This is a genomic window from Halomonas profundus, from assembly GCF_020865425.1.
GTDB classification, from domain to species: domain Bacteria; phylum Pseudomonadota; class Gammaproteobacteria; order Pseudomonadales; family Halomonadaceae; genus Vreelandella; species Vreelandella titanicae.
In genome coordinates this window covers 3726974-3784483 of record NZ_CP086344.1, presented here as the reverse complement: position 1 = coordinate 3784483, position 57510 = coordinate 3726974, and the positions used below count along the sequence as shown (strand labels likewise).

Below are 57510 nucleotides of genomic sequence, written 5' to 3'. Positions count from 1 at the left end.
GCTAAAAGCCGAGCCGTTGACCGCAGAGGCCTTCGCCCCTTTTGGCGATGTGATTGATGCGCGCACCTCCGCGTCGTTTCCCATCAACGCCGGGCGCACTCAGCGCCACCATGATCTTGCCAAGGTGGAAACTCTAGGCGAAAACGCTCACACGCTGATTAATATCTTCGTGAGCCAGCCGATTACACTGCCGTTGGAGCTAACGTTTTTAGAGCGTCACCCCCAGGGCAGTCAGGCGTTTATGCCGCTGCACCAGGAGCGCTTTATTGTGGTGGTAGCCCCACCGGGGGAACATATTAACCCTGCAGACGTGCGAGCGTTTGTCACCGATGGCCGCCAAGGGGTGAATTACCGCGCTGGCACTTGGCACGCCATTCAATCGGTGCTGGAGCGCGAAGGCGAGTTTTTGGTAGTGGATCGCGGCGGTGATGGCAATAATTGCGATGAGTTTCCTCTCACGATCACCGTGACGTTGACTTAAACCAACCCTCTGCGTTGCACTGCTGTCATATAGAGCGCGTTAAACTGGTAAGCTAGGGTTACTGGATAGAGTTACTTAATAAAAGTCACTACACGCTAAATTGCATGGTTGGAACATTATGAACGCACTGCACTTCTCCTCGATCCGTCGTACCAAAATTGTCGCCACCCTTGGGCCTGCCAGCGACCGGGAAGGCGTATTGGAAGCCATGCTCAAGGCGGGTGTCGATGTGGTGCGTCTTAACTTCTCCCATGGCACAGCGGATGATCACCGCCGCCGACTAACCGAGGTACGTGAAATCGCCGCCAAGCTAGGCCGCAGCGTCGCGGTGTTGGGTGATCTGCAGGGGCCCAAAATTCGTATTGCACGGTTTAGAGATGGGGCTGTGGTGCTTAAAGAGGGCCAGCCGTTTATTCTCGATATGGCGCTGGATGGCGATGCGGGCGATGTGCATCAAGTCGGCTGCGACTATAAGACCTTGTCCCAAGACGTTACCGCCGGTGACCGCCTGCTGTTAGATGACGGGCGCTTAGTGCTGGATGTGGCCCGTGTTGACGGCCAACAGGTGCATACCACCGTGGTCGTGGGAGGCAAGCTCTCTAACCATAAAGGTATCAACAAGCAGGGCGGTGGGCTCTCCGCTCCGGCATTGACTGAAAAAGATAAAGAAGACCTTAAGACCGCCGTTGAGATTGGCGTCGATTACCTGGCCATTTCTTTCCCCCGCCATGCTGAAGATATGCTCGAAGCACGCCGCTTATTAGGTGAGGCGGGTAAAGAGATTGGCCTGGTGGCCAAAGTCGAACGTGCCGAAGCCGTAGCGGATGATGCCACCCTGGATGGCATTATCGAAGCTTCTGAGGCGGTCATGGTGGCGCGAGGTGATCTAGGCGTAGAAATTGGCGATGCCAAGTTGGTCGGCGTGCAAAAGCGCATGATCAAACGAGCGCGTTCGCTCAACCGTGCGGTCATTACCGCCACGCAAATGATGGAGAGCATGATTTCAGCGCCTCTTCCCACCCGCGCTGAGGTGTTTGACGTGGCCAACGCGGTGCTGGATGGCAGCGATGCGGTCATGCTCTCGGCGGAAACCGCGGCGGGCGACTACCCGCTGGAAACCGTAGAAGCCATGTCACGTGTTTGCCTGGGAGCTGAGCGGGAAAAAACCGCCCAGGAGTCCGGTCACCGTATTCATGAAGGCTTTTCCCGCCCTGACGAGACCATTGCGCTCTCCGCCATGTACGCGGCCAACCATATGACCGGCATTACCGCGATTGCCTGTATGACCTCATCGGGCTATACACCTCTGATCGCTTCGCGCATTCGTTCGGGCCTGCCGATTGTTGGCTTGGCGCATAATCCCATTGCCCAACGCCGCATGGCGCTCTACCGCGGTGTTGTTTCGCTACCGTTCGATACCTCCGCAATGAGCGCCACCGAGCTAAACGACCGGGCCCTCGAGATGCTGGTTAAGACCGGTATCTCCAAACCTGGCGACCATGTAATCCTAACTCGCGGCGACCATATGAACGCCCATGGCGGCACCAATACCATGAAGGTAATGGAGATTACTGACGAGCATGCTAAAAGCTAAATTAGCGCATGGGTTGCTGCTCGCCTGCTTGCTTCTGATAGGTTCCCCTGCGCAGGCGGAGGCGCCTATCGTGGCGGCGGCCTCTGATCTACAGTTTGCGCTGACAGAAGCCGCCGAGCAGTTTCAGCAGGAAACCGGCCACGCCCTACGGCTAAACTTTGGCTCGTCAGGCAACTTCCGGCGTCAAATTGCCCAGGGCGCGCCCTTTGAGCTCTATCTCTCTGCTGACGAGCGCTACGTTCAAGCGCTTTATGAGGAGGGCTACACACAAGATGAGGGCGTGATTTACGCCATTGGTCGTTTAGTGTGGCTGCAGCGCGCAGGGCGTGGTGATTTACCTAACGAGGAGACGCCACTTGAAGCGGTTAAAACCGCGTTAGAGGCGGGGACTACTGAGCGCATCGCCCTGGCCAACCCTGAACACGCCCCCTATGGCGTGGCGGCGCGGCAGGCGCTTGAGTACGCCGGGTTTTGGGAGCAAACAGAGCCGCTGCGGATACTGGGCGAAAATGTCTCCCAGGCGGCGCAGTTTGCGCTCTCCGACGATGCGCGCGGTGGGCTGGTGGCTTACTCCTTGGCGCTGGCTCCCACACTAGGTGAGCGAAGTGAGTACGTACTTATCCCTGAAAAGTGGCATAGCCCACTACGCCAGCGAATGGTACTGACCAATCAGGCTGGAGATATTGCCACGGCCTTCTATCAGTGGTTGCAAGAGGACGAGGGACAATCCATTTTGCGTACCTATGGTTTTAACGCCGAATAATGGAAGGAGCATAATGGATTGGTCGGCGCTTTCGGTCTCGTTACGTCTCGCGGCATTTACCTGTCTCATCTTACTGCCCATCGCTATTTGGCTAGGTCGCTCTCTGGCCTATGCGCGTTTCCGCGGCAAAGGGCTATGTGAAGCGCTGATCGCATTACCGCTGGTATTGCCGCCTACCGTACTGGGCTTTTATCTGCTGTTGAGCTTTGGCCGCGACGCGCCAGTGGGCTCGTTTTGGGCAGCAATGACCGGTAGCGGGCTGAATTTCACTTTCACTGGCATACTATTGGCCTCCCTGATCGCCAATTTGCCGTTTGCCGTGCAGCCCATTCAGCGTGCCTTTGAACATGTGCCCCACAACCTGCGTGAAGCGGCTTGGTGCAGTGGGCTAAGCCCTTGGCAGACGCTGCTGCGCATCGAGCTGCCCTTGGTGTGGCCAGGCATTATGTCAGCGGCAGCGCTTACCTTTGCCCATACGCTGGGCGAATTTGGCGTCATCTTGATGGTGGGTGGCGCCATTGATGGTGAAACCCGCACTCTCGCCATTGCCATCTATGATCGCGTCCAGGCCTTCGATGAACAGGGCGCTGCACAGATGTCGGCGCTGTTGCTGTTGGTATCGTTTATTACCTTGGGGCTCGTCTATGGTCTGGCCGGGCGCAGGCGGTGGGTACGTGGCTGATTCGCGCATCACAGAGCCAGTCTCTGGGCCGATTGCAGGGTTGAGCGTGGCGGTCAATCAAACGGGGCCGATTCCACTGGCCGCCGAGTTTGTTTGCCAACCCGGTGAACTGCTGGCGCTGGTAGGGCCATCGGGCAGCGGCAAAACCACGCTGTTGCGCATCATTGCCGGGCTTTATCGACCCCAGGGCGGGCGAGTGGAGTGCGCTGGAGAGGTTTGGTTTGACGCCGAACGTAAGCATTCACTCTCGCCCCAGCGTAGACAGGTCGGCATAGTGTTTCAGGACTATGCGCTATTTCCGCACCTAACCGCCTCGCAAAATATTCAACTTCCTCTGCGACACCTGCCCCAACCGCAACGCCGTGAACAGGCCGAGCAGTGGCTAGCCAAGGTGCGTTTAGACGGGCTGGGCAAGCGCTACCCCAACGCGCTTTCGGGGGGGCAGCGCCAACGTGTGGCGCTGGCCCGTGCCTTGGCCCGTGACCCCAAAGTGCTGTTACTCGATGAGCCGTTTTCGGCGGTGGATCAAGTGACCCGGCGGCGGTTGCAGCGCGAGCTGGCGCTGTTGCGTCAGCAGATCGACATCCCTATTGTACTGGTGACCCACGACCTGGAAGAAGCCGCCGCGCTGGCCGACCAAATCTGCGTGTTGCATAACGGCGTCAGCCTGCAGCAAGATGCTCCTGATGTGCTTTTTCGTCGGCCGTTGTCGCCGCTGGTGGCGCGCTTGTTAGACCGCCATAATCTGTTTGAAGGGGTAGTGGTGGATGAGGGCGGCAAGCGTCGGCTGCGGTGGGGCGAAAATTATCTAGAGGTAGCCGAGGGGTTAGATAATCTGACGCTGGGTGAAACAGTCACCTGGTACTTGCCGCCCTCCGATATTGTGCTTCACCGTCGCGGCCGTCCTTCACACGGCGAGCGGGAGAACCCGGTCGTTGCCACCGTTAGCGAACTGGTCGTACTGGGCGGCATCACTTCAGTTTCGCTAAGCGTCGATCACGGCGATATGTTACGTTTTGATATTGCTACCCATGCCGCCCGGCGTAATCAGTTAACCAGCGGCGCCGTGGTGAAGGTTTCGCTGCTGGCAGCAGGCATTTACCTTTTGCCAGGCCACCGAGTTCGCGCAGATGCGCATGACAAAAGGAAGTAAGCATGGATCCCACGCGTCGCACGCTGCTTAAGGCGTCTTTACTGTTACCGATGGCGGCACTGCTGCCGATGTCGCTACTCAGCTCGTTTGCTTGGGGGCAGGCATCTGCGCAAAAGATGCAGACGCTGGCGCTGGCTATTCACAGCGAGGGCGGCCCACATCGTCTAGAGGTTGAAGTGGCGGAAACGGCTTCGCAGCGTCAGCGCGGGTTAATGGGGCGTGAGAGCTTGCCCGAAAAAAGTGGCATGCTGTTTCGCTTTGAGAACGAGCAGTCGGCCAACAATGCCTTTTGGATGTATCGCACGCTAATCCCTCTGGATATTGCCTTTATCGATAGCGATGGGCGGATTGTGGCGATTAATACCATGCAGCCCTGTGAATCCTCGTCGCCGAGCGACTGCCCCTCTTATCCAGCAGGTGCGGCTTATCATTCAGCGCTAGAGGTTAATGGCGGCTACTTTGCTGAGCGCGGTATCAAAGTAGGGGACTGTGTTTCTATTCCTGAAGAAGCCGGTTTCTGCCAGCCTGGAGATTAAACTGGGCGGCGGCGAAACCTGACCACAATCAGGGCTATACCCTCGACCACTAAGCCGCCACCGACTCGTTTATGCACGCCTAGGCTGTCGTCCCTTAACAGCGCGCCGGTACCTCTTCCGCCTGCTGCAAGCCAATTAACAGCAGAGCGAAGCTCAGAAGGTCATTGCATACGCTGCGCGATCTCTCGCCACAGCGCGGTGTAGGCGCGACTGCCCCGACTGCTGCGGGCGAAATGCCCGACCGGAGCGCGTTCGATACCCATACGCTCGACCTCACTGGCGTTGGGCACGGTCGTCGATAGGCGCCTCGGCCAGCGTTCGCTGAGACTCTCCATCACCTGGCGGTGCAGGGTCTTGCGACGGTCGGCGAGGGTCACGAATGGCCAGATCGGGCAGGCATGGTCGACCGCGTCGAGATGACCGTCCAGTTGCTCAAGAGTGCGCAACGACAGGGTGGTCGGTACCATCGGCACTAGCAGGGCATCGACGCTGGAAAAGATCTGCTCGGCGAGTGCCGACAGGCTCGGCGGGCAGTCGAGTATCACTAGGTCGTAACTGCTCATCACCGGCTTGAGGATCTTACGCAGCCGGCTGGGTTTGCGGGTTTCCATCGACGCTTCCAGGTCACGCGAGCCCAGCGCCGCTGGCAGCAGGTCGAGCCCTTCGATGTCGGTCTCGCGGATCGCCCGGTCGAGATCGGCCTTGCCCTTGACCAGTTTGCCGACGCCACCACGCACTTTGGGTTTGCTGCGTAGATAGAAGGTGGTGGCGGCCTGCGGATCGAGATCCCACAGCAATACTCGCCTGCCGTCGCGTGCCGCTTCGGCGGCGAGGTTGACGGCGGAGGCGGTCTTGCCCACGCCCCCCTTGATACTGTAAAGCGCCAGCATCTGCATAGGGAACTCCCGGCTTGGTGACTGTTCAGTCTAACTGATTGGCCTGAGTGGATATGTGACGTTTCGATGACGGCGCTGCTGCCGATGTCGCTACGCTGATTTCCCTCGATATGACCTTTATCGGCGGCGGCGAAATCTGATCACAATCAGGGCTATACCCGCGACCACTAAGCCGCCGCCCACTAGTTTATGCACGCCTAGGCTGTCGCCCATTAACAGCGCGCCTAGGCCGACTGCCAATACCGGTACGAGTAGCGTCATGGGTACCACGCGATTAACCGGGTGACGGCGTAAAAGCGCATACCAAATCCCGTAAGCGACAATCGACGACATTACGGCGGTGTAAATCATCGCCCCCCAGCCTAACCAAGTTGCTTGCTGCATCGCCTGCCACTGACCGCTCTCAAATAGCCATGACCCCAACCCTACCTGAGGCACCGCGAACAGCGCCACCCAGCCTGCCAACGCCATCGGCGCAATGGGCGGGCCACGCTTGATCAACAGCTGCGACACCGCCCAGCCCATGGCACTGCACAACAGAATCGCCAGTGGTAAAGGAGAGGGCAGCGTTGGCCCACCGGCCAGTACGACTACCCCAGCAAAAGAGAGTAGCAGCCCGACAATCCGTTTGGGGCCTAGCTTCTCTTTTAGAAAGATGACCGCTAGCAATGTGGCAAAGGGCGTGCCCATCTGTACTAAAAGCGCGCCGGTACCTGCTTCTGCATGCTCCAAACCAATAAACAGAAGAGCGAAGTGGAGGCTGCCGAAGGTGATGGATAACAGTAGCAAAAACGGCAATTGCACTCGCGCCACCGGGTAGAAGGGCACCAGCAGAACTGCGACCAGCATAAAACGTAGGGTGGTCATCAATAGCGGCGGTAGCTCCGCTACACCGACCTTGATAACAATGATATTCAGCGCCCAAATGGCGATAACAAAGAGGCCGAGCAGCAGGTCGCGTAGTGGCACGTTGATGTCCGTTGGTGGATGGAAACGATAGCCATTGTATCAGCTTGGGAGACGGCAAAAATAATAGTGAAATGAGCCGTTGGTAAGCGCCGCTACTGCTTGATACCAAAGTATTAGGATTTTCTTTAATAGTCTATATGTTGTTGATAATAAATTGGTTATGAATTGACTTGTGTGAGTATTAAGTCCTTTTTGTCCCCTTAAAAGCGGTAAACAAAGCGGCTGACTTGCACATTTTACTGAGATGTTCTAAAAAAATGTAACCGATTACATTTTTGCGTCGGCGCTTTCACAATATATAACAATCCAACAACAATGAGGTGGATATGGATACCCCGCTACGCCCAAAGCGTTTGAGTTCACAGGCTCTGCTGGCTGCTAGTGCAGTGGCGCTGTCGGTGCTGAGTGTACCTGGCGTTGTTCAGGCTCAACAAAGTAGCACAGCAGAATTACCCATTGCTGTTCAAATGTATACGCTGCGTGATTTTGGCAATTTGGAGGAGCAGTTAGCCGCCGTAAATCGGGCGGGAATCTCTGCCATTGAGACGGTGGGCACCCAGGACGTGACAGCCGAAGAACTCAACGCTTTGTTAGAAGAGCACGCGCTTGAGGTGATCTCAAGCCATGTGCAACTAGATGACCTGCGCAATCGCTTGGACGAAACGGTGGCTTTCAATCAGGCGGTGAGTAACGACACCTTAACAATGCCTTATCTAGCCGAGGACGCACGCCCTAGCGATGCCGAAGGCTGGCAGGCGCTGGGTAAAGAGCTAGGTGATATTGCCGCTGAGCTAGATGCCGAAGGTTTCCGCTTGGCGTACCACAACCATGATTTCGAGATGGAAGTGTATGACGGTAAAACCGCGTTAGAGCATCTGTTTGATGCGGCTGGATCTGATCTGCTGGCGGAATTGGATATCGCCTGGGTGGCACGTGGCGGGTTTGACCCGGTTGAGTATGTCTCGCGTTTCGATGGCCAACTGTTTGCTGTACACGCCAAAGATAATGCTCCAGAAGGCACCGCCGAAGAAGAGGGCGGTTTCGCCACACTCGGGGAAGGTGTACTGGATTGGGATGCAATCTTGCCCGCCATCGAGGCCGCTGATGTTGAGTGGTACATCATCGAACACGATATACCACTAGACGCAGAAGCGGTGATTACCGAGGGCAACAGCTTCTTACAGGAAAAACTGACAGCGCTTCGAGAAGAGTAATGCACGCTTAGGCCATCTCATTTAGATGACGAACGCGAGGATGCTTTATGAAGCGCTACCTTATTGATCGGCGTAGCTTGCTGCGCCACAGCGTTACCGGTGCTATTGGTCTGGCGGCGCTACCTCAGATTGGCTCTCGAACCCTGGCTGACGATATGCCTTCTCAGCGGGCGCTAAAAGGCAATATCCATCATTCAGTCGCTCGTTGGACATTCGATTTTCTATCTTTGGAAGAGCTTTGCCAGCTTTCAACTGAGTTGGGCATTACGGCGATTGATCTGGTGGGGCCAGAAGAGTGGCCTGTGCTTCAGCGGTATGGGCTCGACTCTTCCATGTGTAATGGCGCTGAGTTGAGCCTTGAGGATGGCTGGGGCGATACCCGCTTTCACTCAGAGCTGATTGAGCGATACCTCCATCATATCGATTTGGTCAGCCAAGCGGGCTACACCAATCTCATTTGTTTTAGCGGCAATGCCCGGGGTATGAGCCCTGAACAGGGTTTGCAAAATGCCGAAATGGGGCTGAAGGAGATTCTTGCCCAGGCAGAGGCAAAAAGCGTGGTGCTACAGATGGAGCTGTTCAACAGCAAAATCGACCACCCCGACTACCTTTGCGATAACTCTACCTGGGGGATTGAGCTTTGCCGCCGCCTCGATTCACCCAACTTCAAACTGCTCTACGACATCTATCACATGCAGATTAGTGAAGGCGATGTCATTCGCACCATCCGTGAAAACCATCCGTTTTTCGGCCATTACCATACGGCCGGTGTGCCGGGGCGGCATGAAATAGATGACACCCAAGAGCTCAACTACCCTGCGATCTGTCGCGCTATAAGAGATACCGGCTTTAAGGGTTATATCGCCCAGGAATTTCTCCCTGACCGGACTAGCCAACAGGCAAAAATAGCATCACTGCAGGCGGCTATTCAGCTCTGCGACGTGTGATGCGACTCTAAAAACAACACAGTAAGGAAGATAATCATGCCAGATAATCACTACGATGCCATCGTGGTTGGCTCAGGCATTAGCGGCGGCTGGGCTGCTAAAGAGCTAACCGAGAAGGGGCTAAAGGTTTTACTGCTCGAGCGTGGGCGCAATATTGAGCACGTAAAGGATTACCACAACGCCGACAAAGAGGCGTGGGATTATCCCCACCGCAATGAGCCGACCCAGGAAATGATCGCTAAACACCCCGTGCTCAGGCGCGACTACCCCCTTAACGAAGCCACCATGGGCATGTGGGCGGATGAACAGGCCAATCCCTACGTGGAAGAGAAGCGCTTTGACTGGTTTCGCGGCTATCACGTAGGGGGGCGCTCACTGCTTTGGGGGCGGCAAAGCTATCGGCTCAGCCCTATGGACTTCGAGGCCAACCAGCGTGAAGGTATCGCCATTGATTGGCCGATTCGCTATGAAGATATCGCCCCGTGGTATGACTATGTGGAACGCTTTGCCGGTATTGCAGGTACTCAGGAAGGGCTAGATATTCTTCCCGATGGCGAGTTTCTGCCGCCAATACCGCTTAACTGCGTGGAAAAAGATGCCGCCAAGCGTATTAAAGAGGCCTTTGGTGGGCAGCGCCATCTTATCCACAGCCGAGTCGCCAATATTACCCAGCCAAAGCCGGAACAAAATCGCGTCAACTGCCAATACCGCAATAAATGTTGGCTGGGTTGCCCTTATGGTGCCTATTTCAGCACCCAGTCCGCCACGCTTCCCGCGGCGGTGGCCACAGGTAATCTAACGTTACGGCCATTCTCGATTGTCAGCCAGGTGCTGTACGACAAAGACCGTCAGCGGGCGCGGGGCGTTGAGGTGATTGACGCTGAGACCCATGAAGTCCATGAGTACACCGCTGATGTCATCTTCCTCAATGCGTCTACGTTCAACACTACCTGGATTTTGATGAACTCCGCCACCGATGTCTGGGAAGGGGGCTTGGGCAGTAGCAGCGGCGAACTGGGTCACAACGTGATGGATCACCACTTCCGCTGCGGTGCCAGTGGCGAAGTGGAAGGCTATCTCGACAAATACTACTTCGGACGCCGTCCTGCGGGCTTTTACATTCCGCGCTTTCGCAACGTAGGCGATGAGCAGCGAAACTACGTGCGCGGGTTTGGTTATCAAGGCGCGGCGAGCCGCGAGGGCTGGGATCGCGAAATTGCTGAGCTCAATATCGGCGCTGATTTAAAGCAAGCACTTAGCCAGCCAGGCGGCTGGACGATCGGTATGACAGGCTTCGGCGAAATGCTGCCCGATCACGATAACCGCATCTCCCTTGACCACAGCGTTCGCGATAAATGGGGGCTGCCGGTGTTGTCGATCAACGTGGAACTCAAGCAAAACGAGCGCGATATGCGTCGGGACATGGTTCAAGATGCGGTCGACTTACTTGAGGCCGCGGGCGTGAAGAACGTCAAAGGCGACGTAGGCGATTACGCGCCAGGCATGGGGATCCATGAGATGGGCACCGCGCGTATGGGCCGTGACCCGAAAACCTCAGTGCTCAATAGCCACAACCAAGTATGGGATGCGCCCAATGTGTTTGTCACGGATGGCGCCTGTATGACGTCATCCTCTTGTGTAAATCCTTCTCTAACCTATATGGCGCTTACCGCTCGGGCGGTGGACTATGCGGTGGAAGAGCTGAAACGGGGGAACCTGTCATGAATCGTCGCGAATTACTCAAAATGATCGCCCTGACGACCGGTACCGCGATGATTGGAGGTAAATCCCTATTTGCCTTTAGCGATGCAGGCCAGTCAGACCACCCCTTTAGCAGCCGCGATGTAGAGCGACTGGACGAGCTTGCCGAAACCATTCTGCCTAGAACCGATACCCCAGGTGCTAAAGACGCTGGCGTCGGGGAGTTTATGGCCCTGTTCGTCAGCGACTGCTATACGCCCTCAGAAAGAGAGGTGTTCTATTTTGGTTTAGCGCAGCTTGAGGCGCGTAGCCGAGCGGCTTACGAACGTGATTTTATAGCGCTGAGTGGCGAGCAGCGGTTAGAGCTCATAACCGAGTTGGATCGCGAAGCGATGGCGCACGCCCAGCAACAGGCTCGTAGAGAGCAGCCAACCCCTGCTGAGGAACTGACCGCAGAGACCCAGACTGCGCAAAATCAAACGGCGGAAACCCAGTCATCCCAGGAGCACGCGGATAGCGAGGAAGCGCTTCCACACTACTTCACTATGATGAAGCAGCTAACGCTGTTCGGCTTCTTCACCTCAGAAGTTGGCGCGACTGAAGTCTTGCGCTACGAAGCGGTGCCAGGCCGCTACGAGGGCTGCGCGCCTTATAACGGCGAGCCTGCTTGGGCTACTTAATGGAGCGGAGAGCATTGATGAAAAATCAGCAAACCTACGATTTACAAAGTCGCGCCTATGCCCCAGCGCTTTGCTTACTGGTCTGCGGCAGTTTGTTGGCATTCGACAGCGCGGCACAAGAAGACGCCTCGAAAGAGGCGCTGACACCCGAGCAGCAATCTACCAAAACCGAAGTGTGGGAGCCTGTGCCTCCTTTGGTTTCAGTGCCTGAGACGGGCGTTCCCTCCGATGCCATCGTGCTATTCGATGGCGCCGATTTAGACGCATGGGAATCTGAAGAGGGCGGGCCAGCCGAGTGGCACGTGGAAGAGGACGTGATGACGGTGAATCGGGGCGCGGGAGGAATACGCACACGCCAGGATTTCTGCGACGTGCAGCTCTACCTGGAGTGGCGAGCACCGGCCGATATCGATGGCATGGAGGGTCAAGATCGTGGCAATAGCGGCGTCTTCCTGCAAGAGCGTTATGAAGTGCAAGTGCTGGACTCCTATGACAACCCGACCTATCCCAACGGCCAGGCGGCATCTATCTACAAACAGCATATTCCGTTAGTCAACGCATCCCGCCCGCCTGGTGAGTGGCAGAGCTATAACATCCTCTACACCGCGCCACGTTTTGATGATGAAGGCGCCCTTGAATCGCCTGCCTACATCACCGTTCTGCATAACGGTGTAGTGGTTCAGCACCATGCTGAAGTGCAAGGCACCACCGAGTGGATTGGCGAACCCAATTACGAAGAAGCCCACGGCTGCGCACCCATTTACCTGCAGGATCACGATGCGGACGTTAGCTTTCGAAACGTTTGGGTGAGAGAGTTATAGTCAGGCGCTTTTAAGCACCCTCAGCGAGCAAGCCCAGTCTTCTGATGCTAGATATATCGGGGACTGGGCTTTTTTGTATCGCCCTCATTGACTATGCTGTAATACATTGTAGTCGTTGGGGTGAGGATATAGATATGGGTGTCACTACAGTTCGTCTTCAGACAGACGTTGAACAGCATCTGGAAGCTATCGCGAGCAGGCTCCACCGGAGCAAAGGCTGGGTGATCAACCAGGCGTTGTCGGAATACATCGAGAAGCAACAGCTTGAGCAAGAGCGCTGGAGGCAAACGCTGGAGGCAATGGAGTCTGCCGCACAGGGGAAGGTGGTTGATAGCAGCGAGGTTCATCGTTGGCTCAATAGCTGGGGAACGGAAAATGAGCAGGATGCGCCGAGGTCGGATAGGTGAAACTGGTTTACACGAATGAAGCCATTGAAGATTTGCAGCGCCTTAGAGAGTTCATCGCCATCCATAATCCATCAGCAGCAGGCCGGATAGCAGCTGAGCTGGTCGGCAAAATCGACTTACTGCCAGACTTCCCTAAAATGGGAACGCCGGTTGAAATGGCACCGGATTCTGTTCGTGACATGGTCTTTGGTAAGTACGTTATCCGCTATTCAGTACATCCGAGCGTCATCATTATTCTGCGCGTATGGCACGAACTGGAAGGTGAGCGTTAGCCATTAAGCCAGCTGCGATTCCCGGCTATGGCAAAATAGAAGTGAAAAGAAAGCGGATTTGGTTATGTATTTACGTTTAACCGAAAGGGAGTTTTATGGACGGCTTTTTTGAAGAGATAGGCAGGGGGGTTTTTAGGGGAATAGGTTACATACTGGCAGAGGTATTCTTTAGAACAATTTGTTACTGGGTTGGTTGGCCAATCTGTAAACTAGTTACTTTGGGAAAATATCCTTCGGCTTTTAAAGTGATATATCTCGATGAGCATAGGAGTCGAGCCGACGGCGCTTTGTGTGCAGTAGTGGGTTTGCTTGCGTTGATTGTGTTGGCTCTGTATCTGTTAGGACAGTTTTCGTACAAAGCTTAGTAAGCCGGGTGCCGCCAATACACCCGGCTGTTATTATGCTCTATCCCCTTACACGTTAGGCTTAACCGTTACGCTTTTGTCGTTTTTAAAGGTGAGGTAGAACAACACCAGCACCGCGATAGCAAATACCGCTGGGAACATCCAGATGCCTTGCCAGTCGTGCGCGCCGTTGGTGGAGAAATGGTCGGTAATCTGACCGGCTACCCAGAAGCCTATTAGCATGCCTACCCCGTAAGTGGCCAGCGTGATCATGCCCTGGGCAGAGCTTTTAAACTTCTCCCCTGCGCGGGCATCGGTGTAGATTTGGCCGGTCACGAAGAAGAAGTCGTAGCACACGCCATGCAGTGCAATACCAATCAAGAGCATAAACACCATCTCATCGGCGTTACCGAACGCAAACAGCGCATAGCGTAGCGCCCACGCCAGCATACCGATCAGCAAGGTTTTCTTGATACCAAAGCGATGAATAAAGACCGGTAGCAACAGCATAAACAGCACTTCCGATACCTGGCCCAGGGTCATTTTGCCGGTTGGATTGGTCACGCCGATCTCTGCCAGAAAAGGGTTGGCGTTTTGGTAATAAAATGCCAGCGGAATACAAATCAGAATAGAGGCGATAAAGAAGATGGCGTAGTTGCGGTCTTTTAGCAGGGCCAGTGCATCTAGCCCTAGTACTTCTTTTAAGCCAACCGGGCCGTTTGCTTTAGGCGGCGTGGCGGGCAGGCTAAAGCTGTATAGGCCTAGGGCTAATGATGCGATAGCGCACATCAAAAAGGTGTTACGCAGCATGCCGTCGGCGATGCCTTGCGAAGAGTCCCAGGCGAATAAGTAACTGATACCCAAGCCCGCGATAATCCAGCCAATGGTTCCCCACACGCGGATTTTAGCGAACTCCTGGCTTGGGTCGCTCATTTGGCGGAAGGAGACCGAGTTAACCAGCGCCAGTGTCGGCATATAGATAATCATATACATCAACACCAACGGGTAAAACGTACTGAAATCGCTGGCGACATACAGGCCGTACATTAAAGCAGCGCCCGCCAAGTGCAGAACACCGAGAATACGCTCGGCGTTGAAATAACGGTCAGCGATCAAGCCAATAATGAAAGGGGCAATAATCGCTCCCCAGGATTGGGTGGAGAAGGCCATGCCAATCTGGCCACCGCTAGCGTTGAGATTATTGGCCAGGAAGGTGCCCAGGGTGACAAACCAGCCGCCCCAGATAAAGAACTGCAAAAACATCATGATGCTGAGTCGTGTGCGTATCATAGCCATGACGTGATCCTTTGTTGTGGTTGTGATTAAAAAAACAGTCAATTAACGGTGTGAAGGAAGACCAAGAATTCGACGGTTGCGCGAAACACTGGTAGTGACACCGGCAAAATCATCAAAAGCGCGATCGGCGGGTTGAATCAGATGGGCTTCGATAAAAGGTGCACCCTCTGCAGCGCCTTGGGCGGCGTCTTTAATGCAGCACTCCCACTCAAGCACCGCCCAGCCATCAAATCCGTACTGCGTCAGGCGGCTAAAAATCCCGCTGAAATCGATCTGCCCATCGCCTAATGAACGGAAGCGTCCAGGGCGCTCTACCCAACCCTGGTAACCGCCATAAACGCCGCTGCGGCCATTGGGGTTAAATTCAGAGTCTTTAACGTGGAACATGCCGATACGCTCGTGGTAGCGGTCGATAAACTCGAGATAATCCAACTGCTGCAGCAGTAAGTGACTGGGGTCATAAAGAATTTTCGCCCGTGGATGGTTGTCCACTGCCGCCAGGAACCGCTCGAAAGACGCACCGTCGTGAAGATCCTCGCCAGGGTGAATCTCAAAGCACAGATCAACACCTGCCTCATCAAAGGCATCCAGAATTGGCCGCCACCGCCGGGCCAGCTCGTTGAACCCTTCTTCGACTAGCCCCTCAGGACGTTGGGGCCAGGGGTAAACAAAGGGCCATAGCAGCGCCCCGGAAAACGTCGCGTGAGCCGTTAAACCAAGCCGTTGGCTGGCTTTGGCAGCCAGCTTTAGCTGCTCAATGGCCCACTCGGTACGCTCCTGCGGCTTGCCGTGTAGCTCAACAGGCGCAAAATCATCGAATAAGTCGTCGCAAGCGGGATGCACGGCGACCAGTTGGCCCTGTAAGTGGGTAGAGAGTTCACTGATCACAACGCCGGCTTTTTCACAGCGGGCGTTTAACTCATCACAGTAACTTTGGCTTTCAGCGGCCTTGTGCAGGTCGATAAAACGACTGTCTGCAGTGGCAGTGGGTAGCTGAATGGCTTGATAGCCGTGTTCGGCCGCCCAACGAGCGATACCGTCGAGGCTATCGAAAGGCGCTTCGTCGCCGATAAACTGGGCCAGGAAAATGGCGGGCCCGCGGATGCCTTGATGGGTGTTGGGCATGATTAGGCTCCCGTTAGTTGAGTGGCAGGCAGTGGCGTCCATTTCTGTTCGCTTTTGGCGCTGGTGGTGACGGCCTCGATAAACGCCATGCCACGTAGCCCGGAGGCCATACCGGGAACGCCCTCAACGTCGCCTTGCTTGCCTTGATGAATGGCGTGGGCAAAGTCGCGGTAAAGGTTGCCGAGTGCTTCCAGATACCCCTCTGGGTGGCCGCCGGGTAGGCGCAAGCGTTGCATCGCGCTGGGGAAAAGGTCGGGTTGGTCGATGCCCGCACGGAGGGTGCGCATCGGTGCTTGAAGCGGGCGGTAGAACAGGCTGTTGGGCTCCATTTGGTGCCACTCCAACGCCCCTTGGTCGCCGTAAATACGTATTTTAAGTGCGTTTTCTTCCCCGCTGCAGATCTGGCTGGCAATGAGGGTTCCGCTGGCACCTTGTTCAGTGCGCAGCAGTACATCGCCATCATCGTCTAATTGGCGGCCATCGGCGTGGCTGGCAAGCGAGGCGCAGAGAGCGCTAACACGATGTCCGGAAATAAACTCGGCGAGGCCGAAAGCATGGGTGCCAATGTCGGCCATGCAGCCGCTGATACCTGCGAGCGAAGGGTCGGTGCGCCACGCGGCTTGTTTATTACCCTGCTGTTCTAAACGCTCGCCTAGCCAGCCCTGAGGATACTCCACATGAATTTTGCGAATGCTACCTATTTGGCCCTCGCTCACCATTTCTCGGGCTTGCCATACCATGGGGTAGCCTAAGTAGGTATGCGCCAAGCCATACAGGCAGCCGCTGGCATGCCAGCTTGCTGCTAAGCGCTGAGCTTCTTGGAGTGATACTGCCGCCGGTTTTTCGCAGAACACATGAAAGCCTGCCTGCATGGCCGCTTCCGCGATCGGCACGTGAAGATGATTAGGCGTTACGATCACCAATAACTGCATGCGTTGTTCGGCGGGAAGTTGCTGCTCGCCTTCCAGTAATTGCTGCCAGTCAGCGTAAATACGCTCGTCGGGGAGGTGGCACGCTTCGCCAGTCAGTTGGTTGTTATCCGCCGAGCGGCTAAAGGCTCCACATACCAGCTCGCAGGTATCGTCGAGGCGAGCAGCTAAGCGGTGAACTTGGCCGATAAACGCCCCTTGTCCGCCGCCGATCATGCCTAAGCGGATGCGGGGTTGATTGGGTCGCGGCATAGAGAGGCTCCTGCTTTAATAAAGCGTTTGATTTTTCAGGTGGCGCTTGGTCAGGCTGTGCGAGTATAGTCGGCAATGTAACCGGTTACATTTGGCTTGAAATTAGGGCTTCACGCTATAAGCGTCAATGCGACAAAGGTCTATCGGTGCGCGCGAAGGGTTGGGAAATCGCGCGCTGAGTTTAACGCTGGGATACGTTAAGCTGAGATGAATAATGCCGCGCAACCATCTGCTTACGGCGATTACCTAGTGATAAGGGAGGCCATGACCAATATACGTAAGGTCGCCGAGTTGGCGGGGGTATCGGTAGCGACCGTATCACGCGCGTTAAAGTCGCCGGATATCGTCTCACCGGCCACCCGGGAAAAAGTGCTGAAGGCCGTTGATCAAGCGGGCTACAAGCCTAATTTGATGGCGGTTCAGTTTCGCTCTCAACGTACTTATAACTTAGTGGTATTGGTACCCACGATCGCAAACACCTTTTTTGCGCGGGTAATCAGCGGTATTCAGGAAGCTGCCCAAGAACGCGGCTACGGCGTTCTGCTGTGTAATACGCTTGGTAATGAGGCGATGGAAACCCAATACGCCAGTTTAGTCAGTACCCGCCAGGCGGATGGCGTAATTCAACTGCGTGCTTTTAACCCTTTTTCTGAAAAGGCGTTTCCTGCTGGGGCGGTATTGCCCATGATCAATGCCTGCGAGGTGCTGGACGATGCGCCCTGTCCCACCGTCAAACTCGATAACCGAGCGGCAGCCCGGGAGGCCACCGAGCACTTGATCTCCCTGGGGCATCGTCGAATTGGCATGATTAAAGGGCCTCGGCGCAGCCCCTTGACCCGTGATCGCCAACAAGGCTACCAGGATGCGTTGAGCGCAGCGGGCATTCCGTTAGATGAGTGCCTGCTTTGTCCTGGCGATTTCACGCCACGTTCTGGTTATCAGGCGGCTGAAACGCTTATGGCTTTAGCGGAGCGCCCCTCCGCCATTTTTTGTGAAAGCGATGAAATGGCCATAGGCGCTATAAGCCGTATCAAAGAAGCGGGCCTGCGGGTGCCGGAGGATATTTCGGTGGCAGGCTTTGATGATATTGCGTTTGCTTCTTACAGCGACCCGCCGTTGACGACGATTGCCCAACCGGCGGAAGCCTTCGGACGCGAAGCTGTTGCGATGTTGATCGAGGTGCTGGAAGGAAGGCAAGTAGACAATTTGGTGTTGCCATATACCCTGGTCTCAAGGGCCAGTACTGCAACATGCCGACCTTAGGCGACTTCCTTTCGCGCCCTAAGTGCATACAATAAGTGGGGCTTTCTCGAAAAGCTTCACAACTGCTGTCCACGCACACCACTAAACGCACATCATAAAAATAGCTAAAAAAGGATCTACCATGACGCTGACACGCCCAATGGCTCGTTTAACCGCTGGCTTGGCCGGTGCGGCTCTGCTGACCGCCTCCCTTTCTGCACAAGCACGCGAACTCTCGGTTTCTACGGTTTTGTCTGACGCTTTCCCCTGGGGGCAGGCGGCTGAGAAGTGGGCCGAACTAGTTGAGGAGCGTAGCGACGGCGAGTTAACGCTGCGCGTTTACCCCAACTCTCAACTGGTTTCCGGTGACCAAACCCGCGAATTCTCCGCAATGCGCTCCGGGTTGATTGATGCCGCTGTGGGCTCGACCATCAACTGGTCGCCCCAGGTGCCGGAACTTAATCTATTCTCTTTACCGTTCTTCATTCCCGATGAAGCCGCCGTTGATGCGGTTACCGGTGGTGAAGCAGGGGAGTTGGTTTTTGAAGCAATCGAATCTCGTGGCGTTATCCCGTTAGCCTGGGGTGAAAACGGTTTCCGCCAGGTTTCCAATTCTCGCGGGCCGATTAGCCAGCCAGACGACTTGGACGGCCTGAAAATCCGCGTTGTTGGCTCGCCGCTGTTCCAGGATACCTTCTCGGCATTGGGCGCCGACCCCACCCAAATGAGCTGGACAGACGCTCAGCCTGCGCTGACCACCGGCGCCGTTGATGGCCAGGAAAACCCACTCTCTGTGTTTGACGTCGCGCGCATTGATCAAGTCGGCCAGGAGCATTTGACACTCTGGAACTACATGAATGACCCACTGATTTTTGCGGTCAATCAGCAGGTATGGCAAACATTGAGCGAAGAGCAGCAAACCCTGCTGCGCGAAACCGCGGTAGAAGCGGGTGAGTGGGAAATCACCATGACCCGTGAAGAAGAGGGCGAGCGGCTTGCGGCGATTCAAGAGCGCGGCGTCACAGTAACCGAGCTTTCCGATGAGCAGTACCAGGCGTTTGTCGATGCCACCCAGTCCGTTTACGAAAAATGGGCGCCGCGGATTGGTGAAGAGGTGGTAGAGGCCGCACAAGCCGCTATCGACGCGCGTTAATTACTTTTGATGTTCAAACTCCCGGCCTTGAAGGCTGGGAGTTTTTTGCTGTGAGGCTGCCATGAAAGGCTTTCCTGATGCGCGCCCTGAACGTTGGCTGGGCGCGCTGGCATTAATCATTATCTCATTGATTAGTCTTGGTAATGTGATTACTCGCTACTTAACCGGCGGCTCTTTTTCATTTACCGAAGAGTTTTCTGTGTTTTTGTTGGTAGTCCTGACCTTTGCCGGTGCCTCGGTGGCGCTGCGGCGTAACCGCCATATTCGTATTGGCTTTTTGGAACGGGCATTGCCGCTCAAGTACCGTCGTGCACTGATCCTTTTTCAAGCGCTTGGCGGTGCCACCGTGCTGGGTTTGATCACTTGGTATGGCGGCAAGATGGCCTGGCAAGAGTATCAGTGGGAGTCGCTGTCACCAGGGCTTGGCTTGCCTCAGTGGTGGTATTTAGTCTGGCTGCCCGTGCTTTCTGCGGCCATGGTGTGGCGCTTATGCCAGCAAACCGCCGACCGTTTAACGGGGAGGCTCACCGATGAGCCCTGATGTGTGGATGATACTGGCGTTTGCGGGGCTGCTGATAGCGGGGGTGCCGGTAGCGTTTTCGCTGGCGCTCTCCGGGGCCGTTGGCATCGTGCTGGGTTTGTCGCCGGACATGCTCGCAACGATGGGTACCAATACCTATAACAGTATTGCCAAGTACCCTTTGATTGCGATTCCGCTGTTTATCTTAACCGGGCTTATTTTTGAACGTTCCGGTGTAGCGCTGCGTTTAGTGCGTTTTGCCCAGGCTTTGATTGGCCCGCGCCACGGTGGCTTAGCCTTGGTGGCGGTGCTGGTGTGTATGATTATGGGCGGAATGAGTGGCTCAGGCCCTGCTGATGCCGCGGCGGTTGCGATGGTGATGCTGCCGAGTATGACCAAAGCGGGCTACCCCAAGCCGTTTTCCGCCACGCTGATTGCCGCCTCTGCCTCGACGGCGATTCTCATTCCCCCTTCAGTGGCGCTGATTCTTTACTCGATCGTGGTGCCGGGCGTCGATTTACGCGCACTTTTCGCAGCAGGTTTATTTCCCGGTATTCTGGCGGGGCTGGCGCTACTGGTGCCCGCTATGCTCGTTTCCAAACGCTACGGTTGGGAGGGCGGCACACCCATAGAGGGGGCTGAAAGGCTAAGTGTGCGCTCCACTTTTAAACAGGCGATACCGGCGCTGTTTGCCCCGGTGCTGATTTTGGGGGGGTTGCGTTCAGGGCTGTTTACACCCACCGAAGCGGCCGTGGTAGCCGTTGCTTATGGTGCGATTGTCGGTTTGTTTCTAACCCGCGAGCTGTCGCTGCGTGATTTATGGGAGCTATTGGGTGAGGCGGCGATTATTTCCGGCGTGGTGATGCTGATTATCGCTCTGGCGGGGATTTTTGCCTGGGCAGGCACCATGCTGGGCACCTTCCGCCACTTGGCGGAATGGATTATTAGCCTGACCGATAACGGCGTTTTGCTGCTAATCCTGGTGATGTTAGCAGTGTTGGTCGCTGGGATGCTGTTGGATGCGATCTCGATTTATTTGATCATGATGCCGATTTTGATCCCCGTGATGCAGCATTTTGAGTGGAACCCGGTGTGGTTTGGGATTCTGTTGGCGATGAATATTGCCATTGGCCAATTTACCCCGCCGGTGGCGGTGAATTTGATGGTGACCACCGAAGTGGCCAAAATTCGCTTGGAGCAGACCATCGGATGGGCGCTGCTGTTTGTCGTTGCAATGGGCTGTGCGCTAGCGCTAGTGGCAATCTTCCCCGCTATCGCGCTATGGCTGCCGCGCGTTTTGGGCTATAACGTTGATTAATTTTGCTGACCCTTTTGCGTACCTTATGCAAAGGCGGTATAGCAGTTAACGTTCCCTAAACGATGAAGACCGCTACACTGAGTATTAGACGACAGCGAAATTCATTATTTAGCGTATTACATTTCGCTAATTAGGTTTTTTTCGCTAAAGTAATGCTAGCAGGCAGCTTATGGGTCGCCTGTAACCGTTTGTCTAGAAAATAGAATGTCTTGAAAACGTTTTGGAACAAGGGCACCTGAGGGAACGGTTCATCAGGTGAGACCAAAGCGTGCGATGCTCGTAACATCAAATACGCTCACAACATCAATACAAAGAGGTGTGTTCATGAAACGCCATGTATTTTCCACTACTGCTTTCTCCGGTGCGCTACTTGCCGCCGCTGCTTTCGCCTCACCGGCAATGGCACAGGATGACGAGCAATTCATCACCATTGGCACCGGTGGCCAAACCGGCGTTTACTACGTCGTGGGTCAGTCGATCTGTCGTTTGGTTAATCGTCTCGAAGACGCCGATATTAAGTGTAATGCACCTTCCACCGGTGGTTCTGTCGCCAATATCAATGGCATCAAGTCCGGCGAATTGGACATGGGTGTCGCTCAATCCGATGTTCAGTATCAAGCCTACAACGGCACTGGGAATTTCGAAGGCGAGCCCTACGAAGAGCTGCGTGCGGTGTTCCGTGTCCACGGTGAGCCGTTGACGCTGCTTGCGCGGGCTGATTCTGGCATCGAGACGCTCGATGACTTGGAAGGCAAGCGTGTCAACATTGGTAATCCAGGTTCGGGCCAGCGCAACACCATGGAAGTGGTGATGGAAGCCAAGGGCTGGACTGAAGACACCTTCTCGTTGGCATCTCAGCTTGATGCTGCCGAGCAAGCGGCGGCACTCGCTGATAATAACGTCGATGCCATGGTATACGTGGTTGGCCACCCCAATGGCTCCATCCAGGAAGCCACCACCACCGTTGATGCTCGTCTGATTCCGTTGAACGACGAAGACATTCAAGGCATCGTCGATGAATATCCTTACTACGCCGCATCGGTAATTCCGGGTGGTCTGTATCGCGGCAATGACGAAGATGTCGAAACCTTCGGCGTGGCAGCGACCTTTGTCACCACCGCTGAGGCTGACGAAGAAGTGATCTATCAGACCGTCAAGGCGGTTTTTGACAACTTCGATCGTTTCAAGCGTCTGCATCCGGCCTTCGAAAATCTTGATCCAGAAGAGATGGTGAGTGAAGGGCTTTCCGCACCGTTGCACGATGGGGCAGCGCGTTACTACCGTGAACAAGGCTGGATTGAGTAATCCAGACGCCTAAGGTGATACTACCTTAGTAAGAAATGCGCGGTTACCTCAGGGTGCCGCGCATTTTGGTTTAGAATGTTGATAGGGCGTTTAAAATGTTGATAGGGCATTTCGATATGGCAATGATGCGTCAATCGACTCGGAGCGGGGCAGGCAGATGACAGACGATAAGAACAGGCCTTCGGGAGCCGGAGTAGACTTGGAGGATATGGTCGCCTCTAGCGACACAGGAGCCCGCAAGCCAGCCGGCATGCCCGGAAAGCTTTTGGTAAGCATTGCGGCAGTGTGGTCTCTTTTTCAATTGTGGATCGCTTCGCCAGTGCCCTTCGTCCTTGGGTTTGGTGTATTTAGTGCCACTGAGGCGCGTTCTATTCACTTGGCCTTTGCGCTTTTTTTGGCGTATATGGCTTATCCGGCACTCAAGCGCTCCCCGCGCGACCGTGTTCCGATTCAGGATTGGGTGCTTGCAGCGGCGGCGGCCTTCTGTGGCGCTTACATGTTTATGTTTTACGAGCAGTTATCCCAGCGCCCCGGCGCACCGATACTGCAGGACGTTATTATTGGCATCGCAGGGATACTGCTGCTGCTCGAGGCGACACGTCGAGCGCTTGGCCCGCCGTTAATGATTGTAGCGTCGGTTTTTCTTCTCTATAGCCTGGCTGGCCCTTGGATGCCGGGTATTCTTTCCCATGGTGGGGTGAGCCTCTTTGGCTTGATTAATCACCAGTGGTTGACTACGCAGGGGGTCTTCGGTATCGCTCTGGGGGTATCAACCAGCTTCGTGTTTCTGTTTGTGTTATTCGGTGCTCTGCTCGATAAGGCGGGTGCTGGCAATTACTTTATCAAGGTGGCGTTCTCACTATTGGGCCACTATCGCGGCGGACCAGCGAAAGCTGCCGTGGTGGCCTCGGCCATGACCGGTCTGATTTCCGGCTCCTCGATTGCCAATGTGGTGACCACCGGCACCTTTACCGTGCCGATGATGAAACGTGTCGGATTTTCCGCGGAAAAGGCGGGCGCTGTTGAAGTGGCGTCATCGGTTAATGGACAGATTATGCCTCCGGTAATGGGGGCGGCCGCTTTCTTGATGGTCGAGTATGTGGGCATCTCTTATGTCGAGGTGATCAAGCATGCCTTCCTTCCCGCGCTGATCTCCTATATTGCGCTGGTCTACATCGTTCACCTTGAGGCCCTCAAGGCCAACATGAAGGGGCTGCAAAGCAGTAACCCACCTAAGCCGCTGGTCAATAAAGTGATTGGCTTTCTCGGTGGTTTGCTACTGATGATGGGCACCGCCCTGGCTGTTTATTACGGCCTTGGCTGGCTCAAGCCGGTACTGGGGGATGCGACCCCCTGGGTGGTAGCCGTTGGACTTACGGTCATTTATATTGCCCTGCTCAAACTGGCGGCCGGTTACCCAGAGCTCGAGCTCGATGACCCTAACCAACCGATCTTTACACTGCCCCAGACCAAACCGACGGTGCTGGTTGGCTTGCAGTACATCCTGCCGGTTATTGTGCTGGTGTGGTGTCTGATGGTGGAACGTTTATCGCCAGGACTGTCGGCTTTCTGGGCCACCGTTTTCATGATTTTCATTATTCTGACCCAGCGCCCCATTACGTCAATCTTTCGCGGACGCAGCGATATGAGGGCGGATCTGCGTGAAGGCGCGATGGATCTTTGGAATGGCCTGGTCACTGGTGCCCGCAACATGATCGGCATTGGCATTGCCACGGCCACCGCCGGTATCATCGTCGGTGCCGTCTCCCAGACCGGGGTGGGTCTGGTGCTAGCCGAAGTGGTGGAAACGCTGGCCATGGGCAACTTGATGCTAATCTTGCTGCTTACCGCTGTGCTTAGCTTGATCCTCGGCATGGGGCTGCCTACGACAGCAAACTACATCGTCGTATCGGCACTACTGGCACCGGTCATCGTCAACCTGGGCGCTCAAAATGGCTTGCTGGTACCATTGATTGCGGTACACCTGTTCGTGTTCTACTTCGGCATCATGGCCGACGTTACCCCACCGGTGGGGCTGGCCTCCTTTGCGGCGGCGGCAGTATCCGGTGGCGATCCCATTCGAACCGGTTTCCAGGCGTTCTATTACAGCCTTCGTACCGCGGCGCTGCCGTTTCTGTTTATCTTCAATACAGATCTGCTACTCATCGATGTGACCTTCCTTCAGGGGGTGTTGATCTTTGTGGTGTCGACCATCGCCATGTTGATCTTCGCTGCCGCGACCCAGGGCTTTATGATTACGCGCAACCGCTGGTATGAGTCTATCGTGCTGCTGCTGATTGCGTTCACGCTGTTCCGGCCTGGTTTCTGGATGGACATGATTCATGATCCCTACGAATCCATCCCGCCCGCGCAATTCGTCGAAGCGCTGGGTGATGTGGATGAAGACTCCACTTTGCGTTTGCAGATTGCGGGTCTTGATGATTATGGCGATCCCATGACCACTTACATGACATTACCGGTACCTGAAGGCGAAACAGGTCAGGAGCGGCTCAATAACCTGGGCATGGAGCTCTTTATTGAGGATGGCACGGCAACCGTTGATATGGTGACCTACGGCAGCCAAGCGGCAGAGCTCGGTTTCGACTTCGATCAAGAAATCATCGAAGTTCTGGCCCCCGTCGACCGCTGGACTAAGGAGCTAATGTGGATTCCTGCCTTCTTGGTCTTTGGGTTGATCGTATTGATGCAGCGTCGGCGTCGCGATAACACGCAAGCTGCCGCCACCGCATGAAGGAGAGTGCCATGTATAGCAAGATCATGTTGCCGGTGGATTTGAACGAGGAGTCTTCCTGGTCGAAGGCGCTGCCCACAGCCCTGACGCTATGTCGAACTTTTGGCGCCTCGCTTCATGTGGTGACGGTACTGCCGGACTATCGTATGCCCATGGTGGGCTCCTACTTCCCCAAGGACTTCTCCAAAAAAGCGCATACAGCGATCACCGATGCGCTCCATGACTTTATCAAGACGAATGTGCCCGACGACATTCAGGTACAAAGTGTCATTGTGGATGGCTCACCTTGGGAGGCCATTATTAAAGCCGGTAAGAAACTGGACGTCGATCTAATCGTCATGGCTTCCCACAATAAGCGTAAGTTTGTCGATTATGTGCTCGGCCCCAATGCAGAGCACGTTGTGCACCATGCCAAAATGTCGGTAATGATTGTGCGCTAGACATTCAGAGCGTCACGTACGGAAAACCCAAAACTCCGGGCAGTTGCTCGGAGTTTTTTATGGCCGTCCGTCGCGCGTCTTGACTATATCGGTTTTTACTAACGCAGCAATTTAATTGGCGGTTGACAGCTGTTTCGTGGATTTTTTGTACGCGCATCTCAAAGCGTCACCCCAAACAGCGTTGGTCAGCTACATTAAGAGGGTATTAACAAATAATGTTAAGCCATTAATTTAGTGTTAATACCGTCAACGGGTAATGAGTGTTGATGCCTTAGAGGTAAATCCTGAATCCAGGGTCTATATCAGGAACAACAGGAGTGATGCCATGAATGCGGCTACAACAAAAACAAACCACCATGCGGATCAACCCAGCGTTAAAATCACTATTAACAAGGTTGGATTGGATCGACCCAGGGCGTGGTTGGCTGCTGGCGTAGAGGATTTTCGTCGGGCAACGGTAGTGAGCCTCTCTTATGGCATGTTTTGGGTGGGGTTGAGTATTGCCATTACTCTTGGCGCCTTCACCATGGGCTACTGGTACTGGCTGCTGCCCATGATTGCCGGGTTTATGTTTATTGGCCCGCTGGTGGCAGTAGGCTCTTATGGTATTAGCCGAGCGTTGGAACGTGGACAAGTACCTAACCTAGGTGATGCGTTTGGAAGCTGGAAGCCCCATGCTGGTCAGCTGGCGATGATGGGCGTCATGATGATGATCTTCTTCCTCGCTTGGATTCGTTTGGCCACGCTGCTGTTCGCACTATTTTTCGGTTTTGAAGTGCCTAGTCCCGCGTCGCTCTATACTGCGCTGCTGACCACCTCAGAGGGCCTGGGCATGTTGGCAGTGGGCACAGTTGCAGGCGGGATTTTAGCCTTTGGCGCCTTCGCCATAAGCGTTGTAGCGATTCCTACCTTGATGGATCAAGACCTAACCTTTATGGAGGGGATAGAAGCTAGCGTACGCTGTGTCGCGCGTAACTTTCGCGTGATGCTGTTATGGGCGGTGATTCTTACCCTGTGCGTTCTGGTTGGCGTTATGACGTTTTACATTGGTCTTGCACTTATTTTGCCTGTGCTAGGACATGCCAGTTGGCACGCCTACGAAGATTTGGTGCGCTTTGAACCCTTCGAGAAAATCAAATCGTAACCCTAGTGTGAACAGTAAATAACGTTTCAGTGACGAAAAAAACAGTATTTGCCCTGACCTGCTTAAGGAGATGGCGTAACCTTTACGCTGTCTTCTTTTATTGTTCCTGGGAGCTATAACCAGCGGGCAACCTTGCGTGAGGTGTTTACTGTGAAAGCGTGGTTAATGGGGTGGGCCGTGCTGATGTTCAGCGCTCCCCTGGTGGGGCTTGCTGATTCAGTCGATGAACTAGACGTGCCTAACGGGCCCGTTATTTTGACCGTCAGTGGTAACATAGACCTTACCAATGTGGGGAGTGAAGCGCAGTTTGACCGGGCCATGTTAGCGGCTTTACCACAGTATGAATTTGATACCAGCACGCCGTGGACAGAGGGCCGAAGCCACTATAGTGGCCCTTTAATGCGTGATCTTTTGGCGCTATTAAGCTCCGACAGTGATGCGGTTCACGTTTCCGCGCTGAACGGTTACGAAGCCGAAATACCGGTCAGTGATTTTATTGAGCACGATGTCATCTTAGCCATCGAAAAAAACGGTGAGGCGATTCCGATTCGCGAATATGGCCCTTTGTGGGTGCTCTACCCCTTTGATCAAGATGAAGTGCTGTTAAGCGAAAAAATCCGCTTTAGAGCGGTATGGCAGGTTATGCATATTAATGTTCTCTAGCGCTCCTAGTGCGCAGGCTTCCAACCTACTGCGTTATCCTCGCCGTTTTAAGCTCGTTGCCATTGTCGCGGTGTTACTGTTCGCTGCGGCGTTGGTCGTCGCTACCTTGGCCGCTTGGCGGCAGGAAAATCTAACCCAAAGCCTGAGGGAAGATACCGCCTGGGTTGTTTATAAGCTGGATCGTGATGCGGTACAGCTACTTAATCATTTATTGGCGGCAACCCGCGAGCCGATAACTCCGACGGCTCACGAGGAGCTAAATCTTCGCTTTGAGCTACTTTATAGCCGTATAACGCTGCTTAACGACGGCGAAGTCAGCAACTTGTTGCAGCAGATCGATACCGCCCGTGAGCTACTGGAAGAAATTCAGCAGCAGCTTGATGTGCTGGATATCATATTCGAACCCTACGGCGTGTTTGATCAACTGCCGATAGCAGCGCTGGAAGATGAGCTACAGGTACTAACGCAACTGACTGAACGCCTGGTTATTGCTATTAACGGCTATTTAGCCGAATCGGCGACGGAGGAGCGTGCCCAGCTCAGCCTGCTTTACAAGTTGCTGATGAGCCTGATTATTGGCATGAGCTTAGCGGCGTTTCTGGTGATTGCTTTTTTGGTGCGTGAAATGCGTGAGAGTGCGGCGATAAGGCGGAGCCAGGAGCAGCTTGGTCGGCAGTTGGAAGTCACCGCCAAACAGGCTCAGGCGGCGAATCAGGCAAAGTCAGACTTTTTAGCCATGGTCAGCCATGAAATTCGCACGCCGCTGAACGGTGTTATCGGCATGAGTGAGCTGCTGCGTGAATCCGCCAGCCCCGCTCAGGTAGAAGATTACGCTCATACGATCCACGACAGCGCCAACCAATTGCTGGCGATGATCAATGAAATTCTCGATTTCTCAAAAATCGAAGCAGGGCACTTAACCCTTGAAACATCGCCTACGGAACTCAAGCCGCTGGTCGATAGTGTTGTCGTGCTATTTGCGCCCCGAGCAAAAATGAAAGGGTTAACGCTATCGGTCAATGTCGATGCACTGGTGCCTGCCTGGGTGCTTGTCGATGCAGGTCGGCTGAGGCAAATTTTGCTTAACCTAATTGCCAATGCGATTAAATTCACTGATCACGGTGATGTCAGCGTACGAGTCTCTTCGACGGTGGAGCAGTTACTGTTTGAGGTCAGTGATACGGGCTGTGGTCTAAGCGAACAGCAACAGCAGCGTCTATTTGAGCCTTTTCAGCAAGCGGATGAATCGGTGGCACGTCGATTTGGGGGTACCGGGCTAGGGCTGGCAATTTGCAAACGGTTAAGCGAAGCCATGCAAGGGCGATTAGGGGTAAAAAGCCAATTAGGCCAAGGTAGCACTTTCTGGTGTGAGTTGCCCTTGATCGCCGCCGACCCCGTATCCAGTACGCTGCCCCCATCCCCCAAACGGGACTTTACCGGCACAACACTGCTGCTGGTAGAGGACAATGCCGTTAATCGCAAAGTCGCGATGGGCTTGTTGGCGCGCTTAGGTTGCGATGTCGTCTGGGCCGAGAACGGCCATGATGCCTTGGCCATGGCCGAATCCCAACAAGTGCATTTGATCTTTATGGATATTCAACTGCCCGATATGGATGGCCTGGCAGTCACCCAGCGTTTGCGGGAACAGGGTGGCTGGCTGGCCAGTGTGCCGATTGTTGCCATGACGGCCGGGGGGGCTGAAGATGACCGTAAACGCTGCCTGGCGGCGGGCATGGATGATTACATCACTAAGCCACTGTCGCTTGCGGCGTTAAGTAACGTGTTGGCATTACAACTTTTTGCAACCCCAGACGCAACGCCTTTACAGGCATTAGCGGTCTCTCCTCCGTTAACCAAGCAGCAATCACTCCTTAACAGCGATACCCTTGGCATGCTGAAAACGACGCTAGGGGAGGCGAGCGTTACACAACTGATCATGCTATATCATCAGCAAGTAAGCGATTACTCCGCTCAGTTGGCTGCGTGTTTGGCCGCTACTCCCCTAACGTCAGAGCAGACACAGCAGGTTGAGCGGCTTGCCCACCAACTGCGCGGCGAGTCATTGAGTATGGGCGCCGACCAGCTTGCCGAATTGGCGAAGCAGCTTGAAAAATTAGCTGAAACGCAACATGCGACATCTAAGCAGCTTGATGATGCGTTCTGCGCGTTAAGACTTGCAGCGGCGCATACATATGCCGCACTAGAGAGGTGGTGCCGTGACCACTTATCAGGTTGAGCAGGGTATTCTTACTGCGGCCAGTCAGCAGGCTAATGCTTGCCAGGCAGCGGCGGAGTTAGCCGACGCTTTACAGCACGAACACTTGGGGTTCGTGCTGTTCTTCTGCAGCGCGGAGTATGATTTAGCTGCCCTAGCAGACGCGCTGGAAAGTAGTTTTCCCACCACGCCGCTAAGTGGCTGTACGACGGCTGGGGAAATAACCCCTGGAGGCTATGACCGCGGTTCCATCGTGGCGATTGGGTTTGATCGCCGACTGTTTGCCATTGAAACGGCGCTGATCGACGACCTGGAGCATTTTGAACTAGCCAACGCTCAACCGCTGGTCGATACGCTGTTGGAGCAGTGCCGCCAACAAACCATCGCGCCGATTAACGAACACAGCTTTGCGCTGACGCTATTGGATGGCTTATCCAGCCGTGAAGAGCAGGTGCTCGCTACCTTAGATGCCGCCCTAGGCCGTATCCCCAGTTTTGGCGGCTCGGCGGGTGACGACAATCACCTTAGCCATACCCATGTGTATACCGCTGGGCGCTTTTATACCCGTGCAGCAGTGGTGGTGATGATCAACACTCGGCTGCCTTTTGAAGTATTTTCAACCCACCACTTAATACCATTGGCCCACAAACTCGTAGTGACCGAGGCTGACCGCGAACAGCGGCGGGTGATAGAACTCAACGGGTTGCCTGCCGCCCAGGTATATGCCGAACTGGTAGGTAGTGCGCCTGCGCAGCTCAACGCTGGCATTTTTGCCCGTCATCCATTAGCCGTACGCATCGGCGGCCAGCACTACGTGCGCTCTATTCAGCGTGTTAATAGCGACAGTAGTTTGAGCTTTTACTGCGCGGTGGAAAACGGCATTGTACTGACCGCCATGCAGCCTACGCCGCTACTGGATAATCTCAGCGTGATGCTTGCTGGAGTAGGTGCCCGCCTAGGCGCGCCGAGCATGATTATTGGCTGCGACTGTTTTCTACGCAGGATGGAGCTCGAGGCGTTACAACAGTTGGATCAGGCATCGCAGTTGCTGCGCCAGGCAGGCGTAGTGGGGTTCAATACGTACGGTGAACAGCATCATGGTATGCATGTGAATCAAACGTTTACGGGGGTGGCGTTTGGATCTCTTCCAACTAACCACAAACACTGACGCGGCGGATGTCGCGGCGCTGCGGGAAGAGAACCGTCGCTTGCGTAAAGTGTGCCAAGCGCTGATGGAGCGGGTGGAAACGGGAAGCGGTGCCGACCCCGCGCCCTATGCCGCGTTTGAACGCTCAGTGTTACTTGCCGAACAGGTGCGTGAGCGCACTGATGCGCTGCACCGCACCTTAGACGAACTGAGCCAGGTCAATACGCGCCTACTGGCCGCGAAGGCCGAAGCCGAAGCCGCTAACCTCTCCAAAACGAAATTTCTGGCGGCGGTCAGTCACGATTTGCTTCAGCCACTCAATGCCGCCCGGCTGTTTGCCAGTGCGTTAGAAACCCACTCGCTTCCTGATACCTCACAAGCTCTGGTCGGCCATATTGGCCGTTCGCTGAAAGATGTTGAAGGCTTGATAGGAACGCTAGTGGATATCTCGCGTTTGGACGCAGGCGTACTCCACGCCGATAAAGCGCCCTTCGCGGTGAGCACGCTGCTAGATGCGCTGGCAGAGGAGTATCGCCAAGTGGCCGGGGTGCGGGGGCTGACACTGCACTACGTGCCTTCCAGTGCGGTGGTCGAGTCGGATCTAGCGTTGCTGGCGCGAGTGATCCGCAACTTCTTAAGCAACGCGGTGCGCTATACCGAGCAGGGGCGCGTGCTGCTGGGCTGTCGGCGGAGACGAGATGGCCTGGAAATTATGGTGGGCGATACCGGCCCCGGGATCCCTGAGCAGCAGCGGGAAGCGATCTTTCTGGAGTTTCGCCGCGCTAATCAGCCCAATAGCTCCCACAGCCGCGGTTTGGGGTTGGGTCTAGCCATCGTTGACCGGATCAGCGCCATGCTGGGACAACCGATCTCGCTCGCCTCTAGCCCTGGCGCGGGTGCGCTATTTTCGATCACCGTACCCTACGCGACGGCCGCGCCGCCTGCAGTGGCGAGCACTCATTATACGCCGCTGCCTGACGTTGCAGAGGATCCGCTAAGCGGCTGTGTCATTTGGGTGATTGATGATGACCTGGCGATTATAGAAGGTATGCAGGCGCTGCTGGGCAGTTGGGGGTGCCGAGTGCGCGCCGCCGCCACGGTGAGTGCGTTGGAGGCTGCCAGCGACGGTGAGCGACCGTCAGTATTGCTGGTGGATTATCATTTGGGCGATCACCGCGAAACCGGCATTGAGTTGGCCGCGCGACTGCAGCGCCGTTATCCAGGCTTGGCAGCGGTGGTGATTACTGCCAATCACGAGGCGGAGATTAAGCGTGCAACCCGCGAAGCGGGCATGTACTGCCTGCTCAAACCGTTAAAGCCCCTGCGGCTGCGCATGCTGCTAGCCACACTGCTCAATAAAGCCTAACGCGTGCGGTTGGCCCGGTGAAAGCTTAGATCTTCCTCGCCTGCGATAACAATGGCGTGAACCCGACTCGTGGCATTCAGCTTGCGCAGAATCGCCGAGACATGGGTTTTGACGGTCGTTTCGGCAATCAACAACTCCCGGGCAATATGCTTGTTCGACATGCCTGTCGTCATGCACGCCAACACCTCTAACTGCTTATCGGTTAAACGCGCCAACCGCTCGCTGGTCGATGAAGCATTTGCAATGGGTGGCACCGCAGAAGTGCGCGGTGCTGGGCGACGCATGATATCGGGCGGCAGGTAGAGCTGGCCTTCAAGAATCTGCGTTAACGCCGCCAGCAGCGCTTCCCGGGGTGTGGATTTGGGAATATAGCCCACCGCGCCGAGGGTAATGGCATCGAGTACCAGCTGGCGCTCTTGATGTGCAGAAACAATCGCCACCGGCAACCAGGGAAATGCCTCTCGCAGTGCTGTCAGCCCCTCTAAGCCTTCCGCATCCGGAAGGCTTAAATCCAGCAGCAATAGATCTAGCTCTGTTTGCGCTTCAATCAGCGTTATTGCATCAGCAAGGCTCTCTGCTTCCAATAGCAGGCTGCCTGCCAAGCCCCCGCTAATCACGGTTTGTAGCGCGTCTCGGAATAGCGGATGGTCATCCGCCACCAACAGGGAATACATGGCGTCTCCTACCAAGGGATGAGGGCTAATCCTGCCATCGGGCTATATCGCCATTTGCTTTAGTGAACAACACTGTCAATGCACCTTTAATAATCATAATACTCAGGAGCAATACAATGATCTACGCCAACCCTGGTGATACCGGTTCTGTGGTGTCATTTGAAAAACGCTATGGCAACTATATCGGCGGCGAATTTGTTGACCCGGTGAAAGGCCAATACTTCGATAATATTAGCCCCGTCAATGGCCATGTCTTCTGCGAAATCCCCCGCTCAACGGCAGAGGATATCGATAAAGCGCTGGATGCGGCCCACAAAGCGGCACCTGCCTGGGGGAAAACATCCGCCCAAGAGCGCAGTAATATCCTGCTGAAAATCGCCGATCGTATTGAGCAAAACCTTGAAGCCCTCGCGGTGGCTGAAACCTGGGATAACGGTAAAGCCGTACGCGAAACTCTCAATGCGGATATACCGCTGGCCGTTGACCACTTCCGCTACTTTGCGGGCTGTTTACGCTCCCAAGAGGGCACCGCGGCAGATATTGACGCCAATACTGTCTCCTACCATTTTCACGAGCCGCTGGGCGTGGTGGGGCAGATTATTCCTTGGAACTTCCCAATACTTATGGCTGCCTGGAAGCTGGCACCTGCACTGGCGGCGGGTAACTGCGTGGTCTTGAAGCCTGCAGAGCAAACGCCTGCCTCGATTCTGAAGGTGATGGAAGTGATCGGTGATCTGCTGCCGCCTGGCGTGCTCAATATCGTCAACGGCTTTGGCGCTGAGGCAGGGCAGGCGTTGGCAAGCAGCAAGCGCATTGCCAAGATCGCCTTTACCGGCTCTACCCCTGTTGGCTCGCATATCTTGAAATGCGCGGCGGAAAACATCATTCCCTCTACCGTGGAGCTAGGCGGCAAATCCCCCAACATCTACTTTGCCGACATCATGAACGCCGAACCGACCTTTATTGATAAAGCAGTCGAAGGCTTGGTGCTGGCGTTCTTTAACCAGGGTGAAGTGTGTACTTGCCCGTCACGTGCGCTGATCCAAGAGAGCATGTACGAGGAGTTCATGGCCAAGGTCATCGAGCGTACCAAAACCATCAAACGCGGCAATCCTCTGGATACCGACGTGCAGGTGGGGGCTCAGGCCTCTCAAGAGCAGTTCGATAAAATCATGTCCTATATGGATATCGCCCGAGATGAAGGCGCGGAATTCCTCACCGGCGGTAATAAAGAGACCATGGACGACAGCATCAACGATGGTTACTACATCCAGCCCACGCTGCTGAAGGGTAACAATCAGATGCGCGTCTTCCAGGAAGAAATCTTTGGCCCGGTGGTGGCAGTCACTACCTTCAAGGATGAAGAAGAAGCGTTGGCGATTGCCAACGACACCGAGTTTGGTTTGGGCGCAGGCGTGTGGAGCCGCGATATCAACGTCGCCTTCCGCATGGGCCGAGGCATTCAAGCCGGACGTGTATGGACCAACTGCTACCACCAGTATCCCGCCCACGCAGCTTTTGGTGGCTACAAGAAATCTGGCGTTGGCCGCGAAACTCACAAAGTCGCCCTCGAACATTACCAGCAAACCAAAAACCTGCTGGTCAGCTACGACATCAATCCGCTGGGCTTCTTCTAACCCGCCACGTTTTTCTATGTATAGCTAGCCCACACCGCCCGGCATCAGCCGGGCGGTAATTGTCAGTCCCCTGACGCTGACTCTACCGATAAGAGCAGTGCTTAAACTGCCGTATCGAAAACTATTAGGAGTTGCATCATGGATAGCACAATGCGCGCGGCGGTCGTTCGTGAGTTTGGCCAGCCGTTGGTCATAGAAGAAGTTGACGTACCTCGCCCTAAGCAGGGCGAAGTGTTGATGAAAGTGGCGGCCTCTGGGGTTTGCCATACCGATTTACACGCCGCCCACGGCGATTGGCCGGTAAAACCCTCGCCGCCGTTTATTCCAGGGCACGAAGGCGTTGGACATATTGTGGCGGTGGGTGAAGGTGTTTCCCACGTCAAAGAGGGTGATCGTATTGGTGTGCCCTGGCTCTACTCGGCCTGCGGCTACTGTGAGCACTGTTTAGGCGGTTGGGAGACGCTGTGCGAGTCCCAGCAGAATACCGGCTACAGCGTTAACGGCGGGTTCGCGGACTACACCTTAGCGGATGCAGGCTATGTAGGGCGATTACCGGATGCCGTTGATTTTATTGAAATAGCCCCGGTGTTGTGTGCAGGGGTAACGGTTTATAAAGGCTTGAAAATGACCGATACCCGCCCCGGTCAGTGGGTGGTGATTTCGGGGATAGGTGGGCTTGGCCATATGGCGGTGCAGTACGCCAAAGCGATGGGGCTGAACGTGGCGGCTGTTGATATCGATGACGGTAAGCTAGCCCTGGCTGAGCGTTTAGGCGCCACGGTAACCGTTAACGCCATGAAAACCGACCCAGCGGCCTACCTGAAGAAAACCACTGGTGGTGCTCACGGGGCCTTGGTGACAGCGGTGTCGCCGAAGGCGTTTGATCAAGCGCAGAATATGCTACGCCGCGGCGGAACACTGGTGCTCAATGGCCTACCACCCGGCGACTTCCCGCTGCCAATCTTTAGCACAGTGCTCAATGGCATTACCATACGTGGCTCTATCGTTGGTACGCGCAGCGATCTGCAGGAAGCGCTGGATTTCGCTGCCGAAGGCAAGGTTAAGGCCACGGTCGCAACCGATACGCTGGACAATATCAACGATGTCTTCCAGCGCATGATCGACGGCAAAATCGAGGGTCGTATCGTGTTGGATATGGCGAGCTGACATCGTTCTAGTGTCGTATCTCAGGGGGAGGCAACTCCCCTTTTTAACTTCGGCAGTGTCACTGCTCAGGCACGATTTAATCCCCGCCGTTCCCCTGTTGGCCCAACCAACGGCGCGCCATTCGCTCTGCGTGGGCAAGGTTACTGACAACCGCTAACTGACCTGCTTCGCGCTTAATGCCCGCGCGTTTGAGTTTCAGCGCTATGCGCGGTGACAACCCTACAAATATTACCCCCACCCCATGCTCGCCCAGCTCGCGTCGCAGCGTATCCAGCGCCACCATGGCGGTGGTATCCAGGCTGGGTACATCGCGCATATCCAGAACGACGATTTTTACGCTGTGGTCAATCACTCTGAGTGTGGCAATGGCCTTTTCTGCTGCGCCAAAAAACAGCGGTCCGCTTATCTTATAAAGGGCTACTTCCGGCGGGAAGTGTTCGCTGGTGTTGGGTGCCGCCAAGCGTTGGGTATGAGTCAGCTGTGCCATTCGGCGAATAAACAGCGCGGCGGCTAGGCCAATACCCACGGCCACGGCAACCACCATGTCAAAAACAACCGTGAGTACGAAACAGATCACCAACACCCAAACATCGCTGGCGGGGGCGCTTTTCAGCGTATGCATAAAGTGGTGCGCCTCGCTCATGTTCCAGGCGATGATGAAGAGCAGGGCAGCCAGAGCGGCCATGGGTACATATCCCAGTACTCCCGCGAGCACGACCACGGCAAGTAGCACTACGACTGAGTGCACCACTGCAGCGATAGGTGAAAAGGCACCGCTTTTGATATTGGTCGCGGTGCGGGCAAGGGCCGCCGTGGCGGTAATGCCGCCGAAGAAGGGCACCACCATATTGCCCAGCCCCTGGCCAATTAGCTCGGCATTAGGATCATGGCGGGTGCGAGTTAAGCCATCTGCTACCACGGCACACAGTAGCGACTCAATGGCCGCCAGCAGTGCAATCGCCAGTGCCGGGCCAAGCAGAGCCTGAATCAGCGCAAAGTCGATCTCAAGCGGCGTGCCATCGGCACCAGGGAAATGCCACGGTGCGATAAAGCCAGGCGCGAAGGGAGGAATGCCACTGCCGCTTTCGCCCTGATACTCCCAGCTAAAGCGCGAGGCGATAGTATCGACCTCGACACCACCCACCAGCAGCAGGGCGGCAACCAGGGTACCCACCGCCAAGCCAACCAGCGGGGCAGGAACTGGCGTATTCAGGCGGGGCCAGATTAACAGCGTTGCCAAGGTCACAAGCCCGACGCTGATTTCAGCCAGTGACAGAGTGGGCAGTGCTCGACCAATCAGCATGAGGTTACGCAGAGTACTATCGCCGAGCTCGACCCCGGCCAAACCGAGAAAATCGGGCAGTTGCAGCAGCGCAATGACGACGCCAATGCCCGCTGTGAAGCCAAGAATGACCGGGTAGGGGACGTACTGAATCAGACTGCCCAGCCGCGACAGCCCCAGCGCGACCAAAATGGCGCCTGCCATAAAGGTAGCAATCAGCAGCCCGCCCAAACCATGATTGGCCACAATGGGGAATAGGATCACCACAAAGGCGGCGGTAGGGCCAGAGATATTAAACCGCGAACCGCCGGTCAAGGCGATCACCGCGCCTGCCACGATGGCAGTGTATAGCCCGTGCTGAGGTGGCACGCCAGTAGCGATGGCCAGCGCCATGGAGAGCGGTACCGCCACCACACCAATCGTCAGACCCGCCATTACATCCCGCTTGAATTTGGCCAGCGTATACCCTTCACGCCAGGCGTTTACTAACGCGCGGCCAGGCATCGGGAAAACGTATCCCGAAGATTGATGGACACGGGACATAGAGTCAGACTCCTAAAAATAGGGAAAACAAGCCATTACGCTACGCCTGCGGTGAAACTTGCACAACAAGTCGTTAGTCGCGGAGTCGTTCGCGCACAAAAAATCCCAGCCGCTTGGCTGGGATTTTTTTAGGCTAAGCGCAGATGCTTACTTATATCTGCGAGTCTTCAGGCGGTTCGCCGATGGTGCCAGGCATTGCCTGAACATGACCCATCTGCTCACCGGCCAAGGTGAGGAAGTGTAAGTGGCGCTCATACTCAGCCACCAAATCACCAATCACCTGACCACGGGTATAACCGTTAAGGTCTTTATCTTGTCCACCTTCCGCCAGGTAGACATCCAGACGTACATAGAAGTCATCATCGGCAGGGATGAAGCTTGGTGTGCGCATACGGTGCGGACACACTTGGTAGACAAAGCTGGTGGCGTCACCGAAGTCGACCTGGAGCGTCAGGTTCGGTAGCGACTCGCCCTCGACATGCTCTTCGGTCACATTGGCGGTTTGACCACGGCTTTCAAGCTCCTGAGCAAACTGGGTCATCGCTGGGCGAATGGAGTGCTCGATCGTCGCAGCGGCACCCGCACGATTAGAGGTATCCAGGGCGCGATCCAGGCGCTCTCGCCAGTCACCACCGGGGGCACCACCAGCAATCATGCGGCGTGCATCGGCTTTGCTACCTTCAAGTTTCAGCGCTTTATACATGCCCACCATTACCGCGAAAATCACCACTGAGAAGGGCAGTGCGGTTATAACGACGGCACTCTGTAGTGCGTTCAAGCCTCCGGCCATCAGCAGAGCAATGGTGATCAACCCTATCGTCGCAGACCAGAAAATACGCAGTTTCACCGGCGCATCGTGGTTCACGTCGCTCAAAATAGAGGTGAAGTTGGCCAGTACCAGTGCACCGGAGTCCGCTGAGGTAATAAAGAACACGATACCCAGCACGGTGACAACCGCCGCAGTTAGGCCGACATAGGGGTAGTACTCAAGCAGCGTGTAGAGCGTTGTTTGTGGGGTGTTAAGAGCCTGTTCACCCAGTTCGACAACGCCCTGGTTGGCCACCAGCTCAATGCCGCTGTTACCAAATACCGACATCCACACCATCATAAAGGCCAGCGGAATAAACAAGGCGCCTGCGACAAATTCACGAATGGTGCGGCCGCGGGAGATACGTGCCAGGAACAGACCCACAAACGGTGTCCAGGCAATCCACCAGCCCCAGAAGAAGATCGTCCACCACATCTTCCACTCTTGGGCGCCTTCATCGGCAAAGGCGTAGGTGTCAAAGCTTGCACCGACAAAACCGGATAGATAATCACCGGCGTTATTGACCACCTTATCCAGCAGTACCAGGGTGTCGCCTGAAAAGAGCACAAACAGCATCAGCGCCAATGCCAACAGCATGTTGAACTCAGAGAGGCGACGAATGCCTTTCTCAACGCCGGTTACCACGGAAATCGTCGCCAGTACGACCACCAAGACAATCAAAATCACCTGCACGGTGAGCGTTTCCGGTACGCCGAACATATAGGTGAGGCCGTAGTTGAGCTGCATCACCCCGATACCCAGGCTGGTAGCAATGCCGAACACGGTAGAAATAACCGCGGTAATGTCCACCGCGTTACCAATGGGGCCGTGGATACGCTTCCCTAGAATTGGGTAGAGCGCGCTGCGGATCGCTAGCGGCAGGCGATGGCGGTAGCTAAAGTAGGCCAGCGCCATACCCATCAACACGTACAGCCCCCAGCCGGAGAGCCCCCAGTGCAGATAGGTTTGGACGACGGCGTTACGCATTGCGGCCTGGCTCTCCGGGGTTAAATCCGGCGGTGCCAAATAGTGGGCCACTGGCTCGGCAACGCTGAAAAACAGCAGGTCGATACCGATACCCGCGGCAAACAGCATGGCTGACCAGGAGAGTAGCGAAAACTCGGGTCGGGAGTGGTCGGGCCCTAGGCGAATACTGCCAAAGCGTGACATGCCAATAGCAACCACAAAGACCAGGTAGGCAACAATCGCCAGCATGTAGTACCAGCCAAAGGTTTTGCTGACCCAGGCAAGCCCGGCATCAAAAAAAGCACCGGCTTGCTCGGTGAACAGCATGGTGAGTACTAAAAAGATAACGATACCCGCCACACTGCCGTGGAAAACCACGGGATTGAGGCGGTCGCGGGAGGGGAGGATGGGGTTGTCTTTCGCCATGCAGGCGGACTCCTGTTGTTGAAAGATGAATTTTTATTTTGAATGAACGTTCAAATAAAATACGCGATTAAGTGTCCCCCTTCAAGTTAACCTTCCTATTTGGGTTGAATTAGCGTGGAGTTATCAGCGTGCTGATGAAAGCGCAGACACAAAAACGCCCGGAAAACCGGGCGTTGGATCAAGGTTTGAGGCTTGGCCTGCGTTTATTCGCTGTCGGCGTTTTCGTCACTATTACCATCGTGATGGCCACGTTTGCCGTGCTTGCCACGATACTCTTCATGGGCTTCTTGCATGGCGTTGCGCAGTGCTTGCTGCTCTTCTTCTGTGAGAATTTCAGCTACCCGTTCGTGATGCTCTTCACGCAGTGCCTGCATGGCTTCGCGATGTTCAGCGTGTGCTTCGTTAAGCTCTGCCTGTTTCTCTGCTGAGATATCTGCACGCTCGTACACTTCCTGGCGACGCTCCTCCATGCGCTCTTCCATGCGTTCGCGATCAGGGCCTTGCCCTTCATGGTCACCGTGGCTATTTGCTTGAGCGGTAAACGCTAATGGAGCAATGGCGATAGCCAGCAGGGCGGGGGCTAACAGTTGGCGAATTGACATTTTCCTAGCACTTGAAACGTTCATAAGTACTCTCCTGATGAGTTGACGATGACAGTATCGCTAGGCGACGTGCAAACCGTTTGCAGATAGTGTGCAACAATCATGATCTTATTGGCTTGTTGCAGGTCGTAGTCGCTAGGTGAGGGGTCACCTACTTTTCAAGGAGAAGCATCATGTCGCGAACCGAGCAACTTCGCGTATGGCAGCAGCGTTGCGCGTTTACCTCTCTCCGCCGCGTGACTGGCCTGGGGGCCATTGCCTTAATGCTGAGTGCTTGTAGCGCTGCCCAACACGTTAGCCAGGGTGAGCCTGCGATTGAGAGCAATGCGCTGCGCGAACCCCAGCCTTTTACGCGCTTGTCACCTGCCACTTATACGCCCGAAGAGTGGCCCCAGGCGTTAACAGCTGATGTTTATCTACCCGACGACTCGCTCGGTGGGTTGCGACCTGCTGCCTTAGTTGTGCATGGAGGCGGCTGGCGTAATCGCACACCGGAAGATATGCAGAGCATCGCTGAGAGCTTAGCAGGGCAAGGCTATGTGGCGGTTAATATTGAACACCGCTTTGCGCCGGAGTATCGCTTCCCCAGCCAACTGCACGACTTGCAACAGGCGATGGCCTGGATTCACGCCAATGCCGATAGGTGGCAGGTGGATACGAGCCGTATTGTCGGGGTGGGGTTTTCATCGGGGGCGCATTTAGTGAGTTTGCTGGCAGTGGCGGGAGTAGAGGGGCCGCTGGCTGAACCTTACGGCGGTGAGCAGAGCCGTTTGGCTGCAGTATTGGCAGGAGGGCTACCTAGTGATTTGCTTAAGTTTGACGATGGACGCTTAGACGTCGACTTTATCGGCGGTACCCGCGCTGAAGAAAACGAAGCGTATCGCCTAGCCTCTCCCGCACGGCAAATTACTCCGCAGACGCCGCCATTTTTTCTGTTCCACGGCAAGTGGGATCAACTGGTGCCGGTGGATCACGCCACGGACTTCTATCAAGCCCTGCAGGAAAATAACATCGAGAGCGAGCTGTATCTGCAGCGCTGGCGCGGCCACTTCGCCAGCTTTCTATTCCGTGGCGGCGCCATTGATGCAGGCATTGCGTTTCTTAATCGGCAGGTCAATCCTTAACGGTTATACGTCATCAAGACATGGCCAATGACATCATTCCGATAACAGCGCCATCATCAAGATCCATCTGAGTGACGAGTTTGCTTAGTTGGCTCATAGCCTCTTGAAGCGAATTATTGAGGCTACTGATTTCCTGTTGCAGGGCGTCGAGTTTTGCTTGGCGTTGTTCATCGTTTAGGGACTTGTCGCGCATAACATCTTCAAGTTCCTGCTGTTTCTCCTTTAACTTTTCTCTATATTCAACAATTCGCTTTAGTAGTTCTTTAATCTCCTGCGGGAGATCGCTTTCATCGATTTTGGTGTTCTTCGCTTCCTGTGTGTTACCAGCCTTTTCTGAAGCTGAGGCGATGCCTCTAGCCACGGGCGAAAGATCCAAATGAATGCTGGTGTTGGCTTCTTCCTGGGCGGCGTTAGAAGTGACCGGTGTAGTTGTTACCTTCTCGGCATTTAACGGCTCACTACGTAAAGAATGTGCGTCTAAAGAAGCACTCCCGGTAGGTAAAGAGATGGTCATGGCAATCTCTCGTTAGTGTTAAGGGCTATTTTAAGCAGGCGCGACCGCGGCTACACAGGCTTGCTTAGATAAATAGGTTCAAAGCAGGCTAATAGTGTTATCGACAGCCCGAGACAATACTTTAGCTTACGCTAAGGAATACCTAGGTGACCTGGAAGTCAGTGCAATAGGGATAGCCATCATTGCTGCATGGCCATTGATGCAGGCATCACGTTTCTTAATTGGCAGGTAGTTAGCAGGGGTTAGACTTTAGTTGCGTTCTTACTTTATGCAAGGTTGGTGACAGTTTCGTGGGGTAGCGTCTTAAGCACACAAGGTAAGATCTGTGTCGAAAACCAAGCAAACTTATAAAAAGAGAGCCACGCTATGCTTAACACTTCCAGTGCTTCCTTATCGTTTAATATCAAATCGATATTGGTAGGGGCAACGGCCGCCATTGCCTCTCTATCAATGGCGCTTCCTGCTGTAGCTGACGACTTTCCTTCTCGGCCGCTCAACATGGTGGTAGGTTTTGGCACCGGCGGAAGTGCGGATCGTATGGCCCGCATGATGTCAGGGCCTATTTCCGAAGAGCTAGGTGTACCAGTACAAGTAACTAATCGCCCCGGTGCGGGCACTCAGGTTGCTTCTAATTACGTTCTTAACGTGCCTGACGATGGTTATACCGTCTATGCCTCGACATTTGCTCCTTACTTAACCAACTCGATCCTTACTGGTGATGCAGAGTTTAGTGTCGACGACTTTTCTTATATCAACTTCCAGTGGTTTGATTTGGATCTAATCGCTGCAAATAAAGACAGCGGTTATGAAGACCTGCCAAGCCTGCTTGAAGCGATCCGCGAAGAAGAGGGTCAAGTACGCGGTGCGGTGGTTCAAGGTTCTGCTGGTCACTTAATGGTGCGTTTGCTGCTTGATGAGGCAGGTATTCCCCAAGATAACCTCAACTTGGTGACCTATAACAGCGGCGGTGAAGCCCGTTCAGCGGTAGCGGGTGGGCAGGTGGATTTCGTCTCTATTAGTGCCCAGGGTAGTGAGGGAATCCGTGAGTTCTTAACCCCGTTGGCGATCGTAAGTGATGAGCGCATTGAACAGTGGGATGCACTCCCGATCAATGAAGCGCTGGCGCCGATGAATCTTGAGGTGCCCGTTCTTCAGGGCTCAATGCGCGGCTTTGCAGTGACCAGTGAAATGGAGCGTCAGCATCCTGAGCGTTTTGAGAAGATCTCCTCGGCTATTCAAAGTGCGCTTGCCCGCAAGGATGTTCAAGAGCAGCTTGAGCGCAACGAAATGGGCGGCGTTTGGGTAGGCCCAGAGCGCTCCAACGAGCTGATGCGCGAAAACTATCAGGTGTTTGAAAAGTACGCTCACCTGCTTAACTAATTTTCACGAACAGGTTTTTCACGACCAAGTTTTTCCGAGCAGTTTTTCCGAACTAATCCTTCCATGATAGCTGGCCCCTCACATTAATGAGGGGCCAGTATGGGGTTTTACCATGTCTGAATGTAAACGTGACTATGGGGACTTTATCGTTCTCATGGGTCTGGCTGGCTTTACACTATGGTATTTATTAGACGCCATTCGCGTATCCGCCACACCGCAAAACCTGCTGCTTATATTGCCACTTGCCGTTATCGTGTTAGCGATTATTGCACTCGAGTTGATCCTGCGTATTAAACACGGCTCGCTGTTTCGCTCCTCTGAAGAAGAACCGCTGCATAAAACATTACCTGTTGTGGGTCTCTTCGCCGTTTATGTGCTGTCGCTTGAAGCGATAGGCTTTGATATTGCCACCGTAGCGTTTCTGGCGCTTTTCCTGATCCTTAAGGGGGAGCGCAATTGGTTGTTGGTAGGTGGCTATAGCGTCGCTTTTGGGCTGAGTGTCGCGTTCTTTTTCTCGCAGATGCTGCCGTACCCTATGACACTGCTGCTGCTTCCAAGCTGAGGAGATACCATGATTGATTTTGGCGCAGTAGGGCAGAGTTTTGATCTGCTTTTTTCTAATTTTGGCCCTTGGTTGGTGGTAGTGCCGGGTATCGTGCTGGGGCTTATTTTTGGCGCAACGCCAGGCCTGCAGATATCAATGGCTATGGCCATTTTCCTGCCAATGACCATGTATATGGACTTTATTCAAGCCATGTTGTTCCTTACCGCTATTTTTACTGGCGGCTCATTTGGTGCCGGTATCCCAGCCATTCTGATGAATATTCCGGGAACCTCTTCGGCAATCGCTACCGCGTTTGATGGTTACCCCATGGCGCGAAAGGGGCAGCATAACCAGGCGTTAGGCGTCGCGTTAGCCTCCTCGGTGATTGGCGCGCTGATGGGCTACGTGGTGCTGTTCTTTATGATACAGCCGCTTTCCTACATGGTGCTGAGATTGGGGCCAGCAGAGATGTTTGTAGTGATTCTCTGGGGGATGACGCTGATTGCGAGCTTAAAAGGCGAACAGGTGCTTAAAGGCTTGATTGCAGGGTTTGTTGGCCTGTTAGTCGGGACGATTGGGTTTAGCGAAATCGGCTTGGCACGCGGTACGATGGGGCAGACTTACCTGTTGGACGGCGTCCCCGTCATTCCGGCCATGATGGGTATGTTTGCGGCCTCTGAGCTATTTAAGCTGGCCAACAAGGGCTTCATCGTTGAATCCGCCGATGCTCGTAAGGTCAAGGTGAGTGAGATCTTCGAAGGCTGCAGAATGGCGATGCGTTACCCTGTTGTGATGATTCGGGGTGGTTTGATCGGGGTGTTGGTCGGGGCGGTTCCTGGTGTGGGCTCATCCGTGTCTAACCTGCTCTCTTACATAGAAACTAAGCGCCGTGATCGGGATCCCGATTCATTTGGGAAAGGCAATCCGAAAGGGGTCGTGGCCTCTGAGGCGGCTAACAGCAGCTCCGAAGGGGGCTCGATGGCAACACTGCTGGCACTAGGGATTCCCGGCGGTGGCGCTACAGCGGTAATGTTAGCGGCGTTTGCTATGCATAACATCACTGGCGGCCCGCAGTTTATTCGCCAACAAACGGATGTGGTTTACGCGATTATCTTCGCTAACTTTGCCCAGGTGTTTCTACTGGTGATCATCGGCTTACTGTTTATTCCTCTCTTGGCCAATATCGTCAAAGTGCCCATGCGCTACTTGATACCTTCTGTGTTGGTGCTGGCGGTAATGGGGTCATTCGGGCTAACCGGCAATATGACTGGGCCCGCTACGGTGCTGGTGTTTGCGGTGATCGGTTGGATATTTCGCCACTATGGCTACTCCGTACCCGCTGCCGTGATCGGCATGCTACTGGGCTCGCTGGCTGAAAAATCGCTACTTCACTCCTACCAAATCAGTGGTGGCGACATCACGTACGTTTTTGAGCGCCCAGTAACGCTGGCTATTTTTGCCTTACTGCTTATCTCACTATTTAGCCAGCCACTAATGAAGCGCCTTAAAGCGCGTCAAGAGGCTGCTCAACTATGATTCCTGAATTCAGAATTTGAAATGTTGAAAAAAACTGTCATTACCGTTGGCTTGGGTTTTGTGGGTGGCTGGTTTGCCACCCTTTTTTCATTGCCCTTGGCTTGGATGCTTGGTTCTCTGTTTATGGTGATGGGCTTATCACTGGTGGGGGTGAAAACAGGTGTCGATAAGCGCGTACACCGCACCGCCATCGCACTGCTAGGGCTATTTATCGGGAGTCGAATCCAAGCAGATGAGCTCGTAGGATTGGTTTTGTGGTACCCCAGTGTGCTGGCAATGCTGGTTTATATGGGACTAATGCTGATCGGCGGGTTCTGGATTTTTAACCGAGCAAGAGTAGGGCGGATGAATGCTATTTTTTGCTCGTATCCAGGGAGTATGAATTCAGCGCTGGTGCTGGCTGAACGTGCAAATGGAGATTTACGTTGGATCGCCATCTCTCACTCACTACGCTTAGTCACCGTGGTCTCGGGTGCGGCTTTCGTGGCGAGTTTTTTTGTTGATGATGTAGCGCTTGCCAGTTCACCATCAGCGCTAGCCTTAGTCGATATTTTGCCTCTGTTATTGGCACCACTGTGTTGGTGGTTAGCGCGCTTATTAAGAATTCCTCTGCCTGAGTTTTTAGGGCCCATGGCCGCAGGGGCCATTATTGCTAATCTTGGATTTGATTACTCCCTGCCGACCGGGGTAGTGCTTGCAGCCTTTCTGGTGCTGGGGGCTTCTGTAGGCTCGCGTTTTTCAGGGACTCAGTGGTCGCAGGTAGTCAGCATGGGGCGCTATGGGATTACTTTTGCCCTATTTGCGTTGGTGTTAGCGGCGCTCATGGCGTGGTTGGTTTCAAGTTTTACCCAACTAGCCTTCGTTGCTGTCCTGCTTGCGTTAATTCCTGGTGGAGTAGGAGAAATGGCGGTGATCGCCATGGTGATGGGTATCGACCCAGTCTATGTTGTTTCTCACCACATACTGCGCCTACTGCTATTGATCTTTATGACCCCGCTAATGCTGCGAATAGTCAATCAGCCGCTTAAATAGCGGGGAAAGTCACCGAGACCTCAAAGCCGCCCTGGGGCCGATTCGTTAACGCCAGTCGGGCAGAGTGCGTCGTGGCAATTTGTTCCACAATGGCCAGCCCTAATCCGCTTCCAGGCGTATGTTTGTTGTGGCGGAAAAAGCGTTCCGTCAATTTGGAAAGCTGCGCTTCCTCCACGCCGGTACCCTCATCGCTAACCGTTAACGTTACTTGGCGCGTGTCAGCCGTTAGTGCAACGGTTATAACGCCTCTATAGGCCATGCTGCCACCCGCATGCACGCTGGCATTTTCGATGAGATTGGTCACCAACCAGCGCAGCATAATGGGGTCGCCCAAAATGTTAGGTATTGCTTTATGTTGATCAAAGGCGAGTTCTTGGTTCTGTTTATAAATATTAGGGGCAGTCTGGGCACAGGCATCATGGCAAATGGCGATTAAATCGACACTTTCGAGATGAGACGTATCGACTAATTCACTGCGTGTTTTGGCGTATTTAAGCAGTTGCTTAACGGTATGGCTGGCATGTTCAGCGATGCGTTGAATCTCTCGCAGGCTAGTATGAGCGGGTGAGTGCGAGGGGTCTTTAAGCGACATTTCCGTTAAAGCGCGAATTTCTGAGACAGGTGTTCTAAGTTGATGCGAGACATCGGCATTGAGCTGCTGAGTGCTTTCAATACTGCGCCGCATACGCTGCATTAAATGATTAATACTCTGGATTAGCGGCAGGATCTCTTTTGGGGCTGCATCATCCAATGCATGCAAGTCATTCGGTGAACGTTGTCGCAAGGCTTGGCTAACCGCGTTAAGAGGTGCTAACCCAAGGTGAATGGCTAAAAGTGCAATTGAAATTGCTAGTAATCCTGTAACGACCATTAATCCTGTGAGCGTTATCATGAAGTCGTTGGTAAGGGTGTGGCGGGCTTCCTTTGATTCGGCGACGACGACTTCAATGTCTACCGGTTCGCCTCCGCGCCGGAACGGAAGGGTGAGCGCAACAGCTCTTAAAGCATTGCCCGCATAATCTACATCATAAAAAATTGGCTCGTGCGACGTTTGGGGTGGATCTGTCAAACCGCTAAAGCCTGCGATTATGTCTCCGTCATTTTCTTTAATGCGATAGAAAATTTTTCCTTCACCTCTGCTGCCAAGTGTACTGATGCTGAAATAGTGCATATTGATGCGTAGCTCACCATCCGCTGTGTAAATTCGACGCTCCAGTCTCTGAGCTGCATTAAGTAGCAGGTCATCAAAGGTGGCATTAATTTGGCGAGACAGCAGCAGGTGACTAGAGATCAATGCCAAGATCGCGAGGGCGGTGAAAGGCAGTCCAATCCATAAAAGCAGCCGACTGCGGATCGATTGGCGTTTATTCATAGCCAGGGGCTTTCACGTCTTTAGGTTCGTAGTCTTTAGATTCCAGGTAATAGCCCAGGCCGCGTACCGTTTTTAAGCCGAAATCGTAGCCAATTTTTTTACGAATCCGGGAGATGTAAGTTTCCACTGCGGCGTAGCTGACCGACTCATCGGAGGTAGATAGTCGGTCGATAATTTGATCCTTATTAACGAGGCGATTTTGGTTTATCAGCAGGTACTCCATGACTTCTAACTCGCGGCGATGCAACAGCAAGGGTTTGCCATCAAGCCGAAGCTCCATGGCATCAGGTAAAAACTCTAAGCGCCCACACTGCAGCGTTTCTCCGCCAAAGTGCTTGGCACGCCGCACTAACGCACGGGCACGTGCAGTAACTTCTTCCAACGAAAAAGGCTTGCATAGATAGTCGTCTGCGCCCACTTCAAGACCATGTATGCGCTGATCCAGGCTGTCGCGTGCCGAAATAATCAAGACAGGGATCGTATCCTGCTGGTGGCGTAATGTGCGTAGTAAGGAGATGCCATCCAATTCAGGCAGGCCAAGATCCAACACCAACAGGTCGTATCCGCCCTGTTCAAGCATATGGAGTGCTTTTCTGCCATCGTCGGCGACATCAATGCTAAAGGCAGCCTCGCTAAGTGTGGCTGCAATAGAGTTGGCTAAATTAACGTTGTCTTCTACTACAAGCGCCTTCATAAGCAGTCCTGTTGTTATCCCTCCGGCTGGTACTTATACCCTACGCCATAGACAGAACGGATGATCTCCAGCTCTGGAAGCGCTTCGTGGATCTTCTTGCGCAGCTTTTTGATGTGGCTGTCCACGGTGCGCTCCGAGACGATGCGGTTGTCGCGATACATGTGATCCATCAGCTGCTCGCGGCTGAAAATCCGGCCCGGCGCCTGCATCATTACCCGCAATAGTTGGAACTCCACCGCCGTTAGGCCTAAATCCTGCCCATGGGCGAGCGCCTGCCAGCCATCTTCGTTTAATACCACCGGTGCGTTTTGCACCTCGGCTGGGGCATCGGCCGCCGCTTGGCTGCGGCGTAGTACCGCTTTGACCCGTGCGACGACTTCCCGGGGGCTAAACGGCTTGCAAATATAGTCGTCGGCACCTAGTTCCAGCCCTAGCAAGCGGTCGACCTCTTCTACCTTGGCGGTGACCATGATGATGGCAATGGCAGGCCACTGCTGACGTATTTCCCGGCTGAGGGTGAGGCCATCTTTGCCTGGCAGCATGATATCGAGGAGTACCAACGCAGGGGAGTGCTGCTCCAGCCACGGTATCACCTCATCGCCATGGCCCAGGGTGGTTACCTCAAAACCGTGGGTGGTTAAGTAGTCCGTCATTAGGCGGGCAATCTTCGGTTCATCCTCAACAATCAGTAAAGAGGCAGCATGAGACATAAAGGTAGACTCGCTTAACAGTGAACGTGAAAGCAGGGCGTAACGGTTCTTGTACTATCAGTTTTGGTGATACTAATCCCGGAAATATTAATCAGCAGCCAACAGCGGAAAACGTAGCGTCCAGCGTAGCCCACCTAGCGTTGAGCTAGAGGGCGTCAGCGTTGCGCCGTGGGCATTAACCAGGGCGCTGGCAATTGAAAGTCCTAAACCGCTGCCACCACTGGCACGGCTGCGCGAGCCTTCAACGCGATAGAGCCGCTCGGTCAAACGGGCTAATTCACCTTCCGGCACGCCTGGCGTACTGTCTTCCCAGATGACTACGGCCATTCCCTGCTGAGCGGTAAGCGTGACGCGTAGCTCTCCCGGCGGCTGGGTATAGGCGCAGCTGTTATCCAACAGGTTGTTCCACAGCTGGCGCAGGCGTTGGGCATCGCCACGAATCATAATGCCAGGCTCGATCTGTTCGGTCAGCGTTAAACCGCTTTCGACTAACCAGCGGTCGGCGTCGGACAGGCGGCTGGCAAGGCAGTCGCTAAGATCCATCGGCGCCAGCTGAATATCCAGCGCGCCAGCATCGCTTTGCGATAGCAAGCGTAAATCCGCCACTAAACGCTCTAGCTGCCCCACTTCCTGGGCGAGGGAGCTAAGGTTCTCCTGATTCAATGGACGAATCCCATCCTGCATGGCTTCGATTTCGCCGCGCAGCACCGCCAGCGGCGTGCGCAGCTCGTGGGCGGTATCAGAAACCCAGCGGGCGCGGGCATCGCGGCTGGCCTCCAGCGTTGCCGCCAATACGTTGAAGTCGCGTGCCAGGCGCGATAGCTCATCGCGACCGCGTTCAGGCAGTCGAGTGCGATAGTCGCCCTCGGTAAGCCGCAGCGTGGCGCCCGCCAGTGCCCGAGTGCGTCGCCCCAGCCACCAGGAGAGCCCGCCTGCCAGTAGCAGTGAGGCAACGCAGAGTGATATCACGATAAGCACCAAGTTACGCTGTTGGCGCTCAAGGAAGCGGCTCTCCATACGCTCCATCATTTCTCGGGGCGGCCGAAAACCCAGCGAGCCGATATCGGTATCGCCGCTGCGAAGGGTTAGCCAATGCCAACTGCCCGAACCTTCGCGCCCGCTCCTGGGGAGCACCACAAAACGGCCATCCGCTGCGCGCAGGGTGAAGTCCCGCGCCTCACCGAGTGGCGAAGGGCGGTCACTATGCTCCTGACCCAGTTCAAAGCGGACAATATACGGCCAGCGTTCCGGTGACTGCTCCAGCCATCCCCAGCTCTGCTGGGTTTCCCAGCGAGTCACGAGGCCGTCAGCCAGCAGTGTGGCACGGCGTTCCTGGGCCTGGTTGAGGTAGTCGAGAAAGCCGCGGTCAATACTGTACGAGACAGCAAGAAACATACTCGCTGAGATCGCTACATTGACGCTGAGAATAATCACGAACAGCTTGAGCCCCAGCCGAGAGGGGCGCCATTGACGTATGGCTGTGAGCAAGGCCATCAGTGGGCTCCTTCTTCTTGGCTAGGGTTTTTATCTAGTGTCGGTTGGCGTGGCGCGCTGAGCCGCTCGCGAACATTCTCCATGCCTAAATAGAGGCAGGGCACCAGGATCAGCAGTATCACTGTGGCGAAAAGCATACCGAAGCCGAGCGAGATCGCCATGGGGATCATAAAGCGCGCTTGTCTGGACGTTTCCAAGATCATCGGTGCCAGACCTAGAAAGGTCGTCAGCGTGGTCATCATTATCGGGCGTAAGCGGCGGGTGGCTGCTGCCACAATGGCTTCCCGGGCGGCCATGCCCTCACGGCGTTTGCGATTGGCGTAATCAATCAGCACCAAGGCGTCGTTAATGACCACGCCTGAGAGCGCCAGCATACCCAGCAGGCTAATGATGGATAGCCCGAAGCCCATGATCATATGTCCAGCGACGGCACCAACAATGCCAAAGGGGATCGCGGCCAGCACCAGCAGTGGTTGTAGGTAGCTTCTAAACGGGATCGCCAGCAGTGCATAGAGCGCGGCAATCATTAACCACATGGAAGTTCTTAGCGTGGCTAAATTGTCGGCGGTATCCTGCTGACGGCCACCCATGCTGACTTCCAACCCCGGCCAGGTCGCTTCCAGACTGGGAAACTCCTCTTCCTGGAGCGTGGCGAGCACTTGATTGATGGCCACATCGCTTTCCGAGTCAGCGGTAACGGTAATAATCCGCCGCCCGTTAATGCGTTCAAGGCTGCTAGAGGCTTGGCTGATGGTAATGTCGGCCACTCGCGATAGCGGTACACTCAGCCCATCAGGTGTGCGCACCGGCATGCGGTAGAGCTCATTCAAACTGTCGCGGTTGTCGGTGGGTAAACGTACCTCAACGCTGATTTCGCTGCGCCCCACGTACTGTTCAAGCGCGGTGGCGCCCTGGAGTGGCCCGCGCAGGGCTTGGGCTAGATTATTACCCGTGAGCCCCAAGGCGCGGCCTTCGGCAGAAAGACGCATTTCTAACTGCGGTTTACCGTCACCAAGGCCGCTGTCGATATCTGTGAGGCCATAGCCGCCCAGCGTTTCCGCTAAGCGTTCGGCGGCGGCTTCCAGCACCTGAGTATCCGGGTGCGAAAGACGTAGGCTGAGTGCCGCGCCGCTACCGGGCCCGCCGACATCGGCTTCAAAACGAACCGACTGGGCGCCGAGTAAATCGCCGGTGAGATCACGCCACTCCCGGGCGATACGCGAGGGTGGCCACGCTTCCAGGCTCTCGCTGGCAATATCCAAACGCACTTCCAAACTTTCGCCATCTAAGCGGCTGCGTGAGCTGCTGAAGCTAAGTGTCTCTTCGCGCTCGCTGAGGGCATCGGCGGCGTCGAGCAACTGTTGGCTAAGCTCGCGGCTAACGTTGATATTGCTACCAATGGGCAGGGTGACCGTGGCCTGCACCTGATCCGATTCGACCCGTGGCATCAGGGAAAAGCCCAAACGCCCACTCATCGCCCAGGAGAGCGCGATCAACAGAATCGCGATGCCCAGCGAAATACTCAGCAGGCGCTGATTGAGGGCGCGTTGCAGGAACGGTTCGAACTGGTGATAAGTAAAGTGGTGCAGGCCCCCCTGAAGGCGCTGGCGCAGTGCTTCAAGGGGACGCTGCCACGCCGGGGTTTGGCGCGGTTTGCGACTATGCGCCAGGTGAGCGGGTAGAATCACCAAGGCTTCCAGCCAGGAAATCAAGAATACCGTCACCACCACTACCGGCACGGTGGCAAAAATCAGTCCCAAAAAGCCGGGTAAAAATAGCAGCGGCAGGAAGGCGACGATATTGGACAGAATCGCAAAGGTTAGCGGCGTGGCAATTTCGCTGGCACCTTTGACCGCCGCATCGCGCAGTGAGTAACCCTCTTCCCGGTAGCTGTAGATATTCTCACCAACGATAATGGCGTCATCTACCACGATCCCCAGGGCGATAATAAAGGCGAACATCGACATCATATTGAGCGAGACGCCGATCCAGGGCAGAAACAGCATGGCACCCAGGAACGCCGTTGGAATGCCCAGGGTGACCCAGAACGCCAACCGCGCTTCCAAAAATAGCGCCATGAGTACCAATACCAGCGCTAGCCCCATCCAGGCGTTTTTTAACAGCAGGCTAAGACGATCTTCGTAAACTTCTGAGCTGTCGCGGGAAATATCCAGGCTGACGCCTTCTGGCATACCTGCGCGTAGGCGCTCAAGCTCACCGTTGACCGCTTCCGAAATACTGGTCGGGGTTTGATCACCAATCTGGTAAACATCCACAGAGAGACCGGGCTGGCCGTTATAAAACTCCTCTCGGTCGGTTTCGGCAAAGCCATCGCTGACTCTGGCGATCTCGCCCAGGGTAATCGGCGCCCCCTGGGTGCTGGTCAGAATCGGCAGCTCGGCAAAGGCCTCGGCACTGTTACGCCGTCCCTGATAGCGAATCAGCCATTCACCTTCTTCCGTAGTGAGCTGGCCACTAGCAAGATCAAGGGCTTCTTCGGCAATGCGGTTGGCAAGTTCCTGGTGATCAAGGCCATAGCGCTCGATGGCCTCTTCGTCCAAGTGGACTTGAATCTCTCGCTCGCGGTTGCCGGATAGCTCCGCACGGGAGATGCCGGAAGTGGCTTGCAGTTCACCGCGTACATCTTCGGCCGCGTTGTGCAGTGCTTCCAGACCGACTTGGCCGTAAACCTGTAGGCTCAACACGCTGCGGGAGCGCCCCGCGAGGGTAAAGCGGGGTGGATCGGCAGCGCTGGGTAGGGTTGTGATGGCGTTCACCGCCTGCTGGATATCCTGATAGGCGCGCATCACATCCACACCATCAATCAGCGTTGCGTAGACGCTGGCGCTGCCTTCACTGGCCGTCGCGGTCAGCTCGTCGATGCCCTCTACATCGGCAATCGCGGCTTCCACCGGTAGCAGCAGGCTCTGTTCCACATCCTCTGGTGTGGCGCCAGGGTAGCTGATAGTGACTTGCACAACTTCGATGTCGAATTCAGGGAACACTTCCTTCTTAATCGCTAGCGACGCCATTAGGCCGCCGACGATAAACAGCACCATCAATAAGTTGGGGGCTACCCCGTGATCTACCATCCAAGCCAATGGGCCGCGTGGTACCTTCATGATTCATCTCCCGGTCCATCTCCTGCTTGAGCCGGGGTGTCGTTGGGGTGACGAATGCGCACTAGCTGGCCTTCTCTGGGCTGGGCCAAGCCCGCGGTGACGACCTGCTGGCCGGTTTCCAAGCCGCCACGAATCAAAGCATCATCTTCCCCGCGATAAGCCAGGGTGACCGGCGTTCGGCGTAAACGATTCTCTTCATCTACCCGCCACGCTACGTCACCCGGGCGGAGAGCCGCAGAAGGTAGTGAAATAAGCTGCTCCTGAATAGCCGGTTGAAAAGAGGCGCGCAGGACATCGCCCAGGCGCAGGGCAGGGCCGTCGGTCTCTAGGGCGAGCGGGTCGTTAACCGCAATCAACAGCTGTGCCTGCAGGCCATTCTCTTCAAGGCTGGGTAGCATTGAGACCAGGAGTCCTTCGCGTGTGGCGCCTTCGGGCCAGCCGCGGCTGGTTAACGTAACGCTGCTGCCCGATTCCAGCCACTCCGTCCACTCGCTGGGAAGCGAAGCGCGCACCCAAAACTGCTCAACGCCCACCAAGTGGACTACTTCTGTACCCTGGCTGAGCAGGCTGCCGGCGCCGACCAGGCGCTCTTGTACCATGGCCCGCCAGGGAGCAGTGAGAGTGGCGCGTTCCACATTCAGCGCCGCTTGGTCGCGGGCCACTCGTGCTTGGGTGACTTGGGCCTGTGCTTGGCGCAGCTGCGGTTCGCGTAGTACCAGTGACCGCCGCTCTGCTGAGAGCTGACGACCAAAAGATTCGTACTCGCTGCGGGCGCGTTGCTGCTCCGCCTGCTCTAGCGCCAGCTGCGCTTGAGCATTGGACAACTGCGCCTCAGCATCTTCAAGGCTCAGGGCCAAGTCGGCTTGGTCTATATAGGCTACAGGGGCCTGCTGCTCGACCACCTGACCGGGCACAACGTTATCAGCAAAACGCTCCAATTGGCCCGCTACTCGGCTGGCCAGCATCGTCTCCTGCTCTGCTTCAACACGCCCAAAAGCGTACAGGTTGGGTGCCTGGGAACTGGCATTCACCGTGACAACGTCTACCACACTAGGCAGAGGCTCTGGCGGTGGGGTACGCTCTATACGCGGTGGTTGAGTAATGATCCACCAAGCAAGGGCCAATGTGGTAATAAGAATCAATAATGCGACCACAGCACCCAAACGAATGCGGCCATGTTGATTCGTAGCGTAATAGCGAGAAAGAGTCATTACCGCGCGTCATCCATTGGGAGCGAAAATTCCAGAAAAATAAGCGTATGATGCTAGGGTTTGTACGAAAAGTCGCCGAGCGAAGGCTAGATAAGGCAAAAATCAACGAAAAAAGGATCGGATTCGCGTGCGAATTTACGGGTGTAAATGAACATTTTGATCGGACTCGGGCACGAGTTGATTTTTAACGCCGTATTGGCGAGCGCAGGCAGTTTTCGTACAAAGCCCAGCATCGCGCATTGTTAAGCAGCCATTAGTCAAAAAATGTGCAAATAACATGCAATTGCCACTTAACCAGGCTTTCTTACAGCTAGATTTTCTTACAATTGGGTTCTCTTACAAATTGGCTTTCATTCACTTGGCTTTCTCTCACTTGAAAGCAATAGACTGACTGGTCTACTTTAGGCATATGAAAAATACTGCAACGCGCGACAAATTAATCGATAGCGGCGCCCAGCTGATTAGTCAGCAAGGCTACAACGCAACGGGCATTAATGCCGTTTTAAAAACCTGCGGTGTGCCTAAAGGCTCTTTCTATCACTACTTTTCCAGCAAAGAAGATTTCGGGTTGGCGGTGATCGAGCGTTTTGCCGCCAGCTATGATGAAACGTTGATGGCGCTGCTGGAAGATAATGACACGCCGCCGCTTGAGCGTCTAAAACGTTACTTCGCGGCTGGCCGTGAGCATATGCACGAGTGCGACCACGCCACGGGCTGTTTGATTGGCAACCTTGGCCAAGAGCTTTCGGGGCAGAGCGATACCTTCCGCGATGCGCTAAATCTAGTCTTTCAGCGCTGGGAGCAGCGTTTTGTGCGCTGCCTGGAAGATGCCCAGGCGCGGGGAGATATTGCCACCCATTCGCCCCCAGAAGCGCTAGCCAGCTTTATTCTTACCGGCTGGGAAGGCGCTATTCTACGCGCCAAGACGTTGAAATCCGTCGAGCCCATGGAACACTTTGAAAAGATTCTGTTCCAGCAAGTGCTGGTGCCTTCCTCTTAACGCTTACCTACTTAAACATCCGTGCTCTAGTGACGAGCTCTGAAGTGATGCTCATCAGCGGCCACATCGTTTCGAGTGGCGGCTATTAGAGCGTCATCAAGTGAAGGGTCGTCCAGTGTTATTAAACCGCACTGTGCCAGCGCTTCGCGCAGGCTGACCTGTTCATCCAGGCGTTGATACACCACCCGCACACAGCAGGGCATGCGTTCACTGTTATCCGCCACGCCTATTTTTAAGCCGGTCAAACGCGTTACTTGGCTCTGAAAACTCGGAAACAGAATCGTCTGAGTGATTTCATGGCCGTTAAGGGTTTCGTGGTCGACCAAAAAGAGTCGATCAGCAAGCTTAACCGCGGTACCTACATAACGATTGTGACACGGGCGGGAGCCGGGCGTGGTCTGCATCCGCTCGGTGCGCTGATAGACCACGCCACCTTCCCGTGCTTCCAGGCACACCAAAGTTCGCATTAACTGCCCCGGTCGCGACATTGAGTGATAAAGCTCAAAGTAACGGCCAATATAGCGCTCCATGCCTTCGCTGCCGCGCTGAACCAGCGCGTTAGGCCAAGGCAGCGTTGCTGGGGTTGCTTCTCTATTGAGCTGGCCGGTTTGTACCAGAGCACGAAAATCATGATGGGGTAGCGCGATATCCTCAGTGGTGACGCCGAAAAAGTGGCAAATGCGCTGAAGAGCGGCGTGGCTGGGGCGGTAGCGCCCACTCAGGTAGCGGTTAAACTGAGCACGGTTGATCGTTAAACGCCGACAAACCTCTGCAATAGACGGGTAGTAGCTGCAGAGCAGGCGCAGGTTGGCCACAAAATCGTCATGCATGGGGTGACTCGATTCTCTTGGTGTCGTGGCTGCCTAATGTGATGGTTCACGCCTCAGAGTGCAACGGCCTTGTGCCAGGGCCGTCGCGCCCATTAAGCAATTTTTTGTTTAAAAACCTTCCAAGACCAGTTTGCCGATCGTGCGGTTGCTCTCAATAAGTGCGTGCGCGCGTTTTAGATTCTCAGCATTAATGGGGCCTAACACCTCGCCTAAGGTGGTTGTTAGCCTTCCATCATCGACCATGGCTGCCACTTCTGTGAGCAGATCGTGCTGCTTGGCAAGATCGTCGGTGGTGAATAACGGGCGGGTAAACATCAGCTCCCAATGCAGCGAAAGGCTTTTCACTTTGAGCTTCCGCACATCGATCAGTTCCGGGTCATCAATCAGTGCCAATTTGCCCTGAGGCTTAAGGGCTTCAACAATGGCCTCAAAGTGGTGATCGGTTTGGTTAAGGCTGATCACCATATCCACCCCGTCAAAGCCTGCCACTTTAAGCGCCTGATCAAGTGGTTGGT

51 protein-coding genes (2 of these 51 only partly in view) are annotated in these 57510 nt (G+C 54.9%); 33 read left to right on the top strand and 18 right to left on the bottom strand.

What is annotated here, in order from left to right; all coding sequences use genetic code 11:
* From LMS44_RS17300 to LMS44_RS17275, 6 genes are all read left to right on the top strand, one after another.
* On the top strand, positions 1–481 hold the 3' portion of the coding sequence (locus tag LMS44_RS17300) for an ureidoglycolate lyase (RefSeq protein ID WP_022522264.1). Its footprint begins 8 nt before the window's first position; 481 of the gene's 489 nt are visible here — the last part of the coding sequence; the start codon falls outside the window, past its left edge; its stop codon occupies positions 479–481.
* Between the two features lie 118 nt (positions 482–599).
* A complete protein-coding gene (gene pyk, locus LMS44_RS17295; protein WP_039859403.1) occupies positions 600–2075 on the top strand; it encodes a pyruvate kinase in 1476 nt (491 codons plus the stop codon).
* A complete protein-coding gene (modA, locus tag LMS44_RS17290; protein WP_414122314.1) occupies positions 2062–2838 on the top strand; it encodes a molybdate ABC transporter substrate-binding protein in 777 nt (258 codons plus the stop codon). Before pyk ends, modA begins: the two co-directional genes overlap by 14 nt.
* A gap of 13 nt (positions 2839–2851) precedes the next feature.
* Entirely contained in the window at positions 2852–3520 is a 669-nt protein-coding gene (modB, locus tag LMS44_RS17285) for a molybdate ABC transporter permease subunit (protein WP_027958096.1), read from the top strand.
* A complete protein-coding gene (locus tag LMS44_RS17280) occupies positions 3513–4673 on the top strand; it encodes an ABC transporter ATP-binding protein (RefSeq protein WP_414122312.1) in 1161 nt (386 codons plus the stop codon). Before modB ends, LMS44_RS17280 begins: the two co-directional genes overlap by 8 nt.
* Before the next feature lie 2 nt (positions 4674–4675).
* Positions 4676–5209, top strand: coding sequence for a DUF192 domain-containing protein (locus LMS44_RS17275; RefSeq protein WP_161463173.1), 534 nt, complete (start codon positions 4676–4678; stop codon positions 5207–5209).
* A 161-nt stretch (positions 5210–5370) separates the two neighbouring features.
* Here LMS44_RS17275 and LMS44_RS17270 read toward each other — a convergent pair whose 3' ends face one another.
* Both LMS44_RS17270 and LMS44_RS17265 read right to left on the bottom strand, forming a co-directional pair.
* Positions 5371–6105 (bottom strand): ParA family protein, encoded by a 735-nt coding sequence (locus LMS44_RS17270; protein ID WP_190374713.1) that lies wholly within the window; start codon positions 6103–6105, stop codon positions 5371–5373.
* Positions 6106–6222: 117 nt separating this feature from the next.
* Positions 6223–7074, bottom strand: a complete 852-nt coding sequence (locus tag LMS44_RS17265) for a DMT family transporter (RefSeq protein ID WP_022522271.1) — start codon at positions 7072–7074, stop codon at positions 6223–6225.
* Positions 7075–7400: 326 nt separating this feature from the next.
* Here LMS44_RS17265 and LMS44_RS17260 point away from each other — a divergent pair, with 326 nt between their 5' ends.
* The 7 genes from LMS44_RS17260 (at position 7401) to LMS44_RS17230 (ending at position 13116) form a co-directional block, all read left to right on the top strand.
* A complete protein-coding gene (locus tag LMS44_RS17260; RefSeq protein ID WP_414122309.1) occupies positions 7401–8288 on the top strand; it encodes a sugar phosphate isomerase/epimerase family protein in 888 nt (295 codons plus the stop codon).
* A gap of 47 nt (positions 8289–8335) precedes the next feature.
* The gene (locus LMS44_RS17255) at positions 8336–9235 is read left to right on the top strand and encodes a hydroxypyruvate isomerase family protein (RefSeq protein WP_159177260.1); all 900 of its coding nucleotides are present in this window, start codon (positions 8336–8338) and stop codon (positions 9233–9235) included.
* Positions 9236–9271: 36 nt separating this feature from the next.
* Positions 9272–10960, top strand: a complete 1689-nt coding sequence (locus tag LMS44_RS17250; RefSeq protein WP_159177259.1) for a GMC oxidoreductase — start codon at positions 9272–9274, stop codon at positions 10958–10960.
* Positions 10957–11616 (top strand): gluconate 2-dehydrogenase subunit 3 family protein, encoded by a 660-nt coding sequence (locus LMS44_RS17245; protein WP_022522275.1) that lies wholly within the window; start codon positions 10957–10959, stop codon positions 11614–11616. The genes LMS44_RS17250 and LMS44_RS17245 overlap by 4 nt, the downstream gene beginning before the upstream one ends.
* A 17-nt stretch (positions 11617–11633) precedes the next feature.
* The gene (locus LMS44_RS17240) at positions 11634–12437 is read left to right on the top strand and encodes a 3-keto-disaccharide hydrolase (protein ID WP_053856998.1); all 804 of its coding nucleotides are present in this window, start codon (positions 11634–11636) and stop codon (positions 12435–12437) included.
* Between the two features lie 134 nt (positions 12438–12571).
* The gene (locus LMS44_RS17235) at positions 12572–12844 is read left to right on the top strand and encodes a CopG family ribbon-helix-helix protein (RefSeq protein ID WP_159177258.1); all 273 of its coding nucleotides are present in this window, start codon (positions 12572–12574) and stop codon (positions 12842–12844) included.
* Positions 12841–13116, top strand: coding sequence for a type II toxin-antitoxin system RelE/ParE family toxin (locus LMS44_RS17230; RefSeq protein ID WP_027958085.1), 276 nt, complete (start codon positions 12841–12843; stop codon positions 13114–13116). Before LMS44_RS17235 ends, LMS44_RS17230 begins: the two co-directional genes overlap by 4 nt.
* Before the next feature lie 413 nt (positions 13117–13529).
* On the opposite strand, the gene LMS44_RS17225 is transcribed toward LMS44_RS17230, so the two are convergent.
* The 3 genes from LMS44_RS17225 to LMS44_RS17215 are packed head-to-tail and all read right to left on the bottom strand — an operon-like array spanning position 13530 to position 17062.
* Entirely contained in the window at positions 13530–14756 is a 1227-nt protein-coding gene (locus LMS44_RS17225) for a nucleoside permease (protein WP_159177257.1), read from the bottom strand.
* A 42-nt stretch (positions 14757–14798) separates the two neighbouring features.
* Complete coding sequence (locus tag LMS44_RS17220; RefSeq protein WP_476488450.1) at positions 14799–15881, bottom strand: sugar phosphate isomerase/epimerase family protein; 1083 nt, start codon at positions 15879–15881, stop codon at positions 14799–14801.
* Between the two features lie 2 nt (positions 15882–15883).
* Positions 15884–17062: a Gfo/Idh/MocA family protein gene (locus LMS44_RS17215; RefSeq protein ID WP_022522281.1), complete on the bottom strand. Its 1179-nt coding sequence runs from the start codon at positions 17060–17062 to the stop codon at positions 15884–15886.
* Between the two features lie 264 nt (positions 17063–17326).
* On the opposite strand from LMS44_RS17215, the gene LMS44_RS17210 reads away from it, so the two are divergent.
* The 12 genes from LMS44_RS17210 (at position 17327) to LMS44_RS17155 (ending at position 32327) form a co-directional block, all read left to right on the top strand.
* On the top strand, positions 17327–18325 hold the full coding sequence (locus tag LMS44_RS17210) for a LacI family DNA-binding transcriptional regulator (RefSeq protein ID WP_053857000.1): 999 nt from the start codon (positions 17327–17329) through the stop codon (positions 18323–18325).
* Between the two features lie 121 nt (positions 18326–18446).
* Positions 18447–19457: a DctP family TRAP transporter solute-binding subunit gene (locus LMS44_RS17205; RefSeq protein ID WP_022522283.1), complete on the top strand. Its 1011-nt coding sequence runs from the start codon at positions 18447–18449 to the stop codon at positions 19455–19457.
* Positions 19458–19518: 61 nt separating this feature from the next.
* Complete coding sequence (locus LMS44_RS17200) at positions 19519–19998, top strand: TRAP transporter small permease (protein WP_022522284.1); 480 nt, start codon at positions 19519–19521, stop codon at positions 19996–19998.
* Positions 19988–21295 (top strand): TRAP transporter large permease, encoded by a 1308-nt coding sequence (locus tag LMS44_RS17195; RefSeq protein WP_009287381.1) that lies wholly within the window; start codon positions 19988–19990, stop codon positions 21293–21295. The genes LMS44_RS17200 and LMS44_RS17195 overlap by 11 nt, the downstream gene beginning before the upstream one ends.
* Positions 21296–21619: 324 nt before the next feature.
* Positions 21620–22600 carry a TAXI family TRAP transporter solute-binding subunit gene (locus LMS44_RS17190; RefSeq protein WP_022522286.1) on the top strand — a complete coding sequence of 327 codons (981 nt, stop codon included), beginning with the start codon at positions 21620–21622 and terminating at the stop codon, positions 22598–22600.
* Between the two features lie 157 nt (positions 22601–22757).
* Positions 22758–25352, top strand: a complete 2595-nt coding sequence (locus LMS44_RS17185; protein ID WP_022522287.1) for a TRAP transporter permease — start codon at positions 22758–22760, stop codon at positions 25350–25352.
* Between the two features lie 11 nt (positions 25353–25363).
* Positions 25364–25792 (top strand): universal stress protein, encoded by a 429-nt coding sequence (locus tag LMS44_RS17180; RefSeq protein WP_027958076.1) that lies wholly within the window; start codon positions 25364–25366, stop codon positions 25790–25792.
* A 325-nt stretch (positions 25793–26117) separates the two neighbouring features.
* Positions 26118–26936, top strand: coding sequence for a DUF2189 domain-containing protein (locus LMS44_RS17175; RefSeq protein ID WP_022522289.1), 819 nt, complete (start codon positions 26118–26120; stop codon positions 26934–26936).
* Positions 26937–27101: 165 nt separating this feature from the next.
* Positions 27102–27599 carry a putative pterin-binding protein gene (locus LMS44_RS17170; RefSeq protein WP_051052028.1) on the top strand — a complete coding sequence of 166 codons (498 nt, stop codon included), beginning with the start codon at positions 27102–27104 and terminating at the stop codon, positions 27597–27599.
* Positions 27589–29835 (top strand): hybrid sensor histidine kinase/response regulator, encoded by a 2247-nt coding sequence (locus tag LMS44_RS17165; protein WP_041158854.1) that lies wholly within the window; start codon positions 27589–27591, stop codon positions 29833–29835. The genes LMS44_RS17170 and LMS44_RS17165 overlap by 11 nt, the downstream gene beginning before the upstream one ends.
* Positions 29816–30982, top strand: coding sequence for a nitric oxide-sensing protein NosP (gene nosP, locus LMS44_RS17160; RefSeq protein WP_022522292.1), 1167 nt, complete (start codon positions 29816–29818; stop codon positions 30980–30982). Before LMS44_RS17165 ends, nosP begins: the two co-directional genes overlap by 20 nt.
* Positions 30951–32327, top strand: coding sequence for a hybrid sensor histidine kinase/response regulator (locus tag LMS44_RS17155; protein ID WP_022522293.1), 1377 nt, complete (start codon positions 30951–30953; stop codon positions 32325–32327). Before nosP ends, LMS44_RS17155 begins: the two co-directional genes overlap by 32 nt.
* Here the strand turns inward: LMS44_RS17155 and LMS44_RS17150 are convergent.
* Positions 32324–33001, bottom strand: a complete 678-nt coding sequence (locus tag LMS44_RS17150; RefSeq protein WP_022522294.1) for a response regulator — start codon at positions 32999–33001, stop codon at positions 32324–32326. The genes LMS44_RS17155 and LMS44_RS17150 overlap by 4 nt on opposite strands.
* Positions 33002–33117: 116 nt before the next feature.
* Here LMS44_RS17150 and exaC point away from each other — a divergent pair, with 116 nt between their 5' ends.
* A complete protein-coding gene (gene exaC, locus LMS44_RS17145; RefSeq protein ID WP_278371504.1) occupies positions 33118–34638 on the top strand; it encodes an acetaldehyde dehydrogenase ExaC in 1521 nt (506 codons plus the stop codon).
* A 138-nt stretch (positions 34639–34776) separates the two neighbouring features.
* A complete protein-coding gene (gene adhP / locus LMS44_RS17140) occupies positions 34777–35805 on the top strand; it encodes an alcohol dehydrogenase AdhP (RefSeq protein ID WP_022522296.1) in 1029 nt (342 codons plus the stop codon).
* Positions 35806–35881: 76 nt separating this feature from the next.
* On the opposite strand, the gene dauA is transcribed toward adhP, so the two are convergent.
* The 3 genes from dauA to LMS44_RS17125 all read right to left on the bottom strand — a co-directional run bounded on the left by dauA (position 35882) and on the right by LMS44_RS17125 (position 40456).
* Positions 35882–37630 carry a C4-dicarboxylic acid transporter DauA gene (gene dauA, locus LMS44_RS17135; protein ID WP_022522297.1) on the bottom strand — a complete coding sequence of 583 codons (1749 nt, stop codon included), beginning with the start codon at positions 37628–37630 and terminating at the stop codon, positions 35882–35884.
* 151 nt (positions 37631–37781) lie between these two features.
* The gene (gene betT, locus LMS44_RS17130; protein WP_022522298.1) at positions 37782–39830 is read right to left on the bottom strand and encodes a choline BCCT transporter BetT; all 2049 of its coding nucleotides are present in this window, start codon (positions 39828–39830) and stop codon (positions 37782–37784) included.
* A 203-nt stretch (positions 39831–40033) separates the two neighbouring features.
* Positions 40034–40456, bottom strand: coding sequence for a hypothetical protein (locus LMS44_RS17125; protein WP_022522299.1), 423 nt, complete (start codon positions 40454–40456; stop codon positions 40034–40036).
* 149 nt (positions 40457–40605) lie between these two features.
* On the opposite strand from LMS44_RS17125, the gene LMS44_RS17120 reads away from it, so the two are divergent.
* Positions 40606–41556, top strand: coding sequence for an alpha/beta hydrolase (locus LMS44_RS17120; RefSeq protein WP_498945820.1), 951 nt, complete (start codon positions 40606–40608; stop codon positions 41554–41556).
* Between the two features lie 13 nt (positions 41557–41569).
* On the opposite strand, the gene LMS44_RS17115 is transcribed toward LMS44_RS17120, so the two are convergent.
* Positions 41570–42070: a hypothetical protein gene (locus tag LMS44_RS17115; protein WP_022522301.1), complete on the bottom strand. Its 501-nt coding sequence runs from the start codon at positions 42068–42070 to the stop codon at positions 41570–41572.
* A 366-nt stretch (positions 42071–42436) separates the two neighbouring features.
* On the opposite strand from LMS44_RS17115, the gene LMS44_RS17110 reads away from it, so the two are divergent.
* From LMS44_RS17110 to LMS44_RS17095, 4 genes are all read left to right on the top strand, one after another.
* Positions 42437–43450 (top strand): Bug family tripartite tricarboxylate transporter substrate binding protein, encoded by a 1014-nt coding sequence (locus LMS44_RS17110; protein ID WP_022522303.1) that lies wholly within the window; start codon positions 42437–42439, stop codon positions 43448–43450.
* 112 nt (positions 43451–43562) lie between these two features.
* Positions 43563–44012 carry a tripartite tricarboxylate transporter TctB family protein gene (locus tag LMS44_RS17105; RefSeq protein WP_022522304.1) on the top strand — a complete coding sequence of 150 codons (450 nt, stop codon included), beginning with the start codon at positions 43563–43565 and terminating at the stop codon, positions 44010–44012.
* 9 nt (positions 44013–44021) lie between these two features.
* Positions 44022–45530 (top strand): tripartite tricarboxylate transporter permease, encoded by a 1509-nt coding sequence (locus LMS44_RS17100; RefSeq protein WP_022522305.1) that lies wholly within the window; start codon positions 44022–44024, stop codon positions 45528–45530.
* Positions 45531–45551: 21 nt separating this feature from the next.
* Positions 45552–46562, top strand: coding sequence for an AbrB family transcriptional regulator (locus LMS44_RS17095; RefSeq protein WP_022522306.1), 1011 nt, complete (start codon positions 45552–45554; stop codon positions 46560–46562).
* Here the strand turns inward: LMS44_RS17095 and LMS44_RS17090 are convergent.
* The 6 genes from LMS44_RS17090 to LMS44_RS17065 all read right to left on the bottom strand — a co-directional run bounded on the left by LMS44_RS17090 (position 46555) and on the right by LMS44_RS17065 (position 55165).
* On the bottom strand, positions 46555–47934 hold the full coding sequence (locus LMS44_RS17090) for a sensor histidine kinase (protein ID WP_022522307.1): 1380 nt from the start codon (positions 47932–47934) through the stop codon (positions 46555–46557). The genes LMS44_RS17095 and LMS44_RS17090 overlap by 8 nt on opposite strands.
* Positions 47927–48628, bottom strand: a complete 702-nt coding sequence (locus tag LMS44_RS17085) for a response regulator transcription factor (protein ID WP_022522308.1) — start codon at positions 48626–48628, stop codon at positions 47927–47929. The genes LMS44_RS17090 and LMS44_RS17085 overlap by 8 nt, the downstream gene beginning before the upstream one ends.
* Before the next feature lie 14 nt (positions 48629–48642).
* Positions 48643–49338, bottom strand: a complete 696-nt coding sequence (locus LMS44_RS17080) for a response regulator (protein ID WP_022522309.1) — start codon at positions 49336–49338, stop codon at positions 48643–48645.
* An 87-nt stretch (positions 49339–49425) separates the two neighbouring features.
* On the bottom strand, positions 49426–50832 hold the full coding sequence (locus LMS44_RS17075) for an ATP-binding protein (protein ID WP_009287362.1): 1407 nt from the start codon (positions 50830–50832) through the stop codon (positions 49426–49428).
* Positions 50832–53954 carry an efflux RND transporter permease subunit gene (locus tag LMS44_RS17070; RefSeq protein ID WP_022522310.1) on the bottom strand — a complete coding sequence of 1041 codons (3123 nt, stop codon included), beginning with the start codon at positions 53952–53954 and terminating at the stop codon, positions 50832–50834. The genes LMS44_RS17075 and LMS44_RS17070 overlap by 1 nt, the downstream gene beginning before the upstream one ends.
* Positions 53951–55165, bottom strand: coding sequence for an efflux RND transporter periplasmic adaptor subunit (locus LMS44_RS17065; protein WP_138799887.1), 1215 nt, complete (start codon positions 55163–55165; stop codon positions 53951–53953). The genes LMS44_RS17070 and LMS44_RS17065 overlap by 4 nt, the downstream gene beginning before the upstream one ends.
* A gap of 409 nt (positions 55166–55574) precedes the next feature.
* Between LMS44_RS17065 and LMS44_RS17060 the strand changes: the two genes are divergently transcribed.
* Positions 55575–56165, top strand: coding sequence for a TetR/AcrR family transcriptional regulator (locus LMS44_RS17060; protein WP_022522312.1), 591 nt, complete (start codon positions 55575–55577; stop codon positions 56163–56165).
* Positions 56166–56191: 26 nt separating this feature from the next.
* On the opposite strand, the gene LMS44_RS17055 is transcribed toward LMS44_RS17060, so the two are convergent.
* Together LMS44_RS17055 and LMS44_RS17050 are read right to left on the bottom strand one after the other, a co-directional pair.
* A complete protein-coding gene (locus LMS44_RS17055; RefSeq protein WP_022522313.1) occupies positions 56192–56995 on the bottom strand; it encodes a helix-turn-helix domain-containing protein in 804 nt (267 codons plus the stop codon).
* 108 nt (positions 56996–57103) lie between these two features.
* Positions 57104–57510 carry the 3' portion of a zinc-binding alcohol dehydrogenase family protein gene (locus LMS44_RS17050; RefSeq protein ID WP_022522314.1) on the bottom strand. 604 nt of this gene lie beyond the right edge of the window, so the window shows 407 of its 1011 coding nt (coding positions 605–1011); the start codon falls outside the window, past its right edge — the gene reads right to left on this strand; it ends in the stop codon at positions 57104–57106.

What these genes read in the sequence shown, in the direction of transcription:
- LMS44_RS17240 (WP_053856998.1), top strand. Translation starts at nt 11,634, where the DNA reads ATGAAAAATCAGCAAACCTACGATTTACAAAGTCGCGCCTATGCCCCA.
- LMS44_RS17105 (WP_022522304.1), top strand. Translation starts at nt 43,563, where the DNA reads ATGTCTGAATGTAAACGTGACTATGGGGACTTTATCGTTCTCATGGGT.
- LMS44_RS17235 (WP_159177258.1), top strand. Translation starts at nt 12,572, where the DNA reads ATGGGTGTCACTACAGTTCGTCTTCAGACAGACGTTGAACAGCATCTG.
- LMS44_RS17055 (WP_022522313.1), bottom strand. Translation starts at nt 56,995, where the DNA reads ATGCATGACGATTTTGTGGCCAACCTGCGCCTGCTCTGCAGCTACTAC.
- LMS44_RS17150 (WP_022522294.1), bottom strand. Translation starts at nt 33,001, where the DNA reads ATGTATTCCCTGTTGGTGGCGGATGACCATCCGCTATTCCGAGACGCG.
- LMS44_RS17085 (WP_022522308.1), bottom strand. Translation starts at nt 48,628, where the DNA reads ATGAAGGCGCTTGTAGTAGAAGACAACGTTAATTTAGCCAACTCTATT.
- LMS44_RS17250 (WP_159177259.1), top strand. Translation starts at nt 9,272, where the DNA reads ATGCCAGATAATCACTACGATGCCATCGTGGTTGGCTCAGGCATTAGC.
- LMS44_RS17060 (WP_022522312.1), top strand. Translation starts at nt 55,575, where the DNA reads ATGAAAAATACTGCAACGCGCGACAAATTAATCGATAGCGGCGCCCAG.
- LMS44_RS17185 (WP_022522287.1), top strand. Translation starts at nt 22,758, where the DNA reads ATGACAGACGATAAGAACAGGCCTTCGGGAGCCGGAGTAGACTTGGAG.
- LMS44_RS17090 (WP_022522307.1), bottom strand. Translation starts at nt 47,934, where the DNA reads ATGAATAAACGCCAATCGATCCGCAGTCGGCTGCTTTTATGGATTGGA.
- LMS44_RS17225 (WP_159177257.1), bottom strand. Translation starts at nt 14,756, where the DNA reads ATGGCTATGATACGCACACGACTCAGCATCATGATGTTTTTGCAGTTC.
- dauA (WP_022522297.1), bottom strand. Translation starts at nt 37,630, where the DNA reads ATGTCCCGTGTCCATCAATCTTCGGGATACGTTTTCCCGATGCCTGGC.
- LMS44_RS17190 (WP_022522286.1), top strand. Translation starts at nt 21,620, where the DNA reads ATGAAACGCCATGTATTTTCCACTACTGCTTTCTCCGGTGCGCTACTT.
- LMS44_RS17260 (WP_414122309.1), top strand. Translation starts at nt 7,401, where the DNA reads ATGGATACCCCGCTACGCCCAAAGCGTTTGAGTTCACAGGCTCTGCTG.
- LMS44_RS17080 (WP_022522309.1), bottom strand. Translation starts at nt 49,338, where the DNA reads ATGTCTCATGCTGCCTCTTTACTGATTGTTGAGGATGAACCGAAGATT.
- modB (WP_027958096.1), top strand. Translation starts at nt 2,852, where the DNA reads ATGGATTGGTCGGCGCTTTCGGTCTCGTTACGTCTCGCGGCATTTACC.
- LMS44_RS17200 (WP_022522284.1), top strand. Translation starts at nt 19,519, where the DNA reads ATGAAAGGCTTTCCTGATGCGCGCCCTGAACGTTGGCTGGGCGCGCTG.
- LMS44_RS17175 (WP_022522289.1), top strand. Translation starts at nt 26,118, where the DNA reads ATGAATGCGGCTACAACAAAAACAAACCACCATGCGGATCAACCCAGC.
- LMS44_RS17275 (WP_161463173.1), top strand. Translation starts at nt 4,676, where the DNA reads ATGGATCCCACGCGTCGCACGCTGCTTAAGGCGTCTTTACTGTTACCG.
- LMS44_RS17255 (WP_159177260.1), top strand. Translation starts at nt 8,336, where the DNA reads ATGAAGCGCTACCTTATTGATCGGCGTAGCTTGCTGCGCCACAGCGTT.
- LMS44_RS17195 (WP_009287381.1), top strand. Translation starts at nt 19,988, where the DNA reads ATGAGCCCTGATGTGTGGATGATACTGGCGTTTGCGGGGCTGCTGATA.
- LMS44_RS17245 (WP_022522275.1), top strand. Translation starts at nt 10,957, where the DNA reads ATGAATCGTCGCGAATTACTCAAAATGATCGCCCTGACGACCGGTACC.
- LMS44_RS17205 (WP_022522283.1), top strand. Translation starts at nt 18,447, where the DNA reads ATGACGCTGACACGCCCAATGGCTCGTTTAACCGCTGGCTTGGCCGGT.
- LMS44_RS17210 (WP_053857000.1), top strand. Translation starts at nt 17,327, where the DNA reads ATGACCAATATACGTAAGGTCGCCGAGTTGGCGGGGGTATCGGTAGCG.
- LMS44_RS17115 (WP_022522301.1), bottom strand. Translation starts at nt 42,070, where the DNA reads ATGACCATCTCTTTACCTACCGGGAGTGCTTCTTTAGACGCACATTCT.
- LMS44_RS17095 (WP_022522306.1), top strand. Translation starts at nt 45,552, where the DNA reads ATGTTGAAAAAAACTGTCATTACCGTTGGCTTGGGTTTTGTGGGTGGC.
- LMS44_RS17165 (WP_041158854.1), top strand. Translation starts at nt 27,589, where the DNA reads ATGTTCTCTAGCGCTCCTAGTGCGCAGGCTTCCAACCTACTGCGTTAT.
- betT (WP_022522298.1), bottom strand. Translation starts at nt 39,830, where the DNA reads ATGGCGAAAGACAACCCCATCCTCCCCTCCCGCGACCGCCTCAATCCC.
- modA (WP_414122314.1), top strand. Translation starts at nt 2,062, where the DNA reads ATGCTAAAAGCTAAATTAGCGCATGGGTTGCTGCTCGCCTGCTTGCTT.
- LMS44_RS17270 (WP_190374713.1), bottom strand. Translation starts at nt 6,105, where the DNA reads ATGCAGATGCTGGCGCTTTACAGTATCAAGGGGGGCGTGGGCAAGACC.
- LMS44_RS17215 (WP_022522281.1), bottom strand. Translation starts at nt 17,062, where the DNA reads ATGCCGCGACCCAATCAACCCCGCATCCGCTTAGGCATGATCGGCGGC.
- LMS44_RS17120 (WP_498945820.1), top strand. Translation starts at nt 40,606, where the DNA reads ATGTCGCGAACCGAGCAACTTCGCGTATGGCAGCAGCGTTGCGCGTTT.
- LMS44_RS17170 (WP_051052028.1), top strand. Translation starts at nt 27,102, where the DNA reads ATGGGGTGGGCCGTGCTGATGTTCAGCGCTCCCCTGGTGGGGCTTGCT.
- pyk (WP_039859403.1), top strand. Translation starts at nt 600, where the DNA reads ATGAACGCACTGCACTTCTCCTCGATCCGTCGTACCAAAATTGTCGCC.
- adhP (WP_022522296.1), top strand. Translation starts at nt 34,777, where the DNA reads ATGGATAGCACAATGCGCGCGGCGGTCGTTCGTGAGTTTGGCCAGCCG.
- LMS44_RS17180 (WP_027958076.1), top strand. Translation starts at nt 25,364, where the DNA reads ATGTATAGCAAGATCATGTTGCCGGTGGATTTGAACGAGGAGTCTTCC.
- LMS44_RS17125 (WP_022522299.1), bottom strand. Translation starts at nt 40,456, where the DNA reads ATGAACGTTTCAAGTGCTAGGAAAATGTCAATTCGCCAACTGTTAGCC.
- LMS44_RS17220 (WP_476488450.1), bottom strand. Translation starts at nt 15,881, where the DNA reads ATGCCCAACACCCATCAAGGCATCCGCGGGCCCGCCATTTTCCTGGCC.
- LMS44_RS17070 (WP_022522310.1), bottom strand. Translation starts at nt 53,954, where the DNA reads ATGAAGGTACCACGCGGCCCATTGGCTTGGATGGTAGATCACGGGGTA.
- LMS44_RS17100 (WP_022522305.1), top strand. Translation starts at nt 44,022, where the DNA reads ATGATTGATTTTGGCGCAGTAGGGCAGAGTTTTGATCTGCTTTTTTCT.
- LMS44_RS17110 (WP_022522303.1), top strand. Translation starts at nt 42,437, where the DNA reads ATGCTTAACACTTCCAGTGCTTCCTTATCGTTTAATATCAAATCGATA.
- LMS44_RS17065 (WP_138799887.1), bottom strand. Translation starts at nt 55,165, where the DNA reads ATGACTCTTTCTCGCTATTACGCTACGAATCAACATGGCCGCATTCGT.
- LMS44_RS17075 (WP_009287362.1), bottom strand. Translation starts at nt 50,832, where the DNA reads ATGGCCTTGCTCACAGCCATACGTCAATGGCGCCCCTCTCGGCTGGGG.
- exaC (WP_278371504.1), top strand. Translation starts at nt 33,118, where the DNA reads ATGATCTACGCCAACCCTGGTGATACCGGTTCTGTGGTGTCATTTGAA.